General features: G+C 67.3%; 49 protein-coding genes and 1 riboswitch (1 of these 50 running past the window's edge). Of the genes, 33 read left to right on the top strand and 16 right to left on the bottom strand.

Annotation, left to right across the window (positions count from 1 at the left end):
* The 3 genes from SRAH_RS04155 to SRAH_RS04145 all read left to right on the top strand — a co-directional run.
* Positions 1-850: the 3' portion of a motility protein A gene (locus tag SRAH_RS04155; RefSeq protein WP_082210069.1), read on the top strand. It extends 20 nt beyond the left edge of the window; 850 of the gene's 870 nt are visible here — the last part of the coding sequence; its start codon lies beyond the left edge, outside the window; its stop codon occupies positions 848-850.
* Entirely contained in the window at positions 847-1,731 is an 885-nt protein-coding gene (locus SRAH_RS04150) for an OmpA/MotB family protein (RefSeq protein ID WP_052369082.1), read from the top strand. The genes SRAH_RS04155 and SRAH_RS04150 overlap by 4 nt, the downstream gene beginning before the upstream one ends.
* Before the next feature lie 79 nt (positions 1,732-1,810).
* On the top strand, positions 1,811-4,237 hold the full coding sequence (locus SRAH_RS04145; protein WP_082210061.1) for a UvrD-helicase domain-containing protein: 2,427 nt from the start codon (positions 1,811-1,813) through the stop codon (positions 4,235-4,237).
* Positions 4,238-4,267: 30 nt separating this feature from the next.
* On the opposite strand, the gene SRAH_RS04140 is transcribed toward SRAH_RS04145, so the two are convergent.
* Entirely contained in the window at positions 4,268-5,071 is an 804-nt protein-coding gene (locus tag SRAH_RS04140) for a BPSS1780 family membrane protein (RefSeq protein WP_029462091.1), read from the bottom strand.
* On the bottom strand, positions 5,068-6,024 hold the full coding sequence (locus SRAH_RS04135) for a homoserine kinase (RefSeq protein WP_029462090.1): 957 nt from the start codon (positions 6,022-6,024) through the stop codon (positions 5,068-5,070). The genes SRAH_RS04140 and SRAH_RS04135 overlap by 4 nt, the downstream gene beginning before the upstream one ends.
* Positions 6,025-6,108: 84 nt before the next feature.
* On the opposite strand from SRAH_RS04135, the gene polA reads away from it, so the two are divergent.
* Positions 6,109-9,048: a DNA polymerase I gene (gene polA, locus SRAH_RS04130; protein WP_082210060.1), complete on the top strand. Its 2,940-nt coding sequence runs from the start codon at positions 6,109-6,111 to the stop codon at positions 9,046-9,048.
* Between the two features lie 21 nt (positions 9,049-9,069).
* On the opposite strand, the gene SRAH_RS04125 is transcribed toward polA, so the two are convergent.
* Complete coding sequence (locus tag SRAH_RS04125) at positions 9,070-9,753, bottom strand: hypothetical protein (RefSeq protein WP_029462088.1); 684 nt, start codon at positions 9,751-9,753, stop codon at positions 9,070-9,072.
* Between the two features lie 250 nt (positions 9,754-10,003).
* On the opposite strand from SRAH_RS04125, the gene SRAH_RS04120 reads away from it, so the two are divergent.
* Positions 10,004-11,095 (top strand): nucleotidyltransferase family protein, encoded by a 1,092-nt coding sequence (locus tag SRAH_RS04120; RefSeq protein ID WP_197537849.1) that lies wholly within the window; start codon positions 10,004-10,006, stop codon positions 11,093-11,095.
* Positions 11,096-11,122: 27 nt separating this feature from the next.
* Positions 11,123-11,722, top strand: coding sequence for a lysophospholipid acyltransferase family protein (locus tag SRAH_RS04115; protein WP_029462086.1), 600 nt, complete (start codon positions 11,123-11,125; stop codon positions 11,720-11,722).
* A 77-nt stretch (positions 11,723-11,799) separates the two neighbouring features.
* Here SRAH_RS04115 and SRAH_RS13120 read toward each other — a convergent pair whose 3' ends face one another.
* Together SRAH_RS13120 and SRAH_RS04105 are read right to left on the bottom strand one after the other, a co-directional pair.
* A complete protein-coding gene (locus SRAH_RS13120) occupies positions 11,800-13,368 on the bottom strand; it encodes a methyl-accepting chemotaxis protein (protein ID WP_029462085.1) in 1,569 nt (522 codons plus the stop codon).
* A 133-nt stretch (positions 13,369-13,501) separates the two neighbouring features.
* A complete protein-coding gene (locus tag SRAH_RS04105) occupies positions 13,502-14,659 on the bottom strand; it encodes an aromatic ring-hydroxylating oxygenase subunit alpha (protein ID WP_029462084.1) in 1,158 nt (385 codons plus the stop codon).
* Between the two features lie 239 nt (positions 14,660-14,898).
* Here SRAH_RS04105 and xseB point away from each other — a divergent pair, with 239 nt between their 5' ends.
* From xseB to dut, 7 genes are all read left to right on the top strand, one after another.
* Entirely contained in the window at positions 14,899-15,144 is a 246-nt protein-coding gene (gene xseB / locus SRAH_RS04100) for an exodeoxyribonuclease VII small subunit (RefSeq protein ID WP_029462083.1), read from the top strand.
* Positions 15,145-15,170: 26 nt separating this feature from the next.
* Positions 15,171-16,112, top strand: coding sequence for a polyprenyl synthetase family protein (locus SRAH_RS04095; protein WP_029462082.1), 942 nt, complete (start codon positions 15,171-15,173; stop codon positions 16,110-16,112).
* Between the two features lie 18 nt (positions 16,113-16,130).
* A complete protein-coding gene (gene dxs / locus SRAH_RS04090; protein WP_029462081.1) occupies positions 16,131-18,008 on the top strand; it encodes a 1-deoxy-D-xylulose-5-phosphate synthase in 1,878 nt (625 codons plus the stop codon).
* A 171-nt stretch (positions 18,009-18,179) separates the two neighbouring features.
* Positions 18,180-19,322, top strand: a complete 1,143-nt coding sequence (locus SRAH_RS04085; RefSeq protein WP_029462080.1) for a TRAP transporter substrate-binding protein — start codon at positions 18,180-18,182, stop codon at positions 19,320-19,322.
* 130 nt (positions 19,323-19,452) lie between these two features.
* Complete coding sequence (locus SRAH_RS04080) at positions 19,453-20,088, top strand: TRAP transporter small permease subunit (RefSeq protein WP_076606980.1); 636 nt, start codon at positions 19,453-19,455, stop codon at positions 20,086-20,088.
* Positions 20,085-21,962, top strand: coding sequence for a TRAP transporter large permease (locus tag SRAH_RS04075; protein ID WP_029462078.1), 1,878 nt, complete (start codon positions 20,085-20,087; stop codon positions 21,960-21,962). Before SRAH_RS04080 ends, SRAH_RS04075 begins: the two co-directional genes overlap by 4 nt.
* Positions 21,963-21,978: 16 nt before the next feature.
* Entirely contained in the window at positions 21,979-22,428 is a 450-nt protein-coding gene (gene dut, locus SRAH_RS04070; protein WP_029462077.1) for a dUTP diphosphatase, read from the top strand.
* 2 nt (positions 22,429-22,430) lie between these two features.
* Here dut and SRAH_RS04065 read toward each other — a convergent pair whose 3' ends face one another.
* On the bottom strand, positions 22,431-22,922 hold the full coding sequence (locus SRAH_RS04065) for an FKBP-type peptidyl-prolyl cis-trans isomerase (RefSeq protein ID WP_029462076.1): 492 nt from the start codon (positions 22,920-22,922) through the stop codon (positions 22,431-22,433).
* 14 nt (positions 22,923-22,936) lie between these two features.
* Between SRAH_RS04065 and SRAH_RS04060 the strand changes: the two genes are divergently transcribed.
* Complete coding sequence (locus SRAH_RS04060) at positions 22,937-24,103, top strand: cupin domain-containing protein (RefSeq protein WP_045476113.1); 1,167 nt, start codon at positions 22,937-22,939, stop codon at positions 24,101-24,103.
* Positions 24,104-24,719: 616 nt separating this feature from the next.
* On the opposite strand, the gene argA is transcribed toward SRAH_RS04060, so the two are convergent.
* Positions 24,720-26,069 carry an amino-acid N-acetyltransferase gene (gene argA / locus SRAH_RS04050; RefSeq protein ID WP_029462073.1) on the bottom strand — a complete coding sequence of 450 codons (1,350 nt, stop codon included), beginning with the start codon at positions 26,067-26,069 and terminating at the stop codon, positions 24,720-24,722.
* Positions 26,070-26,261: 192 nt separating this feature from the next.
* On the opposite strand from argA, the gene hrpA reads away from it, so the two are divergent.
* On the top strand, positions 26,262-30,476 hold the full coding sequence (gene hrpA, locus SRAH_RS04045) for an ATP-dependent RNA helicase HrpA (RefSeq protein WP_029462072.1): 4,215 nt from the start codon (positions 26,262-26,264) through the stop codon (positions 30,474-30,476).
* A gap of 39 nt (positions 30,477-30,515) precedes the next feature.
* Here the strand turns inward: hrpA and SRAH_RS04040 are convergent, their stop codons facing one another.
* From SRAH_RS04040 to lptF, 5 genes are read right to left on the bottom strand one after another with little or no spacing between them, the layout of a single operon-like run.
* Positions 30,516-31,715 carry a pyridoxal phosphate-dependent aminotransferase gene (locus SRAH_RS04040; RefSeq protein WP_029462071.1) on the bottom strand — a complete coding sequence of 400 codons (1,200 nt, stop codon included), beginning with the start codon at positions 31,713-31,715 and terminating at the stop codon, positions 30,516-30,518.
* Positions 31,716-31,723: 8 nt separating this feature from the next.
* Entirely contained in the window at positions 31,724-32,668 is a 945-nt protein-coding gene (locus tag SRAH_RS04035; RefSeq protein WP_029462070.1) for a CysB family HTH-type transcriptional regulator, read from the bottom strand.
* Entirely contained in the window at positions 32,665-33,033 is a 369-nt protein-coding gene (locus SRAH_RS04030; RefSeq protein ID WP_029462069.1) for a sirohydrochlorin chelatase, read from the bottom strand. The genes SRAH_RS04035 and SRAH_RS04030 overlap by 4 nt, the downstream gene beginning before the upstream one ends.
* Positions 33,034-33,068: 35 nt before the next feature.
* Entirely contained in the window at positions 33,069-34,187 is a 1,119-nt protein-coding gene (gene lptG, locus SRAH_RS04025) for an LPS export ABC transporter permease LptG (RefSeq protein WP_029462068.1), read from the bottom strand.
* Positions 34,184-35,293, bottom strand: a complete 1,110-nt coding sequence (gene lptF / locus SRAH_RS04020) for an LPS export ABC transporter permease LptF (protein ID WP_029462067.1) — start codon at positions 35,291-35,293, stop codon at positions 34,184-34,186. The genes lptG and lptF overlap by 4 nt, the downstream gene beginning before the upstream one ends.
* Positions 35,294-35,320: 27 nt before the next feature.
* Between lptF and SRAH_RS04015 the strand changes: the two genes are divergently transcribed.
* Together SRAH_RS04015 and SRAH_RS04010 are read left to right on the top strand one after the other, a co-directional pair.
* On the top strand, positions 35,321-36,841 hold the full coding sequence (locus SRAH_RS04015; RefSeq protein WP_029462066.1) for a leucyl aminopeptidase: 1,521 nt from the start codon (positions 35,321-35,323) through the stop codon (positions 36,839-36,841).
* A 64-nt stretch (positions 36,842-36,905) separates the two neighbouring features.
* Complete coding sequence (locus SRAH_RS04010) at positions 36,906-37,364, top strand: DNA polymerase III subunit chi (RefSeq protein WP_029462065.1); 459 nt, start codon at positions 36,906-36,908, stop codon at positions 37,362-37,364.
* Positions 37,365-37,412: 48 nt separating this feature from the next.
* Here the strand turns inward: SRAH_RS04010 and SRAH_RS04005 are convergent, their stop codons facing one another.
* From SRAH_RS04005 to SRAH_RS03990, 4 genes are all read right to left on the bottom strand, one after another.
* On the bottom strand, positions 37,413-37,832 hold the full coding sequence (locus SRAH_RS04005; RefSeq protein WP_029462064.1) for an SWIB/MDM2 domain-containing protein: 420 nt from the start codon (positions 37,830-37,832) through the stop codon (positions 37,413-37,415).
* Between the two features lie 152 nt (positions 37,833-37,984).
* Positions 37,985-38,815: a sulfite exporter TauE/SafE family protein gene (locus SRAH_RS04000; protein ID WP_029462063.1), complete on the bottom strand. Its 831-nt coding sequence runs from the start codon at positions 38,813-38,815 to the stop codon at positions 37,985-37,987.
* Between the two features lie 367 nt (positions 38,816-39,182).
* Complete coding sequence (locus tag SRAH_RS03995) at positions 39,183-39,527, bottom strand: cell division protein ZapA (RefSeq protein ID WP_029462062.1); 345 nt, start codon at positions 39,525-39,527, stop codon at positions 39,183-39,185.
* Positions 39,528-39,538: 11 nt separating this feature from the next.
* Positions 39,539-39,757, bottom strand: a complete 219-nt coding sequence (locus SRAH_RS03990) for a hypothetical protein (protein ID WP_029462061.1) — start codon at positions 39,755-39,757, stop codon at positions 39,539-39,541.
* Positions 39,758-39,806: 49 nt separating this feature from the next.
* Positions 39,807-40,062, top strand: a riboswitch (cobalamin riboswitch).
* A 79-nt stretch (positions 40,063-40,141) separates the two neighbouring features.
* Between SRAH_RS03990 and SRAH_RS03985 the strand changes: the two genes are divergently transcribed.
* From SRAH_RS03985 to SRAH_RS03910, 16 genes are all read left to right on the top strand, one after another.
* The gene (locus SRAH_RS03985) at positions 40,142-41,992 is read left to right on the top strand and encodes a TonB-dependent receptor domain-containing protein (RefSeq protein WP_029462060.1); all 1,851 of its coding nucleotides are present in this window, start codon (positions 40,142-40,144) and stop codon (positions 41,990-41,992) included.
* A gap of 6 nt (positions 41,993-41,998) precedes the next feature.
* Positions 41,999-43,336 carry a cobyrinic acid a,c-diamide synthase CobB gene (locus SRAH_RS03980; protein ID WP_029462059.1) on the top strand — a complete coding sequence of 446 codons (1,338 nt, stop codon included), beginning with the start codon at positions 41,999-42,001 and terminating at the stop codon, positions 43,334-43,336.
* The gene (locus tag SRAH_RS03975) at positions 43,333-44,148 is read left to right on the top strand and encodes an ABC transporter substrate-binding protein (RefSeq protein ID WP_029462058.1); all 816 of its coding nucleotides are present in this window, start codon (positions 43,333-43,335) and stop codon (positions 44,146-44,148) included. The genes SRAH_RS03980 and SRAH_RS03975 overlap by 4 nt, the downstream gene beginning before the upstream one ends.
* Positions 44,141-44,734 (top strand): bifunctional adenosylcobinamide kinase/adenosylcobinamide-phosphate guanylyltransferase, encoded by a 594-nt coding sequence (locus SRAH_RS03970; protein ID WP_029462057.1) that lies wholly within the window; start codon positions 44,141-44,143, stop codon positions 44,732-44,734. Before SRAH_RS03975 ends, SRAH_RS03970 begins: the two co-directional genes overlap by 8 nt.
* Positions 44,734-45,630 (top strand): ABC transporter substrate-binding protein, encoded by an 897-nt coding sequence (locus SRAH_RS03965; protein WP_029462056.1) that lies wholly within the window; start codon positions 44,734-44,736, stop codon positions 45,628-45,630. The genes SRAH_RS03970 and SRAH_RS03965 overlap by 1 nt, the downstream gene beginning before the upstream one ends.
* A complete protein-coding gene (locus SRAH_RS03960; RefSeq protein ID WP_082210058.1) occupies positions 45,627-46,682 on the top strand; it encodes a FecCD family ABC transporter permease in 1,056 nt (351 codons plus the stop codon). The genes SRAH_RS03965 and SRAH_RS03960 overlap by 4 nt, the downstream gene beginning before the upstream one ends.
* Positions 46,679-47,476: an ABC transporter ATP-binding protein gene (locus SRAH_RS03955; RefSeq protein WP_029462054.1), complete on the top strand. Its 798-nt coding sequence runs from the start codon at positions 46,679-46,681 to the stop codon at positions 47,474-47,476. The genes SRAH_RS03960 and SRAH_RS03955 overlap by 4 nt, the downstream gene beginning before the upstream one ends.
* 12 nt (positions 47,477-47,488) lie before the next feature.
* Complete coding sequence (gene cobO / locus SRAH_RS03950) at positions 47,489-48,070, top strand: cob(I)yrinic acid a,c-diamide adenosyltransferase (RefSeq protein ID WP_029462053.1); 582 nt, start codon at positions 47,489-47,491, stop codon at positions 48,068-48,070.
* Positions 48,071-48,078: 8 nt separating this feature from the next.
* Complete coding sequence (gene cbiB, locus SRAH_RS03945) at positions 48,079-49,068, top strand: adenosylcobinamide-phosphate synthase CbiB (RefSeq protein WP_029462052.1); 990 nt, start codon at positions 48,079-48,081, stop codon at positions 49,066-49,068.
* Positions 49,065-50,069 carry an aminotransferase class I/II-fold pyridoxal phosphate-dependent enzyme gene (locus tag SRAH_RS03940; RefSeq protein ID WP_045476107.1) on the top strand — a complete coding sequence of 335 codons (1,005 nt, stop codon included), beginning with the start codon at positions 49,065-49,067 and terminating at the stop codon, positions 50,067-50,069. The genes cbiB and SRAH_RS03940 overlap by 4 nt, the downstream gene beginning before the upstream one ends.
* Positions 50,066-51,559 carry a cobyric acid synthase gene (locus SRAH_RS03935; RefSeq protein ID WP_029462050.1) on the top strand — a complete coding sequence of 498 codons (1,494 nt, stop codon included), beginning with the start codon at positions 50,066-50,068 and terminating at the stop codon, positions 51,557-51,559. Before SRAH_RS03940 ends, SRAH_RS03935 begins: the two co-directional genes overlap by 4 nt.
* A 30-nt stretch (positions 51,560-51,589) precedes the next feature.
* Positions 51,590-52,642 carry a nicotinate-nucleotide--dimethylbenzimidazole phosphoribosyltransferase gene (gene cobT / locus SRAH_RS03930; RefSeq protein WP_029462049.1) on the top strand — a complete coding sequence of 351 codons (1,053 nt, stop codon included), beginning with the start codon at positions 51,590-51,592 and terminating at the stop codon, positions 52,640-52,642.
* Between the two features lie 90 nt (positions 52,643-52,732).
* Entirely contained in the window at positions 52,733-53,548 is an 816-nt protein-coding gene (locus SRAH_RS03925; protein ID WP_029462048.1) for an adenosylcobinamide-GDP ribazoletransferase, read from the top strand.
* A 14-nt stretch (positions 53,549-53,562) separates the two neighbouring features.
* Positions 53,563-54,246, top strand: coding sequence for a histidine phosphatase family protein (locus SRAH_RS03920; protein ID WP_052369080.1), 684 nt, complete (start codon positions 53,563-53,565; stop codon positions 54,244-54,246).
* A gap of 141 nt (positions 54,247-54,387) precedes the next feature.
* Positions 54,388-54,663 carry a bestrophin gene (locus tag SRAH_RS03915; protein WP_149028922.1) on the top strand — a complete coding sequence of 92 codons (276 nt, stop codon included), beginning with the start codon at positions 54,388-54,390 and terminating at the stop codon, positions 54,661-54,663.
* Positions 54,660-56,279 carry a sodium/solute symporter gene (locus SRAH_RS03910; protein ID WP_029462045.1) on the top strand — a complete coding sequence of 540 codons (1,620 nt, stop codon included), beginning with the start codon at positions 54,660-54,662 and terminating at the stop codon, positions 56,277-56,279. The genes SRAH_RS03915 and SRAH_RS03910 overlap by 4 nt, the downstream gene beginning before the upstream one ends.
* The last annotated feature ends 75 nt before the right edge of the window (positions 56,280-56,354 follow it).

Genomic DNA, 56,354 nt, shown 5'->3' with positions numbered 1-56,354 from the left:
CGGGATGGTGGCCAGCGTCTTGCTGCTGGTCACCGTCATGATTTTTGCGGCCGAAGACCCGCTGCTGTTCATCGACTTGCCGGGCTTGGGGATTGTGCTCTTTGGCACCTTGGCCGCCACCTTCATGAGCTACCCGCTGCGCGAGGTGCTGCGGGTGTTCAAGCTTTTTGGCACCGTGATCCGCAATGAGCGGCTCTACACCCAGAGCGCCATCGACGAGCTGGTCGATGTCTCGCGCCTGTGGATACGCGACGACCTGGCAGCGGTCGAGCGCGCCCTGAAAAACGTCAACAACCCCTTCTTGCGCACCGGGGTGCAACTGGTGATCGAGCGCACCCCCGAAGCCGACATCTTGGATTTGATGCAATGGCGCATCTCGCGCCTGCGCGCCAAAGAGGCGGCCGAGGCGCAGTTGTTTCGCGTCATGGCCAGCTACGCGCCGGCCTTTGGCATGATCGGCACCCTGGTCGGGCTGGTCAACATGATGGACATTTTGGGCACCGGCGACATGCTGGTGATCGGCGGCCATCTGGCGGTGGCCCTGATGACCACTTTTTACGGCATCTTGCTCGCCAACCTGATCTTCAAGCCGGTGGCGGTCAAGCTCGAGCGCCGCACCGAGCAGCGCGTGGTGCTGATGAACATGGTGATGCAGGGCATCGCCATGATGACGGCACGGCGCAGCCCGTCGCTGATGCGCGAAACGCTCAAGTCCTTTGCCGCGCACCACGAAGACGAGATTTTTGACGGGCCGCAGGCAACGCCTCAATCGGGCGGCTGGTGGAGCTTGGGCGTGCGCAAAGCCAATCGGTCCAGCAAAGCCGAAGCCAAGCCTGCTGGACGTCCATGAGCCCCACGCTGCTCGAGACCATGCTGGCCCGCATGCCCCCCGGGCCCGGCTCGGCGGCCAACACGACCAGCGCTCAGGCGGCGGCCACAGACGACAGCACGGGCCCCAACCGCCCCATCAGCGCGCTGCACGGTGGCCGCTTCGAGCGCTGGCACGTGGACCCGGTGCCGGTGCAAGAGGAGGAAGCCTGGCTGATCACCTACCTCGACATGATGACGCTGCTGCTGGCGATGCTGGTGGTGATGCTGGCTTTTTCCGAGCCGGTGAGCGAGGCCTTTCGCGGCGAGCGGCGCGAGATCGCGCTCGACCGGCTGCACCCGCAGGTGCAGGCCGCAGCCGACGCCGGCACCACCATTTTGCCGCCGGTGCCGCTGCCGCACCCGGCCACGGCGCCGGCGCGGGTCGAGGGCGACCCGGTTGATGTCCGCGCCGCCCCGGTGCCGCCCGCGCCGCCTGCGCTCAACGTGGGTGATCTGGGGCAAAACGTGGAAGTCGTGACCGAAGCCCGGGGCGTCACGCGTTTTCGCATCAGCAGCGAACTGTTGTTTGCACCCGGCCAGGCCGCACTCACCCCGGCCGGCCAGCGCGTGATCGACGAGCTGCTGCCGGTGCTCAACCAGGCCATGGGCCACACCATCGTGGTCGAAGGGCATACCGACAACGTGCCCATCGCCACCGCGCGCTTTCCTTCCAACTGGGAGCTGGCGGCGGGCCGCGCCGGTGCGGTGGTGCGCCACCTCGAGACACGCGGCGTGAACCCGATGCGGCTGCGCGCCACCGGCGTGGCCGACACCAAGCCACTGGCCGACAACGCCACCGCGCCCGGGCGGGCGCAGAACCGGCGCGTGGAAATTGTGCTCGAAGCGCCGCCGGTGCAGTAAGGCGAGTGGGCCAAGGCTGATAAAACCCGAGACAAGTGGCCAAGGTGCCAGCGGTTGGGCGCCAGCCGATAATCGGCCCATGACCCACCGTTTTGCGCCCGAATCCGCCCCCAGTCCGGCCCACAGCCCCATCCCCACCTCAGCCCTGGACCAACCGTCGCCGCTGCTGCAAGCCCTCAACCCCGAGCAACTGGCCGCCGTCACGCTCGGGCCCGAACCGGCGCTGATTCTGGCCGGAGCCGGTTCCGGCAAAACGCGCGTGCTCACCACCCGCATCGCCTGGCTGCTGAGCACCGGGCAAGTGAGCCCGGCCGGGGTGCTGGCCGTGACCTTTACCAACAAGGCCGCCAAAGAGATGCTCACGCGGCTGGCGGCGCTGCTGCCGCTGAACGTGCGCGGGATGTGGATCGGCACCTTTCATGGCCTGTGCCACCGCATGTTGCGCGCCCACTGCAAGCTGCTCAACTTGCCCGCCACGTTTCAGATTCTGGACATGCAAGACCAGCTCAGCGCCATCAAGCGGCTGCACAAGCAGCTCGCGCTGGATGAGGAGCGCTTCAAGCCCAAGGAATTGCAGTGGTTCATCAACGCCTGCAAAGAGGAGGGCCAGCGCGCGCACCAGGTGCCCGCGCGCGACGCCGAGCAGCGCCACAAGATCGAGTTTTACCGCCTCTACGAGGAGCAGTGCCAGCGCGAAGGCGTGCTCGATTTTGGTGAGCTGCTGCTGCGCAGCTTCGAGCTGCTGCGCGACCACGACCCGGTGCGCGAGCACTACCAGCGCCGCTTTCAGCACATCTTGGTCGATGAGTTCCAAGACACCAACCGCCTGCAATACGCCTGGCTCAAGCTGCTGGCCGGGCGCATGGAGGGCAACCAGTTCGTGCCGGCCGGCAACGCCGTGCTGGCTGTGGGCGACGACGACCAGAGCATCTACGCCTTTCGCGGCGCGCGCGTGGGCAATATGGCCGATTTTGTGCGCGAGTTTGGCGTGCGCCAGCAAATCAAGCTGGAGCAAAACTACCGCAGCCAGGCGCACATACTGGAAGCCGCCAATCGGCTGATCGAGCACAACCAGGGCCGATTGGGTAAAAACCTGCGCACCGACCAGGGCACGGGCGAGCCGCTGCGCGTCTATGAAGCGCCGAGCGACTACGCCGAGGCCAACTGGATCGTCGATGAAGTGCGCCAGCTCACCGGCCGCGATGGTTTGCCGGCGCACCAGGTGGCGCTGCTGTACCGCAGCAACGCGCAGAGCCGGGTGCTGGAAACGGCGCTGTTCAACGCCGGGCTGCCGTACCGGGTCTATGGCGGGCTGCGCTTTTTCGAGCGCGCCGAGATCAAGCACGCGCTGGCCTATTTGCGCCTGCTCGACAACCCCGCCGACGACACCAGCCTGCTGCGCGTGCTCAACTTTCCGCCGCGTGGCATCGGGGCGCGCAGCGTGGAGGCCTTGCAGGCGGCGGCGCAGGCGGCGGGCTGCTCGCTGCACGATGCGGTGAGCGCGGTGCCGGGCCGGGCCGGAGCCAGCTTGAGCGCCTTCGTGGCCCTGCTCGATGCGCTGCGCGAGCGCTGCCAAGGGCTAGCACTGCGCCAGATCGTGGAGCAGGTGTTGCAGCACAGCGGCCTGCTGGCGCACTACCGCGCCGAGCGCGACGCCGGCGAGCGCGTAGAAAACCTAGAGGAGCTGCTCAACGCCGCCGAGAGCTTTGTGATGCTAGAAGGCTTTGGCCGCGACGCCGTGGCGCTGCCGCTGGACGAAACGGCTGCGGCCGAGGCCCAGGCCCAGGCCTATGCAGGCAGCAGCAACCCACCCGACGAGCCCCCCAGCGGCGAAACCCTGAGCCCGCTGCAAGCCTTTTTGAGCCACGCCGCGCTGGAAGCGGGCGACAACCAGGCGCAGAGCGGGCAAGACGCGGTGCAACTCATGACCGTACACGCCGCCAAGGGGCTGGAATTTGACGCCGTGTTCATCACCGGGCTCGAAGAAGGCCTGTTCCCGCACGACAACGCCAGCAGCAGCGCGCAGGCGCTGGAGGAGGAGCGGCGGCTGATGTACGTGGCCATTACGCGCGCGCGCCAGCGCCTGTACCTGAGCCACGCCCAGACGCGCATGTTGCACGGCCAAACCCGCTACCACCCGCGCAGCCGCTTTCTGGACGAGCTGCCGCCGCAGTGCCTGCAGTGGCTCAGCCCCAAACCGGGTGCCGGGGTGGGGCTGGCCCGTGGGGTGGCCGGCTTGCAACCGGCCTGGGGCCGCAGCGCCTTGGTGCCGGAGGTGCCGGGGGTGCCCGGTTTGTCTGGCACCGGGGCACCGGCGCGCAGCGCCCAAGCCGCAGCCGACACACACGGCATCCGCGCCGGGATGGCGGTGTTTCACCAAAAATTTGGCCAAGGCAAGGTGCTGGCGGTGGAGGGGCGCGGCGACGATGCGCGCGCCCACGTGAGCTTTACGCGCCACGGCAGCAAATGGCTGGCGCTGGCGGTGGCCAAGCTCACGCCGCTGTAACAGGCGGGCAACGGTGCAAGCCCCGCCTGACTAGGCCGCGGGCTGCCCTTCGTCGGTCTCGAAGCTGTCGCGGAAGGTGAAATAGAGCGAGGTGAAAAAGATTGCGCTCATGAGCATCGCCACCGGAAACAGCAACATGCCGATGAACTGCGGCCCGCCCACCAAGCCGCCCAGCAGCACCAGCAGCAAGGAGACGCCAAAGAACACCGCGCCCCAACCGACGAAGTAGATGAACAGCGCGGCCTTGTTGGTCCAGCAGGCCAGCGCGCTGAAAAACAGGCTTTTGAGCGGCGACACCCCATGCCAGTGCACCAGCGCTGGGGCGTGCCAGAACAGCAGCCCGAGCGGGATGTGCAGCAGCACGCCGATCATCATGCGGTTGACGGCCTCGGGGTTGAGGATCAGGTCTTGGGGGCTGGGGGCGGTGCCCGGTGCGGGCACGCTGGCCGGATCGACCAAGGGCGTGGGTGCGCCGCCGGTGAGCAGCAGCGTCAGGCCCAAGATCAGCAGCGAGCCGGCGGCGTAGATCGTGCCCAGCACCAGCATGGCGCGCGCACGCTCGCGCCCGGCCTGAAAGGCGCTGGCCAGCACCGTGGGCATGGGGAACTGCCCGGCGGCGGCGATGCGCGTGGCGGCCATCAGGCCCAGCGTGGCCGCCGGCAGCAGCGCCAGCGCCAGCGCCTGCCCCAACAGCGGCACCAAAGAGAGCACCGTGACCAACAAAATGAAGGCGAAAAACACCCCGGCCAGCGCCAGCGGCTGCTTGAAAAATGTGCGCAGGCCGAGCTTGACCCACAGCCAGCCGGTGCGCGCCGGTACGCGGTGCAGCCTCATGCCTGGGCCACCCGGGCGCGCAGCACGCGCTCGAAGTGGGTGGGGTCGTGCGGCTGCAACAGCGCGGCCGAACGCGGCAAATACCAGTCCCACAGGCGCGAGAGCCAAAAGCGCAGCGCGGCGGCGCGCAGCAGCGTGGGCAGCAGCGCCTGCTCGTCGGGCGTGAAGGGGCGCAAGCGCTGGTAGGCGTCGAGCAGGGCGTGGCTGCGCGCCGCATCCGGCTGCCCGCTGGCCAAGTCGATGCACCAGTCGTTCAGGCACACGCCGAGGTCGAACAACCAGGTGTCGCAGCCGGCAAAGTAGAAATCGAACACGCCCGTGAGCTCGCCGCCCTCGAACATGGCGTTGTCGCGAAACAGGTCGGCGTGCACCGGGCCACGCGGCAGGGCTTGGTAGGGGGCCTGCTGCGCCAGGGTGTTTTGCAGCGCCAGTTCGCTGCGCAGCAAATCGGCCTGCTCGGGGGCTAGGTGCGGCAGCACCAGCGGGGCGGTTTCGTTCCACCACGCCAGGCCGCGCAGATTGGGCTGCTGGCGCGGGTAGTCCAGCGCCGCCAGGTGCATGCGCGCCAGCAGGGTGCCCAGTTGCGCGCAGTGGCTGGGCTGGGGGCTGAGTTCGCTGTGGCCGCGCAGCTTGTTCACCACCGCCGCCGGTTTGCCATTGAGCCGGTGCAGGATGTTGCCGCTGGCATCCGGGGCCGGGTTGGGCACCGGGATGCCCTTGGCCGCCAGATGCTGCATCAGGTACAGGTAAAAGGGCAGTTGCTCAAAGCCCAGACGCTCGAACAGCGTGAGCACGTACTCGTGGCGCTCGCCGCTGGGTGCGCGCACCGAGGCAAAGTAGTTGGTGTTCTCGATCCCGCCCGGGCAACCGCGCAGTTCGATGAGCTCGCCCAAGCCCAGCGGGCGCATCAGGCCAGCGGCTTGGGCGGGGGCGACTTCGGTGAATACCGCCATGATCAGAGGGGGGTGCAGGGCGCAACCAAGGCGCCAAACGGGGTGGCTTGCATAGGCTGCGATTGTAGGCGGCACAATGCGGGCATGATCCCCCAAGCCCCACCCCCAAGCGCAGCCCCAGCCGAAGCGCCGACCGCCGCAGCCCAGACCGCAGCCCAGCAGCCCCCGAACGCAGCCCCCCCCACCCCAGCCCCCACCCTGCTGCTGGTCGATGGCTCCAGCTACCTGTACCGGGCCTACCACGCCATGCCCGATCTGCGCGCCGTACCCGGCGACCCGACCAGCCCGGCCACCGGCGCGCTGCGCGGCCTCATCAACATGGCGCAGGCGCTGCTGCGCGAGCACCCGGCCCAGAGCGCGGCCTTCGTGTTCGACGCGCCCGGCCCCACCTTTCGCGACGCCCTCTACCCGGCCTACAAGGCCCAGCGCAGCCCCATGCCCGACGATTTGCGCGCGCAAATTGAGCCCATCCACGCGGTGCTGCGCCTGCTCGGCTGGCCGGTGCTGTGTGTACCCGGCGTCGAGGCCGACGACGTGCTCGGCACCCTGGCGCAGCAAGCCGCCGCCGCCGGGATGCAGGTGATCATATCCAGCGGCGACAAAGACCTGAGCCAACTGGTGCAGCCGCGCATCACGGTCATCGACACGCTCAACGGCAAGCGGCGCGACGTGGCCGGGGTGCAGGCCGAATTCGGCGTGACACCGCAGCAGATGGTGGACTACCAGTGCCTGGTGGGCGACGCGGTGGACAACGTGCCTGGGGTGGAGAAAGTGGGGCCCAAAACCGCCGCCAAGTGGCTGCAGCAATACGGCTCGCTCGACGCCATCGTGGCGCAGGCCGAACACATGCCCGGTGCCGTGGGGGCCAAGCTGCGCCAGGCGCTGGATTGGCTGCCCACGGCGCGCCAGTTGCTTAGCATCAAGACCGATTGCGATTTGAGCGCGCACCTAGACCCTGCCGCGCCCCTGCAGCAGGCACTGCACCTGCAAGCGCCCGACCAGGCGGCGCTGCGCGATTTTTACCAGCGCTACGGCTTCAAGACGCTGGCGCGTGCGCTGGAAGCGGTGCCGCTTAGCGCAGCACAGTCCGGGGCGATGGGGCTTGCTGAGCCAGGCGCTGCCGCCGCCGCCGCCGACGGGTCGGCCGAGGCGGAGCTGGCCGGGCAGAGGGCCACAGCGGGGGTGGAGGGCACCGATGCCGCACCCGCCGCCGCCACCCCACCCAGCCAGTACGAAACGGTGCTCACCTGGGCCGCGCTGCACGCCTGGCTGGAGCGGCTGCAAGCGGCCCCGCTGGCAGCACTCGACAGCGAAACCACCGGGCTCGACCCCATGCGCGCCGAAATCGTCGGCCTCTCGTGGAGCCTGGAGCCGGGCCAGGCAGCCTATTTGCCGCTGGCACACGACTACCCCGGCGCGCCGGAGCAACTGCCGCGCCAGCAGGCGCTGGAATGCCTGCGCCCCTGGCTGGAAAACGCGGCCGCGCCCAAGCTCGGCCAGCACATCAAATACGAGCGCCACGTGTTCGCCAACCACGGAATCGAACTGCGCGGGCTGGAGCACGACACGCTGCTGCAAAGCTACGTGCTGGAAGCGCACCTGCCGCACAGCCTAGAGAGCCTGGCCGAGCGCCATCTGGGCCGGCGCGGCACCAGCTACGCCGAGCTGTGCGGCAAGGGCGCGCAGCAAATACCGTTTGCCCAAGTGGACATCGAACGCGCCAGCAGCTACGCCTGCGAAGACAGCGATTTCACGCTCCAAGTGCACCAGCGCCTGTGGCCGCGGCTGCAGGCGGATGAGAAATTGCGCGCCGTCTATGCGCTCGAAATCGATTGCTCCGAGGTGTTGTACCGCATCGAGCGCCACGGCGTGTTGATCGACGCCGCCACGCTGGCGCGCCAGAGCCACGAGCTGGGCCAGCGCATTGTGGCGCTGCAGGAGCAGGCGCACGCCAGCGCCGGTCAGCCCTTCAACCTCAGCAGCCCCAAGCAGTTGGGCGAGATTTTGTACGACCGCCTTGGCCTGCCGGTGCTCAAAAAAACCGCCACCGGCGCGCGCAGCACCGACGAAGAGGTGCTGGAGCAACTGGCGCTGGACTACCCGCTGCCAGCCCAAATTTTGCAGCACCGCTCGCTCTCCAAGCTCAAAAACACCTACACCGACAAGCTCGCCGCGCTGGCACACCCGCGCAGCGGGCGCGTACACACCCACTACGCGCAGGCCGTGGCCGTGACCGGGCGCTTGTCGAGCAACGAGCCCAATCTGCAAAACATCCCCATCCGCACCCCCGAGGGCCGGCGCGTGCGCGAAGCCTTCGTGGCCGCGCCCGGGCACCTGATCGCCAGCGCCGACTACTCGCAGATCGAGCTGCGCATCATGGCGCACCTGAGCGACGACCCGGCCCTGCTGCGCGCCTTCCACACCGGACAGGACGTGCACCGCGCCACCGCCGCCGAGGTCTTTGGTCTGGCACCCGAGCAGGTGAGCAGCGAACAGCGCCGCGCCGCCAAGGCGATCAACTTTGGCCTGATCTACGGCATGGGCAGCTTTGGCTTGGCCAAGGCGCTGGGGATCGACAACACGGCGGCGCGCAACTACATCGAGCGCTACTTCGAGCGCTTTGCCGGGGTGCGCCGCTACATGGACGCCACCCGCGCCCAGGCCAAGGCCTGCGGCTACGTGGAGACGGTGCTGGGCCGGCGCCTGTATCTGCCCGAGATCAACTCACCCAACGGCCCGCGCCGCGCCGGCGCCGAGCGCGCTGCCATCAACGCCCCGATGCAGGGCACCGCCGCCGACCTGATCAAGCTCAGCATGGTGGCGGTGCAGCAAGCGCTCGACGCCCAAGGCCGCGCCAGCCGCATGATCATGCAGGTACACGACGAACTGGTGTTCGAGCTGCCCGAAGCCGAGCAAGACTGGCTGCGCAGCGAAGTTCCGCGACTGATGGCCTCGGTGGCGCAGCTCAAGGTGCCGTTGCTGGCCGAAGTGGGCCTAGGCGCCAACTGGGAACAGGCGCATTGAGGGGGGTGTGGCTAACCGGCCTCAGCGCGCCGCCGTCGCAGTGGCCAGCCCCATGGCCAGCGCCTGCTGCGCGCCGATGCGGGTCGGGCCGTTGCAGTCGGCGGCCAGAATCTGGCGCAGCACGGTGCTGGAGCTGGGCTCGGGCAGCATGGCGTTGAGGTAGCGCGCCAGCGTGAGCTGCTGCGCGGCGTTGGGCTGGCTGTGGCAGGTGCGCGGGGCAAAGTCGAGGTCGGGCGGCAGCGGCGTGAAAGCCAAAAGGGCGGGTTGCGGCAGCAGCGGCAGCGTTCGCTGCGTGCCGGCGGCAAACACCAGCAGGCAGGGTGTGTCGCAGGTGCGGCCGGGCTGCACCTGGGTGTCGAACTGGCGGTTGCGCAGCATCGAGCCGATGGTGATGGCGCTGCCCAGCTCACCCGCCGTGGCCTCCAGCAACAGGCGCCGGCTGCTGCAGCGCGCACCCTGCAACTGCTGCAAACCCGTGTGCAGGCGCCGTACCGTGCCTTCGTGAATCTGGCCTTGCAAGGTGATGGTGCAAGCAGGGCTGCGGGTGTCGAGCAGCAGGTGGCCGCCCTCGAAGGGCAGCGTACTCAGGCCGGGAGGGGCCGCAGCCGCAGCGGCCGGGGTGGGTGCAGCAGGCGGTGGGGTGGGTGTGGCGCAGCCAACCACCAGCAGGGCCAGAACGGCCAGCGCAAAAATTCGCACGAACATAAACAAAGGGCATCAGTCCGGTGGGGCCAAAGGGGTTCAGCGCGGCCTGCGCCGTGCCAGACGAGCGCAACACCAGCCGCAGCGGTTGCCAAGCGTGGGGAGTAGATGCGATTCGAGCATTTTCGCCCATTCTGACCCATTTTCACCCATAGCGGCGGGCTTATCATCCGGGGGTTGATTTTTTAACCCCACCAGCAAGAGCCGCGCCCACCCGCCGGCCGCCACACGAAACCACGATATGGCCAAAGGCATGATTCTCGCCGCCGGGCAGGGCACGCGCGTGCGCCCGCTCACCAAAGACCTGCCCAAGCCCATGGTGCCCATACTGGGCAAGCCGGTGATGGAGTACCTAATCGAGCACCTGGCGCGCCACGGCGTGCGCCAGATCATGGTCAACGTGGCCTACAACCACCGCAAGATCGAGGACTACTTCCGCGACGGGCACCGCTGGGGCGTGGAGATCGGCTACTCCTACGAAGGCGTGTACGACCACGGCGACATCCTGCCGCGCCCACTGGGTTCGGCCGGCGGCATGCGCCACATCCAGGACCAGAGCGGCTTCTTTGACGACACCACGCTGGTGCTGTGCGGCGACGCGCTGATCGACCTCGACTTTGGCGCTGCCCTGGAGCAACACCAGCGCCAGGGCGCACTGGCCAGCGTCATCACGCTGGACGTGCCACGCGAGCAAGTGGGCAACTACGGCATCGTGGTCGCCGGGCCCGACGGCCGGGTGCAGTCCTTCCAAGAAAAGCCGCAACCGCACGAGGCCAAATCCACCCAGGCCAGCACCGGCATCTACATTTTTGAGCCCGCCGCGCTGGACCTCATCCCCAGTGGCCAGGTGTTCGACATCGGCAGCCAACTGTTCCCGCTGCTGGTCGAGCGCGACCTGCCGTTTTACGCCCAGGAGCGGCGCTTTAACTGGATCGACATCGGGCGCGTGAGCGATTACTGGTCGGTGCTGCAGCGCGTGCTGCGCGGCGAACTGGCCGATATGCGCATGCCTGGCACCGAGGTGCGCCCCGGCGTCTGGGCGGGGCTCAACACCCGCATCGACTGGAGCGCGGTGCACATCCAAGGCCCGGTGTATCTGGGTTCGAGCGTGCGGCTCGACCCCGGCAGTTCGGTCATCGGCCCGGCCTGGATCGGCCACGGCAGCCACGTGCGCGCCGGGGCGCGCGTGGAGCGCAGCGTGCTGTTCGAGTACACCCGCATCGGCGCGGGCATGTTGTTCCAAGACATGATCGTCTCGCCCAGCTACTGCGTGGACCGCCACGGCCACGCCACCTACGTGGGCGACGACCGCTTCCCCCTGCGCTGGGGCGATGCGCGGGCCTGAGGGGCGCTTCGGCGATACTCGGGGCCCATGCAGCGCACCATCTTCACCACCCCGGTCGTCAACACCTTGCTGCGCGGCTGCTCGCTGGCCTTTTTGCGCCTTACCGGCTGGAAGGTCGAGGGCAGCTTGCCGCCCGAAGCGGCCAAGAGCGTGCTGATTGCCGCCCCCCACACCAGCAACTGGGACTTGCCCTACACGCTGATGGTCTCCTTTGCCCTGCGCCTGACCCCTTATTGGATGGGCAAGCACAGCCTGTTCAAGGCCCCCTTTGGGCCCCTGATGCGCTGGTTGGGCGGCATTGCGGTCAGCCGGGAGCAGTCGGGCAACCTGGTGGCGGCATCGGCCCGCACCATTGCCGAGGCCGATGGGCCGCTGCAGCTCATCGTGTCGCCCGAGGGCACGCGCGCCAAAACGCGCTACTGGAAAACCGGCTTTTACTACATCGCCCAAGGTGCCCAGGTGCCCATCGTCATGGCCTATATGGACTACACCCGCAAACGCAGCGGCCTAGGCCCGTTGTTTGTGCCCAGCGGCAACCTCGAGGCCGACATGGCTGCCATCAAGGCCTTTTACGCGCCCTTCGAGGGCAAGAACGCGGCCCAGTTCGAGGCCAAGCCGCCGCAATAAGTAGGCTGTCCGGAATATGCAGGGGCGGTTAGTCAGACTCGCTCATGAGTGTGGAGCAAGAATGCCCCGCGCGCCCCTCAAATCTTAAACCGCCCCATCAGCTCGGTCAGATGCTGCGCCTGATCGCGCAGCGAGGCGGCGGCGGCGCTGGCTTGCTCGACCAAGGCGGCGTTTTGTTGGGTTACGCCGTCCATTTGCGCCACGGCGCTGTTGATCTGGCCCAGCCCTTCGGCTTGCTCGGCGCTGGAGGCGGCGATGTCGCGCATGATTTGCGTCACGCGCCCGATGCTGGTCACGATTTGCTCCATGGTATGGCCGGCTTCGCCCACCTGTTCGGTGCCGCTGCCGACTTTGCTCACCGAGTCGTTGATCAGGGCCTTGATTTCGCGTGCCGCTTCGGCGCTGCGCCCGGCCAGGCTGCGCACCTCAGAGGCCACCACGGCAAAGCCGCGCCCTTGCTCGCCCGCGCGCGCCGCTTCCACGGCGGCGTTGAGCGCCAAGATGTTGGTTTGGAAAGCGATGCCGTCGATCACGCTGATGATGTCCACGATCTTGCGCGAGGAGCTTTGAATTTGCTCCATGGTGCCCACCACCTGTGCTACCACGGCCCCACCGCGGCTGGCGACGCCGCTGGCTTCGTCGGCCATCTGGTTGGCTTGCTGCGCGCTGGCGGCGTTTTGGCGCACGGTGCTGTTGAGCTCTTCGGTGGCCGAGGCGGTTTGCTCCAGCGAGCTGGCCTGCTGCTCGGTGCGTTGCGACAAATCCTGCGTGCCACCCGCCACCTGCGCCGAGGCGCTGGCAATGGCGTCGGCGGCGCCAAGCACCTGGCGGATGAGCTGGCGCAGGCTGTCTTGCATCAACCGCAGTTGGGTGAGCAGGTGCGCAATTTCGTCGTTGCCGCGCTGGGGCGGGATTTCTTGGCTCAGGTCGCCGCTGGCAATGCTGGCCGCGTTGCGCTTGGCGTGATCGAGCCCGCGCGACATGCGGCGCATGGCAGCAATCAGAAACCAACTGATGGGCACAACACCGAACAGAAAAATGCCCACGAGCAGGGCCTGGTTGAGCCGGTAGCGGCGCTCGGCGGCGGTGGTTTCAGCCGCTGCCATGAGGGTTTGATGTTCATACAACGCCACAATCGCACGCTCAAAGGCCAACCCTTCGGTGCGCCCGGCGACCAGCAGAAACTGCATGGTGGGAACCGAGAAATCGTTGTTGCGCAGCGCCTCTAGGAACTGGTCGCGCTTGCCCTGCCAGGCGCGGCGCTTGGCCAGCATGTCGTCGATCAGGGCCTGCTCTTCGGGCGACACACTGCGCTCGCTGATTTGCTTCAAGGCGGCATCGTTGGCAGCGCGGCCGGCGCGGATGTTGTCAAAGTGCAGCGTGATAGGGTGCCCGTGTAGGGCCAGCGTGGGGCTGTCGGGGGCGTGCTGAAACATCAGCAGCGCTTCGATGCGGTTGTGCAGGTAGTTGCTGCGCAGGGTCTTGAGCGAATTGGAGGTGGCCATGCGCTCACTGTGTACGAGCTCAAGGCTTGCGCGCGCCGCGTTTAGGCTTAGCAAGGCCGCACTGAACGTGAGTGCAAACAGGAACAAATAAAGAATCAGGGCCAGCCAGACGCGGCGTGTGATGGTGAAGCGGTTGAGCATGGCGGCAGTGGCTGAGAGTGGATGGGAGTGGCTGGAGCAAGGCAGATGCGTTTGCTTAATCATAGACCAATATCAGCCCATTTCCCTTGAGGCCTCATGGGTACGGGTTTTCCCTTAGCGCACCCCTCACCCCTCAACCCTGAACATGCGCCCCCATGCGCGAGCGGTACCACTCGTGAAAGTGCTGCATCCCGTCTTCCATCGGGCTTTGGTAGGGCCCGATTTCGCTGGTGCCGCGCGCCAGCAGGGCTTTGCGGCCGGCGTCCATGCGCTCGCCGATTTCGTCGTCTTCGAGGCAGGTTTCCATGTAGGCGGCGCGCTGAGCGGCCACGAACTCGGGCTCGAAGGCGGCGATTTCTTCGGGGTAGTAGAACTCGACCCGGTTCAGCGTTTGGCTGGGGCTGATCGGGTGCACGGTCGAGACCGTGAGCACGTGCGGGTACCACTCCACCATCAGGTGCGGGTAGTAGGTGAGCCAGACCGCGCCGCGCTCGGGCAACTGGCCGTTGCGGTAGCGCAGCAGCACCTCCTGCCAGTGCTTGTAGACCGGGCTGCCGCCGCCTTGCTGCAGGTTTTGCACCCCCACGGTTTGCACCGAATACTCGGGCTTGAAGCTCCAGCGCAGGTCGTCGCAGGTGACGAAACGGCCCAGCCCAGGGTGGAAGGGCACCACGTGGTAATCCTCTAGGTAAACCTCGATGAAGGTTTTCCAGTTGTAGTTGCAGCGGTGCAGCTCCACATGGCCCAGCACCATGCCCTCGAAGTTGAGCTCGGGCAGGCGCTCCAGGCCGGCTAGGTCGGCGGCGATGTCGCGCCCGTTGTCTTCGAACAGCAGGCCGTTCCACTCACGCAGGGGGAAGCGCTGCAGGTTCAGGCAGGGGTCTTGGGCAAAGTGCGGTGCGCCAATCAGCTCGCCCAGCCGACCGCTGTGCTTGGTGCCGCCGCCGGCGTAGGTCCAGCGGTGCAGCGGGCAGACGATGTGGCCGCCGCCGTGGCCGCTTTGTTGTTGCGCCAGGTTGCCACGGCCCTTGAGCATCACGGCTTGGCGGTGCCGGCAGACGTTGCTCACCAGCTCCACGCCCTGCGCTGTGCGCACCAGCGCCCGCCCTTCGCCCTCGTGCGGCAAGGCGTAGTAATCACCCAGTTCGGGCACCGAATTCACATGCCCCACGTAGCGGGGCCCGCGCTGAAAGATCAGCTCCAGCTCGCGCTGCAACAGCGCCTCGTCAAAATAGCTGGAAACGGGCAATTGGCTTGCGGCCTGCTGCAATGGAAGACTCAAATCAGACATGGTGGTCCTGACCTCGAGAGACTCCCCCTATTAAGGGGCAGGGAAGCGCTACGGTGCAGGGCAACGAAACAGCGCGGGAAGGGTGAAACAACTCCTTCGAGTTGAAAACAAGGGAGGGTGATTGTACCCCCGGGGTTCCCGGGGTCGGGTCACATCTGCACACGCAAAGGGCGCGAGCGCCTAAAATCCGACCTTTGAGCCGCAGCATGCTGCGCGGCCTTGGTTTTTTTGCCACTTCCATGCCCAAACCCAAAGGCAGCCCCGCTGCAGCCACTACCCCAGCCACTTTTGAGGCTGCGACGCAGGAGCTCGACGCCTTGTTGGCGCGGCTCGATGCCGGCCAGTTGCCGCTGGACGAGCTGCTGACCCAGTACCAGCGCGGCAACGAGCTGCTGGCCTACTGCCGCGCCCGCCTCGACGCGTTGGAGCAGCAGCTCACGGTGCTGGAAAACGGCAGCGAACGCCCTTGGACGGCGGCGCCATGAGCGGGGCTTCCCAAGCGCCTGCGGCAATGCCCACAGCCGCGCCGGCCCCTGACGCGCTGGCCACCTGGAGCGCCGTGCGTCTGGCCGAGGTGGAAGCGGCGCTGGAGGCGGCGCTGCCGCAGCAAGCCCCGGCTGAGCTGGGTGCGGCGATGCGCTACGCCGTGCTCGACGGCGGCAAACGCCTGCGCCCATTGCTGGTGTGGGCCGCGGCCGAAGCGGTCGCCGGTGCGCCCCTGAGCCCGGCCAGCCACGAAGCGGCCCGCCGCTGCGCCTGCGCAGTCGAGCTGATCCACGCCTACTCGCTCGTGCACGACGACCTGCCTTGCATGGACAACGACGTGCTGCGCCGGGGCAAGCCCACCGCGCACGTGCGCTTTGGCGAGGCCACCGCCTTGCTGGCGGGTGACGCGCTGCAGGCGCTGGCCTTTGAGCAGGTGCTGGGTTTGGCAGACGCCACAGCAGCCGCACCGGCGGCACAGGCCGCGCTGGCGGCACGGCTCGGCCTGTGCCTGGCGCAAGCCAGCGGCCACGAAGGCATGGCGGGCGGGCAGGCGATCGACCTCGCGGCCGTGGGGCGGCAGTTGAACCTGGCGCAGCTCGAAGACATGCACCGGCGCAAGACCGGCGCCCTGCTGCGGGCCAGCGTGCAGATGGGTGCCCTGGCCGCTGGGGCCGATGCCGCTGCGCTGGCCGCGCTCACGCGCTACGGCGCGGCGCTTGGGCTGGCGTTTCAGGTGGTCGATGACGTGCTCGACGTGGTGGCCGACTCCGCCACCTTGGGCAAGACCGCTGGCAAAGACGCCGCCGCCGACAAACCCACTTTTGTGGCGTTGCTCGGGCTCGATGGCGCGCGCGACTACGCCCTGGCGCTGCAGCAGCAGGCCCAAGCGGCCCTGCACACAGGCGCGCTGCCGGCGCCGCAAACCCTGCACGCACTGGCCGACTGGGTGCTGCGCCGCTCCCACTGAATGTTGAACCCCACTCCCATGACTGGCTTGCTCGAAACCCTCCAATCCCCGGCCGATTTGCGCCGCCTGCCGCGCACCCAGTTGCGCGCGCTGGCCGACGAGCTGCGCCAGTTTTTGCTGCACAGCGTGGCCCAGACCGGCGGCCACCTGAGCTCCAACCTCGGTACGGTCGAGCTCACGGTGGCGCTGCATTACGTATTCAACACCCCGCACGACCGGCTGGTGTGGGACGTGGGGCACCAGACCTACCCGCACAAAATCCTGACTGGCCGGCGCGAGCGCATGCACACCCTGCGCCAGTGGGGCGGCGTGAGCGGCTTTCCGGTGCGCACCGAGAGCGAGTACGACACCTTTGGCACCGCGCATTCCTCCACCAGCATTTCGGCCGCGCTGGGCATGGCGGTGGCGGCGCAGCAGCAGGGCACCGACCGGCACGCGGTGGCCGTGATCGGCGACGGTGCCATGACCGCCGGCATGGCCTTCGAGGCGCTCAACAACGCCGGGGTGCTGGAGCAGGCCCGGCTGCTGGTCATCCTCAACGACAACGACATGTCGATCAGCCCGCCGGTGGGGGCGCTGAACCGCTACCTGGGGCAGCTCTTGAGCGGGCGCTTTTACTCGGCCGCCAAGCAGGTGGGCAAGCAGGTGCTGGGCGTGGCGCCGCCGCTCTTGGAGCTGGCGCGCCGGCTCGAAGAAGGGGCCAAGGGCATGGTGGTGCCGATCACCTTGTTCGAGAAATTCGGCTTCAACTACATCGGCCCCATCGACGGCCACAACCTCGACGCCCTGACCCCGATGCTGGAAAACATCCGGCGCCTGCCAGGGCCGCAGTTCCTGCACGTGGTGACCAAAAAAGGCCAAGGCTACGAATTGGCCGAAGCCGACCCGATCGCCTACCACGGTCCGGGCAAGTTTGACCCCGCCGTCGGGCTGCAAAGCCCGGCGCAGGCACCCAAAACCACCTTCAGCCAGGTGTTTGGGCGCTGGCTGTGCGACATGGCGGCGCACGACGAGCGCCTGGTCGGCATCACCCCGGCCATGCGCGAGGGCTCGGGCATGGTCGAGTTTCACCAGCGCTTCCCCGCGCGCTACCACGATGTGGGCATTGCCGAGCAGCACGCCGTCACCTTTGCCGCCGGTCTGGCCTGTGAGGGGCTGAAACCGGTGGTGGCGATCTACTCCACCTTTTTGCAGCGCGCCTACGACCAGCTCATACACGACGTGGCCTTGCAAAACCTGCCAGTGGTGTTTGCGCTCGACCGCGCCGGCATCGTCGGCGCCGATGGCCCCACCCACGCCGGCGCCTACGACATCCCCTTTCTGCGCTGCATCCCCAATGTGTCGATCGCCTGCCCGGCCGACGAGGCCGAGTGCTACCAGTTGCTCTGCACCGCCTACCAGCAAACGCACCCGGTGGCGGTGCGCTACCCGCGCGGCAGCGGGGCTGGCACCCCATTGCCGAGCGATTTGCAGGGCCTGCCCTTTGGCCAAGGCGAAGTGCGCCGCCGCGGCCAGCGCGTGGCCCTGCTGGCCTTTGGCACCTTGCTCTACCCGGCGCTGCAAGTGGGCGAGCGGCTCAACGCCACGGTGGCCAATATGCGCTGGGCCAAGCCACTGGACCGCGCCCTGCTGCGCGAGCTGGCGCAGCAGCACGATTGCCTGGTCACGCTGGAGGAGGGCGCCCTAGACGGCGGAGCGGGTTCGGCGGTGCTGGAGGCCCTGCACGACGAGGGCCTGCTGCGCCCGGTGCTGCGCCTGGGGTTGCCAGACCGCTTCATCGAGCACGGCGACCCGGGCAAGCTGATGGCCTTGCTGGGGCTGGATGCGGCGGGCATCGAGGCCCGCGTGCGCGCTTGGCCGGCTTTTGCTGCATTGCCTGCCGCATCGGGTGAATGAATGCGGGTTTTGAGGTTTGATATTTTTTCAGCCGGCGGCGTCTGTCACTAGGGTTTACACGGCCAAATCCCGTTGCGCGCGGGTCCTACAATGCGCAGCAGCCATCCTCTTGCCCTGTCATTGACGCAGCGGGTGGTGCCTATCTCAAAACTACTCATCCGGAGTCACTCAATGGATCGTCGCTCAATCATCGCCGGCACTGGCGCAGTTGGTGTAGCAGGCTTGCTGGCCGCTTGCGGCCCGCGCGAACAGGCTGCGGCCCCGGCCGCCGCCCCCGCAGCCCCCGCGGTTATCACTGGCGAGACCGTGCGCTGGCGCTTGGCCTCGACCTTCCCGCGTGCGCTCGACACCATCTGGGGTGCGGCCGAAGTGTTCGCCAAGGCCGTCTCCGACGCCACCGGCGGCAAGTTCCAAGTTAGCACCCACCCGGCTGGCGAGTTGGTGCCCGCCATGGGTGTGTTCGATGCGGCCCAAGCCGGCACCATCGAGGCCGCCCACACCGCCACCTACTTCTTCTTCGGCAAAGACGACGCCTTGGCTCTGGCCAATGGCGGCATCTCCTTTGGCCTCAACGGGCGCCAGATGACTTCCTGGTTCTTTGAAGGCGGCGGGCTGGCCTTGAGCCGCGAACTGCTCGACACCTTCAACCTCGTCAACTTCGCCTGCGGCAACACCGGGGTGCAAATGGGTGGCTGGTTCCGCCGTGAAATCCGCACCCCAGCCGACCTGCAGGGCGTGCGTTTCCGCGCCGGTGGCTTTGCTGGGCGGGTGCTTGAGCGCATGGGCATGGTGCCGCTGGCCATGCCGGCTGGTGAGATCTACCAGGCGCTGGAGCGCGGCACCGTGGACGGCGCCGAGTTCGTGGGCCCCTACGACGACGAAAAACTGGGCTTTCACCGCGTGGCCCCGTTCTACTACTACCCAGGCTTTTGGGAAGCCGGCACCCAGCTCGACCTGCTGGTCAACAAGGCCGCCTTCAACGCCCTCTCCCCCGAGTACAAGGCGATCGTCAACCAAGCGGCCACACTGGCCCACACCACCATGCTGGCGCGCTACGATGCCCTCAACCCGGCCGCGCTCAAGCGCCTGGTGGCTGGCGGCACGCGCCTGCAGCCGTTCCCGCGTTCGGTGATGGATGCGGCGTTTCGTGCCGCGCACTCGCTGTACGAGGAGCTCAACGCCACCAACCCGCGCTGGAAGAAGCTCTACGACCACCAGATCGCCTTCCGCCGCGACCAGGTGCTGTGGCACGGCTTGGCCGAGGCCAGCTTCGACAGCTACATGCAGCTGCAGGGCCGCAACAACCGCCTGTGATGCGGTGGCGGGCGCACCGCCCGCCCCATTTCAACGCCCCGCCGCTGTTTGACGGGGCGTTTTTGTATTCGTTGGAACGCTGGCCGTTATAAAAAATCACAGTGTCATGCCATTGTGAAGGTTACCCTGTATGAAATACCTCCTGCTTTTTTCGCGCGCCATCGACGCCCTCAACGAGGCCGTCGGCAAGGTGGCGATGTGGCTGATTTTGCTGATCGTCCTGATCAGCACCGCCAACGCCATCAGCCGCTACGCCCTGAGCATCAGCTCCAACGCCTGGCTGGAAATCCAGTGGTACTTGTTTGGTGCGGTGTTTTTGCTTGGCGCTGGTTTTGCCTTTTTGCGCAACGCCCACGTGCGCATCGACGTGGTCTCCAGCCGCCTGACGGCGCGCACGCGCAACTGGATCGATATCGTCGGCATTTTGGTGTTTCTGCTGCCGCTGTGCTATTTGCTCATAACCTTGGGTTGGCCGGTGTTCGAGCGCGCTTGGAATACCGGAGAAATGTCGCCCAACGCCGGCGGCCTGATCCGCTGGCCTGCCTATTTGTTGATCCCGGCCGGCTTTGCCTTGCTGGCGCTGCAGGCGGTTTCTGAGCTCATCAAACGCTTTAATTTCCTCTTTTGCGGCGGGCCCGATGCGCTGGCGCAAGGGGTTTCCAGCGACGTGCAACAACTGGCGCGCGAAATTGCCTTGGCCGAGCACGACCGCGTCGAACGCGATGCGGCTGCGGCTGCGCTGGCTCATGGGGGTCGCAAGTCATGATCGAATTCATCATCAGCATCTTTGTGCCCCTGATGTTTCTGGGGCTGATATTTTTCCTGCTCACCGGCTTTCCGGTTGGGTTTGCGCTCTCGGCCGTGGGCTTGCTGTTTGGCTTGCTCGGCATGGAGCTGGGGCTGTTCCCCGCCACCCTGTTCCAAGCCCTGCCCTTGCGCGTGTTTGGCATCATGCAGAACGAAATTCTGCTGGCCATTCCCTTCTTCACCCTGATGGGCATCATCCTCGAGCGCAGCGGCATGGCCGAGGACTTGCTCGAAACCGTGGGCCAAGTCTTTGGTCCCTTGCACGGCGGCTTGGCGGTGGCAGTGGTGCTGGTCGGCGCCCTCATGGCGGCGACCACCGGCGTGGTGGCGGCGGCGGTGATCTCCATGGGCCTGATCTCGCTGCCCATCATGCTGCGCTACGGCTACAACCGGCCCATAGCCACCGGCACCATCACCGCTTCGGGTACGCTGGCGCAGATTTTGCCGCCCTCGCTGGTGCTGATCGTGCTGGCCGACCAGCTCGGCGTTTCGGTGGGCGATATGTACGCCGGTGCCATGCTGCCGGCCCTGATGCTGATCGGCCTGTACCTGGCGTTCGTGATCGGCATTGCCATCGTCAAGCCGCAGTGGATGCCGCCGCTGCCCCCCGAGGCACGCATCTACAACGAGCCCAATGGCTCCAGCGGGCACCGCTCGCTGATCGTGCTGATGGCATTGGCCACCTTGGCCGGCTACGCTTGGGCGCAGGTGCACAACCAGATGATGCACCGCTGGTTTGATCGCATTGCCGACGCCCCGGCCGACGAAACTTTCATCATGTCGATGCTCGTGGGGGCCTTGGTTGCCTTGGTGCTGGCCTTGGCCAACAAGGGCCTGCGCATGGGGCTGATCTCCAAGTTGGCCGAGCGCGTCACCTTTGTGCTGATTCCGCCGCTGGTGCTGATCTTCTTGGTGCTGGGCACGATCTTTCTGGGCATTGCCACCCCAACCGAGGGCGGTGCCATGGGGGCCGTGGGGGCGCTGATCATGTCGCTGGCGCGCAAACGCCTGAGCTTCGGGCTGCTCAAGCAGGCGCTGGAAAACAGCGCCCGGCTGGCCATCTTCGTGATGTTCATCCTGATCGGCTCGACCGTGTTCGGCTTCACCTTCAACGCCGCCGACGGGCATATCTGGGTCAAGGATTTGTTCGATGGGCTGCCGGGCGGGCAGATTGGCTTCTTGCTGGTCGTCAACTTGCTGGTGTTCCTGCTGGGCTTCTTTATCGACTTCTTCGAGATCGCCTTCATCGTGGTGCCGCTGCTGCTGCCGGTGGCCAAGATGCTCGACATCAACCTGGTCTGGTTTGGCGTCATTTTGGCGATGAACCTGCAAACCTCGTTCCTGACCCCGCCGTTTGGCTTTGCGCTGTTTTACCTGCGCAGCGTGGCCCCGCGCAACGACTACCTCGACTCCATCACCAAAAAACGCATAGCCGGCGTGACCACCGAGCAGATCTACAAAGGCTCGATCGCCTTTGTGCTGATGCAGGTGCTGATGGTGGGTGCGCTGATTGCCTACCCGAACCTGGTGACGGGGCAGATCGAGCAGGTGGAGCTGGCCGATGAGGCCGAGGTGCAGCGGCGCTTGCAGCAAATCCCGGGCTTCCATGGGGCCGGTGAAACCGAAAACCAAGAGCCGGGACAGGAGCAGGATCAAGGCCAGTGGGGTGGCCCCGGCATGTGGGACGAACCCGCCCCGGCCGATGGGGCCCCAGCCGACGGTGCGCCGTCCGATGCCGCTCCCGCAGACGGGGGTGCCGCCCCCGCAGCCCCAGCGTCTGGCGATGGCGCTCCCGGTGCGGCAGGCGGCGGCCCGGCTGCACCTGTGCGCTGAGCAAGGCGCAGCACCCATGCGCCTAGACTGCCGCATACTCGACGAGCGCCTGCGCGCACACCAGCCCGCCTACGCCACCGCGGGCAGCGCCGGGCTGGATCTGCGTGCCTGCATTGCCGAGCCGCTTACCCTGGCACCCAACGCCTGCCAGTTGCTGCCCACTGGCTTGGCCATCCATTTGGCCGACCCGGGCTATGCGGCCCTCATCCTGCCGCGCTCGGGGCTGGGGCACAAGCACGGCATCGTGCTGGGCAATTTGGTGGGCCTAATCGACAGCGACTACCAAGGCCAGCTCATGGTGAGCGCTTGGAACCGCAGCCAGCAGGCCTACACCATCGAGCCGCTGGAGCGCATCGCGCAACTGGTGATCGTGCCGGTGCTGCAAGCGCAGCTCAACTGGGTGGACGACTTTGCCCAAGCCAGCGCGCGCGGCGCTGGGGGCTACGGGTCAACCGGGCGGGCTTGAGTTCAGGCTTCGAGCCGGAAAAACCCGGCGCCCAGGCTGCCGCGCCCCACTTCATCCACCGTGGCCTCGCGCACCGCATGGATTTTGAGATCCAGCCGCAGCGCAATGCCGGCAAGTGGGTGGTTGCCGTCGAGCACCACGTGCTCGGGGTAGATTTCGCTCACAAAATACAGGCGCTCGGGCTGGGCGGCACCGCTGCAACCCGGTGGCAGCTCCTCGAAAGCCAAGCCCACTTCGATCTCGGCCGGGAAGGCGCTGCGCGGCTCCAGCAGCAGCAACTGGTCGTCGAAATCGCCAAAAGCGCGCTCGGGTTCTAGATGCAGCTCCATTTCCTCGCCGGCCCCGTGCCCTTGCAGCGCCGCTTCGATCGATTCCAGCAGGTCGCGCCCGCCCACCAGAAACTCGACCGGTTCGTCGAGGCGGTCCAATTCTTCGCCCAAGGTGTCGGAAAGCGTCCAAGTGAGGGCGGCGACGCATTGCGGGGTGATTTTCATTGCACAATTGTCCCATGACTTTGCACCCTCAAAACCCGCACGCGGCCACCGCGCCCGATGCTCCCACGCCCTTGCTCGGGGGGCTGACGCCACAGCAGTTCATGCGCCGCCATTGGCAAAAAAAACCGCTGCTGATTCGCCAAGCCATCCCCGGCTTTGCCCCGTTGCTTGAGCGCTCCGAGCTGTTTGCGCTGGCGCAGTCGGCGCAGGTGGAGTCGCGCCTGATCGTGCGCCAGGGCGAGGACTGGAGCCTGGCCCAAGGCCCCTTCGAGCGCCGCCAACTGCCGCCGCTCAAGCAAGCCGCCTGGACGCTGCTGGTGCAGGGGGTGGACTTGCACCACGACGCCGTGCACCAGTTGCTGCAGCGCTTTCGCTTCGTGCCCGACGCAAGGCTGGACGATCTGATGATCTCCTGGGCCAGTGAGGGCGGTGGCGTGGGGCCGCATTTCGACAGCTACGATGTATTTTTGCTGCAAGCCAGCGGACGGCGGCGCTGGCGCATCGGGCGCCAGAAAGATTTGAGCCTGCAGCCCGACAAGCCGCTGAAAATTTTGCAGCATTTCGAGCCCGAGCAAGAGTGGGTGCTGGAGCCCGGCGACATGCTCTACCTGCCGCCGCAGTGGGCGCACGATGGGGTAGCGCTCGATGGCGGCTGCATGACCTATTCGGTGGGTTTTCGGGTGCCCCAGCGCGGTGGGCTGGCGGCCGAGCTGGTGCAGCGTCTGGCCGATGAATGCGCCGACGAGCGCCTGTACCGCGACCGCAACCAGGCTGCCACGGCCACACCCGCCGCCGTGCCCGAGGCCTTGGTCGACTTTGCCCGCGACGCGCTCAAGCGCCTGTTGCGCGACAAGGTGGGGCTGCGTCTGGCTCTGGGCGAGGTGTTGAGCGAGCCCAAGCCCTTGGTTTGCTTCAGCGCGCCGCAGCAGCCTTGGCAGCCCGGGGCGGTGGCATTGGACAAATGCACGCGCATGTTGTATGACGCGGAGCATGTGTACGTCAACGGCGAAGCCTGGTGCGCCAGTGGCAAGGATGCGCGTCTGCTGCACGAGCTGGCTGACCGGCGCGCCCTCAGTGCCGCGCAAGTGCGCCGCGCCAGTGCGCCGGTGCAAGAGCAGTTGGCCGAGTGGCAGCAGGCGGGTTGGCTGCACGTGCAGCCAGTGGCAGCAAGCACCGATTAAAAAGCTTGGGCAGAACCCTTGTGTGGCCCCATGTTGGCCAGTTTGTTGCTTTTTGGCAACAATGCATGGCCTTCCGGGGTAATTTTTTGCGTGCCTCAGCGGCTTTTTCTGCTTTGTATTATCATTAAGACTGCTAGGAAATTTTAGGGTTTACCCTTCGATTCCAGCCGCCAGTGGCTGCGCCTTGGGCTCGCAATGTGGGCTAGGTGTGTGCCGAGGCAAAAACCCAGATCGCCACCTCCTTCTAGTTGAAACCATATGAAAATCTCCGTCCTGCTCGCCGCCCTGTTCGCCGCCGCCGCCCTGACCGCTTGCGGCCCGCAAGCCACCCCGCCGGCTCCCGCACCTGCTCCGGCACCAGCACCGGCTCCTGAGCCAGCACCGGCTCCTGCTCCGGCACCGGCTCCTGAGCCAGCACCGGCCGCTCCTGCTGCCCCGGCTGATGCTGCAGCTCCTGCTGCTCCTGCCGCTCCTGCTGCCCCGGCTCGTTAATTCCCGAGCCCATTGGGTTGGCGCTGCCTGCAAGAGTGGCGCCAAAACAAACCGCCCTGCGTCAGCTGGGCGGTTTTTTTGCGTCCCGAGTGGGCCCTAGGGGCGCTACAGCGCCTACCGCCCATCAGTGCAGCCGCTTGACCAGCACCCGGCTGCGCCGGTCCCAGTTGTATTTGCGCTTGCGTGCCTCGGGCAGCCACTCGGCATCGACCGGCGCAAAGCCGCGCTTGATGAACCAGTGCATGGTGCGCGTGGTGAGCACAAAGAGGCTCTCTAGCCCCAGCAGGCGCGCGCGCTGCTCGATGCGCTTGAGCAGCTTTTCGCCGTCGCCCTGGCCCTGCGAGTGCGGTGAGACGGTGAGCGCGGCCATTTCGGCGGTCTTGGCCTCGGGGTAGGGGTAGAGCGCGGCGCAGCCAAAAATCACGCCGTCGTGCTCGATCAGGGTGTAGTTGGCGATGTCGCGCTCAATTTCGGTGCGGCTGCGCTTGACCAGGGTGCCGTCTTTTTCGAAAGGCTCGATCAGTTGCAGGATGCCGCCCACGTCGTCGGCGCTGGCTTCGCGCAGGCTTTCGAGCTTTTCATCGACCACCATGGTGCCGATGCCGTCGTGCACGTACACCTCCAGCAGCAGCGCCCCATCGACGGCAAAGGGCAAGATGTGGCTGCGCTCTACCCCGCCCTTGCAGGCGCGCACGCAGTATTGCAAATAAAAGCCGGTGTCGCTGGGTTGCAAGGCCGGGCCGCAAGCGGCCAAAATTTGCTCGGCCTGCGCCAGCGGCAGTTCGGTGTCGATCGGGTTGTCGGGGCTGGCCGCTTCGTGGGGCTGCACGCGGATGCCCGGCACCTCGGTGATGAACAGCAGCTTGTCGGCCTGCAAGGCAATGGCCACGCTGGTGGCCACTTCCTCCATGTTCAGGTTGAAGGCCTCGCCGGTGGGCGAGAAACCAAAGGGCGACAGCAGCACCATCGCCCCCATGTCGAGGGTGCGCATCAGCCCGGCCACATCGACCCGCCGCACCTGGCCGGTGTGCTGGAAGTCGATGCCATCGATCACCCCCACCGGCTGCGCGGTGATGAAGTTGCCCGAGAGCACGCGCACCGTGGCCCCGGCCATGGGGGTGTTGGGCAGGCCCTGGCTGAAGGCGGCCTCGATCTCGTAGCGCAACTGCCCGGCGGCCTCTTGGGCGCAGTCCAGCGCCACTTCGTCGGTGATGCGCATCCCCAGGTGGGTGCGCGATGGGTGCCCCTTGGCGCGCAACTGCTCGTTGACCTGCGGCCTGAAACCATGCACCAGCACGATGCGCACGCCCATGCTCTGAATGAGGGCCAAATCCTGCGCCAGATTGGGCAGCTTGCCCGCCGCTATGGCCTCGCCTGCAATGCCGACCACAAAGGTCTGGTTGCGAAACTTGTGGATATAGGGTGCCACCGAGCGAAACCAGGGCACGAAGGTGAAATTAAAGACCGTGGACATGGGCGGTTGAGGCTTGGGCGGCTGGGGCTGTAGGACGCGGGCAGTGAAACGCGGGCGGTGCAAGGGGCGGCGCTTGGGGCGGCTGGGCGCAAGCATACGCCAGCCAAGCATACGCCACAGCCCACATCCCAAGCCGAGGCCACTGCGGGGATAATCGGGCGGCCCCCATTTTGCACGTGAGCCGCCCGCGCCTTGATTATCGAGTTTCCCGAATCCCTGCCTGTAAGCGCCCAGCGCCAGGCGATCGAAGCCGCCTTGCGCGCGCACCAGGTGATCGTGGTGTGCGGCGAGACCGGTTCCGGCAAAACCACCCAGTTGCCCAAGATCGCGCTGGGCATGGGGCGCGGCCGCCTGCACGCCCGCCCGGGCGAGCGCGGGCGCTTGATCGGCCACACCCAGCCGCGCCGCATCGCCGCCAGTTCGGTGGCCAGCCGCATTGCGCAAGAGCTCGGCACGGCGCTGGGCGAGGTGGTGGGCTACAAGGTGCGCTTCCAGGACCGGCTCAGCCCCGGGGCCTCGATCAAGCTCATGACCGACGGCATTTTGCTGGCCGAAACCCAGACCGACCCGCTGCTGCAGGCCTACGACACGCTGATCATCGATGAGGCGCACGAGCGCAGCCTGAACATCGATTTTTTGCTCGGCTACCTGCGCCAGATTTTGCCGCGCCGGCCGGACCTGAAGGTGATCATCACCTCGGCCACCATCGACGCCGAGCGCTTTGCGCGCCACTTCGAGTCGGCCCAGGGGCCGGCGCCGGTGCTCAATGTGGAGGGCCGCAGCTTTGCGGTGGAGCAGCGCTACCGCCCCTTTGAGGAAAGCCGCGACTACGGCCTCAACGAAGCCATTGCCGACGCCGTGGACGAGCTCTGGCGCGGCGGCGCGCTGGCTGGCGACGTGCTGGTGTTTTTGCCCGGCGAGCGCGAAATCCGCGAATGCGCCGACCACCTGCGCCAGCACCTGAGCCACCAGCCGGTGCTGCGCCAGACCGAGGTGCTGCCGCTGTTTGCGCGCCTGAGCCAGGGCGAGCAAGAGCGCATCTTCCGGCCCAGCGGCGCGCGGCGCATCGTGCTGGCGACCAACGTGGCCGAAACCTCGCTCACCGTGCCCGGCATCCGTTACGTGATCGACTCGGGCCGGGCGCGCGTGAAACGCTACAGCCTGCGCAGCAAGGTCGAGCAGTTGCTGGTCGAGCCGATCAGCCAGGCGGCGGCCAACCAGCGCGCTGGGCGCTGTGGTCGGGTGGCCGACGGCGTCTGCATCCGCCTCTACGACGAGGCCGATTACCTGGCGCGGCCGCGCTTTGGCGACCCGGAGATTTTGCGCTCCTCGCTGGCGGCGGTGATTTTGCGCATGAAGTCGCTGCGGCTGGGGGCGGTGGAGGATTTTCCGTTTCTGGAGGCGCCCTCGCAGCGCGCCATTACCGACGGCTACCAGTTGCTGCAAGAGCTGGGCGCGCTCGACGAGGGTTTGCAACTCACGGCACTGGGCACCGAGCTGGCGCGCCTGCCACTGGACCCGCGCGTGGGGCGCATGATTCTGGAGGCGCGCGAGCGCCACGCGCTTGACGAGGTGCTGGTGCTGGCCAGCGCGCTCACGGTGCAGGATGTGCGCGACCGCCCCTTGCAGGCGCAGGCGCAGGCCGACCGGGCGCACGCCGCCTTCGACGACGACAAGAGCGAGTTCGTGGGCTACCTCAAGCTCTGGCGCTGGCTGGAGCAGGCGCGCAGCGGCAAACCCAGCGCGGCCGCAGCGCCCCCCGCTGAAAGCGCGGCGCTTGCGGTGGCTCCGTCGGCCCAGGCTGCTGGTGCTGGCGCCAGCAGGCCCCGTGGGCGCTCGGCTGGCCCCAGGCTGGCGGCGCGGCCCGATCAGGGCTTGGCCGATGCCGCAGGATTGGCTCTGGCTGCGCCGCAGCATAAGCCCAGCCAGCGCCAGTACGAGGCGCTGCTGCGCCAGCACTACCTGAACCCGCGCCGGGTGCGCGAGTGGCGCGACATCCACAGCCAGTTGCACACCGTGGTGGCCGAGCACGGCTGGAAGCTCAACACGGCCCCGGCCAGTTATGAGCAGTTGCACCTGGCGCTGCTGGCCGGGCTGCTCGGGCACGTGGGCTGCAAGCACGAGAGCGAGGCGCATTACCAGGGTGCGCGCGGCATTCGCTATTACCCGCATCCGGGCGCGCATTTAAGCAAAAAGCCGGGGCGCTGGATCGTGTGCGCCGAGCTGGTAGAGACCTCGCGCCTGTTTGGCCGTGGCATTGCCGCCATCGAGCCGCAGTGGCTGGAGCAGGTGGGCGCGCATTTGCTGAGCAAGCAGGTGCTCGATCCGCGCTGGGAGAAAAACGCCTGCCGGGTGGTGGCCTCCGAGCGCGCCACGCTCTACGGCTTGCTGATCTACAGCCAGCGCCGGGTCGATTACGCGCGCGTCGATCCCAGCGGGGCGCGCTCGATCTTTATCCGCCAGGCGCTGGTGGCGGCCTTGGAAGACGAGGTGTGGCCGCCCGATTTCGAGCGCCGCCTGCCGTTTTTGGCCGCCAACCGCCAGGTGCTGGCGCAGGTGCAGGCGCTAGAGCACAAGTCGCGCCGCCAGGATGTGCTGGTCGATGAGGAGCTGATCTACGCCTTCTACGACAGCCAGTTGCCGCCCGACATGAGCAGCGGGCAGGAGCTGGAGCGCTGGTACCGCGCCCAGGTGCGCCAGCAGCCCGATTTGCTGCGCCTCAAGCGCGAGGAGCTGATGCGGCACCAGGCCGCGGGCGTGACCAGCCTAGCCTTTCCGCCCACGTTGGCGCTCGGGGGCACCGAATGCGCCGCCAGCTACCTGCACCAGCCGGGCGATGCGCGCGACGGCCTGAGCGTGGCGCTGCCGATTTTTGTGCTCAACCAGGCCAGCGAGGAGCGCTGCGAATGGCTGGTTCCGGGCATGCTCAAAGACAAAATCAGCGCCCTGCTCAAGAGCCTGCCGCAAAAGCCGCGCGCGCGCCTGCTGCCGCTGGCCGAGACCGCCGAGCAACTGGCCACGGAGCTGTGCCAGCCCGGGCACTGGGCCCAAGGCAGTTTGATGGAGGCGCTGCTGGCGCGCGTGCGCACGCGCACCGGGCTGGATGTGAAGCGCAGCGACTTCAAGCTCGACATGCTGCCCGCGCACCACTTTATGCACCTGCGCGTGCTCGATGAACACGGGCGCCAGCTCGGCCAAGGGCGCAGCCTGGCCGCCCTCAAAGCCGAGCTGGGCGCACAAGCGCGTGGGGCCTTCCAGGCGCTGGCGGGCTTGCAACTGGCGGCGCGGGTGGGGGCAGGGGCAGGATCGGGTGCGGGTGCGGGTGCGGCAGTGGGCGTGGCGGCGGTGCCAGCTTCGCTGCCGCCTGCGGGGCGTTCTGCCGCCAGCCCAGCCGCTTCCGCGCCGCCGGCCCGCGCCCAGTCGGCCCAGCGTCCGCCGCCAGCCGCGCCAGGCACCCAAGGCCAATCTGCCCAAGCCGCCCAAGCCCAGTCAGCCCGGCGCAGCCAGCCCGCCGCTCCCAGCGCCCCCGCCGCCGCCCCAGCCCCCGCCCCCGCCGCCACCGAGCGCTACCGCGCCTGGACCTTTGGCGACTGGCCCGAGCTGATGGAGCTGGCCAGCGGCGGGCACACCGTGATCGGCTTTCCGGCCCTGCTCGACGCGGGCGATGCCGTGACCTTGGCGGTCTATGACGAGCCCGAGGCGGCGGCGCGCAAGCACCGCGCGGGGCTGCGGCGGCTGTTTGCGCTGCAACTGCGCGAGGCGCTCAAGCAACTGGAAAAAAGCCTGCCCGGCTTGCAGCAAATGGCGGTGTCGTACCTGGCGCTGGGCTCGCTGGAGGAGCTGCGTGGCCAGATCATCGAGGTGGCGCTGGAGCGCGCCTTCATGGCCGAGCCGTGGCCGCGCAACGCCGCCGAGTTCCAGCAGCGCCTGGATCAAGGGCGCGGCCGCCTGGGGCTGATCGCGCAGGAAGTGGCGCGCCAGGGGGCGGCCGTGCTGGTCGAATACGCCGCCGTGGTGCGCAAGCTCAAGGAGGGCAAGTTCGAGGCGCAGCCGCTGGCCGATGCCCGCGAGCAGTTGCAGCGCCTAGTGGGACCGCGTTTTCTGGCCGACACGCCGTGGGCGGCGCTGCAACACCTGCCACGCTACCTGAAGGCGATTTTTCTGCGGCTCGACAAGCTGCGCGCCGACCCGGCGCGCGACGCCGCGCACACGGCCACCGTGCGCGCCCAAGAGCAGCGCTATGCGCGCTTGCTGGCCGAGCGCAAGGGGGTGCCCGATGCGCGCCTGGACGAACTGCGCTGGCTGCTGGAGGAACTGCGCGTGAGCCTGTTTGCGCAGGAGCTGCGCACCCCGCAGCCGGTGAGCGTTAAGCGGCTGGACAAGCTCTGGGCGCAACTGGCGGCTTGAAGCCACCGCTGCCGCCGCCGCTGTCGCCGCCGCGGGCACTCACAAGCGCGCCAGCCGCTGCAGCGCCCCATCCAGCGTGGCCTCGCGCTTGGCAAAGCAAAAGCGGATCAGGCGCTGCTCGCGGCCGTCGCCGTAAAAGGCCGACAGCGGAATGGCGGCGACACCGATCGTGCGCGTCAGCCAGCGGCAGAACTCGGCCTCGGGCAAGTCGCGCTCGGGCACCGCCAAATGGGCGTAGCGCACACACTGAAAATAGGTGCCTTCGCAGGGCAGCAGCTCAAAGCGCGTGCGCGCCAGCCCAGCGCGAAAGCGGTCGCGCTTGGCGGCGTAAAACTCGGGCAACTGCAAGTAGGGAGCCGGATCCGCCAAATAGGCCGCCAGCGCGTGCTGCATCGGCGTATTCACGGTGAACACATTGAACTGGTGCACCTTGCGAAACTCGGTCATCAGCGGCGCCGGGGCCAGCACGCTGCCCACCTTCCAGCCCGTCACGTGCAAGGTCTTGCCAAAGCTGCTCACCACCAAGGCGCGCGCCGCCAAGCCAGGAAAGCGCGCCGCGCTCTGGTGCAATTGGCCATCAAACACCATGTGCTCATAGACCTCGTCGCTGATCAAGATCACCTCGGTCGGTGCCAGCAGCTCCTGCAAGCGCAGCATATCGGCGCGCGGCCAGACGCGGCCGCTGGGGTTGTGCGGGCTGTTGATGAGCAAGGCCCGGGTGCGTGGGCCGATGGCGGCGGCGATGGCGTCCAGGTCGGGCCCAAAATCGGCGCGCAGCGGCACCCGCACCGCCACGCCGCCCGCCAGTTCGATATTGGGCACGTAGCTGTCGTAGCAGGGGTCGAGCACGATCACCTCGTCGCCCGGCTGCACCACGGCCAAAATGGCGCTGAAAATGGCTTGCGTGGCCCCGGCGGTGACGGTGATTTCGCGCTCGGGGTCGTAGTGGCGGCCGTACAGCGCCTCGGTCTTGCGTGCCAGCGCCTGGCGCAAGGCGGGCACGCCGGCCATGGGCGGATACTGGTTGTGGCCGGCGCGCAGTGCGTCGTTCACCGCATCGAGCAGGCGCGCATCGCAGTCGAAATCGGGGAAGCCCTGGCCGAGGTTGACAGCTCCGCACTCGTTGGCCAGCGCCGACATCACGGTAAAAATGGTCGTGCCCACGGCGGGCAGGCGGCTGCGAACGGCCGGCGTGTGCGGGGCGGCGGCAGGCTCTGGACGGGGTTCGATGGCAGGCATGAGCGGGCTCACAGTTCAAAATCTGTGCCGCCGCCCAGCATGGCCTTGTTGATGAGCTCGCGCGACAGGCGCTCGCTCAAAAACTCGGCAAAGCGCAGCACGAACTGGCGCAAATAGGCCCCGCGCTTGAACGCCACCCGGCTCACGTTCTGGCCAAACAGATAGCCGACTGGACGCGCCACCAGATCCGGGCTGCGTTCATCGCCCTGCATGGCCATTTCTGCCACGATGCCCACCCCCAGCCCGAGCTTGACGTAGGTCTTGATGACGTCGGAGTCGATCGCATCGAGCACGATGTGGGGTTTGAGCTGGCGCTGGGCAAAGGCGGTGTCGATGCGGGTGCGGCCGGTGTAGGAGGGGTGGTAGGTGATCAGCGGCACCTGAGCCAAGTCTTCGAGTGCGATGCGCTCGCGTTCTAGCAGCGGGTGCCCCACGGGCAGCACCAGCGTGTGCTGCCAGTCGTAGCAGGGCAGGGTGATGAGCTCGGGGTGGTCGCTCAAGGCCTCGGTTGCGATGCCGATGTCGGCCACGTCGTCGAGCAGCATGCGCGCCACCTGCTCGGGCGCGCCCTGGTGCAGGCTGATCGAGACCTTGGGGTAGGCGTGGCGCAGCTTGGCCACCGCAGCCGGCAGCACGTAGCGCGCTTGGGTGTGGGTGGCGGCGATGCTGAGCGCGCCGCTGTCTTGGGCCGCGTACTGGGCCCCGATGCGTTTCAGGTTGTTGACCTCGCGCAGAATGATTTCGATGCTGCGCAGCACCTGCTGCCCCGGCTCGGTGACGCGCTTGATGCGCTTGCCGTGGCGGGCAAAAATGTCGATGCCGAGCTCGTCTTCAAGCTCCAAGATGGCCTTGGAGACGCCGGGTTGCGAGGTGTGCAGCGCCTTGGCCGCTTCGGTCAGGTTGAGGTTGCGGCGCACCGCCTCTTGGGCGAAACGGAACTGGTGCAGATTCATGGCGGGGATTCTGCCACGGCCAGTTCGGCCAGCAGCGCCAGCAAGCGCGGCTGCTCGGTGGGCGTGGGCAGCCACTCAAAGCGCACCGCCGGGTGCGATTGCTGCAGTTCCTCGGCCAGCAGCGGCAGGTCTTGTCTGGCGTGTTTGCCCAGGCCGAAAAACAAGGGCAGCACGCGCAGCGTGGTGGCCCCGGCGGCCACCAGTTCGGCGGCGGCTTCGGGCAGGCTGGGGCCGCACAGCTCCAAGTAGGCGCAGCGCACCGGGCTCTGCGGCGCCCGGGCGGCCACGGCCTGCGCCACCGCCTCGATGGGCCCGAACCACTGCGGGTCGCGCGAGCCGTGCGCCAATACGATCACACCCAACATAAGCTTGCATCCATTTGAATAAGGCCTTGGGCGCGCTAACGCCGCAACACCAGCCAGCCAAAGGCCCCCAGCGAGGCCACCGAATACAGCAGCGAGGGCGCGGCCGCCGCCAACCACGGTCGCCACGCCAGCAGGTTGCCGACGTAGCCAAACATATTGCTCAGCAACACGAAACTCAAGCCCAGCATGACGCCGGCAAAGACGTAGGCCGCCAGCCCTTTGGAGCGGAAATGCAGGTAGGCAAAGGGCAGCGCCAGCACCACCATCACCAGGCAGCTCAAGGGGAAAAACAGCTTGCGCCAGAGCTCGATTTCGTAGCGTTGGGTGGCCTGTTGGTTGGCTTGCAGGTGTTCGATGTAGCGGTACAGGCCCCAGGTGCTCATGCGATCGGGGCGCAGCAAGGCCACCGAAACCATGTCGGCGCTCAGGCCAGTGGGCCATTCCAAGCTGGGCAGTTGCTGCGCAATCAGGCGCGGCGGGCTGGCTTGGGTGTCGAACTGGTGCAGTTGCACCTGCTGCAAGGTCCACAGCCCACGCTCAGGCACCACGGTGGCGCGGGCAGCAGTCAGGGTGCGCGTGACCCGCCCCTCGGCGTCGAACTCAAACAGCCGCACGCCCAGCAAGCCTTGTGAGCCCTCCAGCGCCGCCACATTGACCGACACCTGATGCCCTTCGGTGCGTTCTTTGAGCCAGGCACCGGTCTGCCCGAGGCTCAGCGGGCCCTCATAAACCGCCTTCAGCCGCTGCGCCTGGCGATCGGTCCAGGGCGCCACATAATCGCCCAGCACGAAGGTGAGGGCCGCAAAGGCCGCGCCGAGCACCAGCATCTGCCGCAAGGCTCGGCCCGGCCCAAACCCGCTGGTGCGCAAAATGGTGAACTCGGAACTTTGCGCCAAGCGCACCAAGCCAAACACCGAGCCGATCAGCACCGCAATCGGCAGCAGCTCGTACAGGCGGCTGGGCAGCAACAAGCCCACATAGAGCAGGGCTTGCGCCAGGCCGTACTCGAGCGCCGGGTCGAGCGGCGAGCGCTGGCCGAGCGCGGGCAGCTCTTCGATCAGGTCAAAGAAGGCAAACAGCGCCAAAAAAGCCAGCGCCACAAAGCCAATCGCCCACAGCAGCTCGCCGTAGATCAGTTTGCGCAGCGTTCTCATGCGCGGGCTCCGCGCCACCCCAGCCGGGTCCAGTTCAGCTCCCAGCCCCAGTGCCGTTTGGCCAGCCAGAGCACGCAAGCGGCCCCCACGCCGCCGTGCAGGGCCAGCATAAAGGCCAAGGCGGAAACCTCGCCGGTGCCGATCCAGCGCTGCCCCATGGTCATCAGGTTGTAGTAAAAAATGAAGCCAAACAGCAGGAACAACACGTTGCCGCTTTTGTTGGCGCGCGGGTTGCTGGTGGCCAGCGCCAGCGCCATCAGCACAAAGTTGAACGCCGCCAGCGCCAGCCCGAGCCGCCACGCCAGCTCGCCTTGGTTGGCCGGGGTGGGGTCGGCGATCAGGGTCCAGGTGGGGCGCGACTTGAGCCCGTGCGCCACCCCGGCGGGCAGGGCCGGTTGGTCGAGCAGGATGCGGTAGCTGGCAAACTCACTCACCTGCACCTGGCCGGGCTGGTCCGGTCGATCGAAGAGCAGGCGCTGCCCATGGTTCACCTGCAGCCACTGCTGCTGCTTGATCGACTCAAGGTGCCCGCTGGCGGCGCTGATCAAGATGCGGCTGCCATCGGTTTCGGTGCTGTAGACAAAGATGTTGCGCGCCATGGTGGGCTGCTGTGGGTCTTGCTCGATGAAGAACACGCGCCGCCCGTCGGCGCTTTCCATGAACTGCCCAGCTTGCACCCGCTCAAGCGCGCCGCGTTGCTGAAAGCGGTCGCGCAACTGCTCGGCTTGCTGGTTGGCCCACGGCCAGACCAGCAGCACCATCAGGGCGATCACCGCCAGCACCGGCCAGGCAAAGTGGAACACCGGCCTCAGAAAAGCCGCCAGGCCACGGCCGCTGGAGTACCAGATCACCATTTCGCTCTCGCGGTGCATGCGCGTCAGCGTCGAGGCCACGGCAATGAACAGGGCGAGGGTGAGCACGATCGGCAGCCGGCCCACCACGGTGTAGGTCAGGACCAGCACAATTTCCTGCGGATTGACGCGGCCTTGGTCGGCTTGGCCGAGGGTGCGGATGAGCAGCATGGTGACGACGATCACCAGCAGCACCAGCAGCGTGGCGCCAAAACTGCGCGCCAGTTCACGGCGCAGGGAAGAATGGAATAACATCGTCAAATAACCACTTGAACCCCGATTATGGACTTTGAACTGAAATCGCTGCACTTGTCCCAGGTCGCCACCCAAGAAGCCGATGCGCTGATCGTGCTCTGGCCCGATGCGGCCGATGCGGTAACCGCCTCAGCGGCCCCAGACGACGCCCTGATGCGCTGGGCCACTGCGGCCGTGGCCGACGCCGACATCGACAAGGCAGTGGGCAGCCTGCTGCTGGCACACCGCCTGCCCGGGGTGCAGGCGCGCAAGGTGGCGCTGGTGCGCAGCGGCGACGCCAGCCCGGCCGCCACGCGCAAGGCGGTGCTGGCGGCGGTGGGTGCGCTCAAGCTCGGCAGCAACAAGCGCTTGTTGCTGTGGGCCGGTGAGGTCAGCGCCGGGGCGCTGGCGGCGCTGCTGCAAGCCACAGCCGATGCCAGCTACAGCTACACCACCACCAAATCCAAGGCGCAGCCGCGCAGCTTGCAACACGTGCTGGTCGGGGTGCACGACGCCACCGCCTTGCAAGGCGCCTTTGCCCAAGCCCGGGCCACGGTCAAGGCGGTGGAATGGGCCAAGGAGTGGGCCAACCGCCCCCCCAACCACGCCACCCCCACCTTGCTGGCCGAGGCGGCGCAGCAGTTGGCGCAGGGCAAGCGCTTGCAAGTCGAGGTGTTGGGCCCGCAAGACGTGACCAAGTTGGGCATGGGGGCCTATCTGGCGGTGGCCCAAGGCGCCGAGGAGCCGCTGCGCTTCATCGTGCTGCGCTACCAAGGCGCCCCCAAGGCCAGCGCGCCGGTGGTGCTGGTGGGTAAGGGCATTACTTTCGACACCGGGGGCATCAGCCTCAAGCCCGGCCCCGAGATGGACGAAATGAAGTTCGACATGAGCGGTGCCGCCGCCGTGCTGGGCACCTTCGTGGCGCTGGCCGAGCTGCAACCGGCGCTCAACGTGGTCGGGCTGGTGCCCTGCTGCGAAAACATGCCCGACGGGCGCGCCGTCAAGCCCGGCGATGTGGTCACCAGCCTGAGCGGGCAGACCATCGAAATCCTCAACACCGACGCCGAGGGGCGGCTGATTTTGTGCGACGCGCTCACCTACGCGGAGCGCTTCAAGCCGCGCGCCCTGATCGACGTGGCCACCCTCACCGGGGCTTGCGTGATTGCGCTGGGGAATCTGCGTGCCGGCCTCTACAGCAACCGCGACGAGTTGGCGCAGGCCTTGCAAGCGGCGGGCGATGCCACGCTCGACCCCTGCTGGCGCATGCCGCTTGACGACGAATACGAAGAAGGCCTGAAGTCCAACTTCGCCGACATGGCCAACATTGCTGGCCGCCCGGCCGGTTCGGTGACGGCGGCCAAGTTCCTGCAAAAATTCGTGGCCCCCGAGCAAGCGTGGGCGCACCTGGACATCGCTGGCGTGGCCTGGAAGGGCGGCGCAGCCAAGGGCGCCACCGGCCGCCCGGTGGCGCTGCTGCTGCAGTACCTGCTCGACGAGGCGGCGCGCATGGCCAAGGAATCGGCTCAGGCGCCCCAAGCCGCCGCAGGCGCCAAGCGGCGCAAGCGCTGATGGGGTTGCCAGTCAAGTCCACCCCGTGGTCGGCTGCTGAGGCCGCAACGGCCACGCTCGCGCGATGAACACGATTGCTTTTCACTTCAACGTGCCGACCCCGGTGGCTTACCTATGCCGCTTGTTGCGCAAGGCCACCCATGCCGGCCAGCGTGCGTGGGTCTTGTTGCCGCCGGCGCTGGCGCACGAGCTCGACGCCGCGCTTTGGACCTTTGCCCCAGAAGAGTTCATCGCCCACGCGCGCCACGCATCGACCAAGGCCGAAGAGTCGGGGCCGGGGGACTTGCCTGCGCACCTGTGGCAGCGCGCGCCGGTGGTGCTGTCGGACCAGTTGGTGCCGCAAGCCAGCGACTGGCCGCTGCTGATCAACCTGCTGGAGCCGGTGCCCGAGGGTTTCGAGCGCTTCCAGCGCCTGATCGAAATCGTGCCGCAGGACGAGGCACTCAAGCAAGCCGCACGACTGCGCTGGCGCCATTACAGCCAGCGCGGATTGGCGCTCCAGCACCACGACGCCGCTGCATGAAGGTGCGGCGGCAGGTGGGGCGCCGGGCTGCTGAGGGGGCTGGGCCGATCAGGACAGTTGCGTGCTGATCAGCTTGGTCATCTCAAACATCGACACCTGAGGCTTGTCGAAAATCGGCTTGAGCTTGGCGTCGGCGTTGATCATGCGCTTGTTGGCGGCGTCTTGCAGCTTGTGCTTTTTGATGTATTCCCACACCTTTTTGGTCACTTCGGTGCGCGGCATGGGTTTGCTGCCGATCACGGCAGCCAAGGCCGCGCTGGGGGTCATGGGCTTCATGAAGGCCGCGTTGGGGGTGCGCTTGGCGGGTGCAGCGGCAGCAGCAGGGGCGCTGGCCTTGGCGGCTGCCGCTTTGGGGGCGGCCGCTTTGGCAGGGGCTTTTGCAGCCGGCGCAGCGGCGCTGGGTGCTTGGGCGGCAGCGGCCTTTGTGGTGGGAGCCTTCGCAGCAGGAGCTTTTTTCGCAGTTGCCATTTGTTGAATCCTTCTGTGGGTTGGTCTTCGCTACGACAGCGGCATATTGCCATGCGCAGCGCCTTGGCATCCTAAACCCAAAGTGGGCCATTTGGCCGACACGAAGCGGTAATTTTTTTGTCATTGTGCGCGCTGCGGCAAGGCCGCTCGGCTCAGGCAGCGCGCAGGCCTTGGTAGAGCATGAACGCCGCCAGCGCGTAGAGCACCAGCGCAAACAGGCGCTTGAGGGGTTTGACCGGTAGCGCATGCGCCGCCCGTGCGCCCAATGGCGCGCCCAGCACGCTGGCCAGCGCAATCACCAACAGGGCGGGCAGAAAAATATAGCCCAAAGAGGCGTCGGGCAAGCCGGCCACCCTTTGCCCGGCCAGCGCATAGCCGGCTGAATTGGCCAGCGCGATCGGAAAGCCCAGTGCGGCGCTGGTGGCCACCGCCTGGTGCATGGTGACGTTGCACCAGACCAGAAACGGCACGCTGATGAAGCCGCCGCCCGCACCGACCAGGCCAGAGACAAAGCCGATCCCGCCACCTGCGGCCAACTGGCCCGTGGGGCCGGGCAGGGTGCGGCTGGCAGAAGGTTTTTTGTCGAGCCACATCTGGGTGGCTGAAAACGCCACGAAAATGGCAAACACCAAGGCCAAGGCTTGGCCACCCAAGGCGGCAAATACGCCCAAGCTGGCCAGCGCCGCACCCAGCACAATGCCGGGCGCCAGGCGGCGCACGATGTCCCAGCGCACCGCCCCGCGCCGGTGGTGCGCGCGCACGCTCGAAAGCGAGGTGAAGACGATGGTGGCCATGCCGGTGGCGATCGCCATTTTGACCGCCAAGCCGGCTTCGACGCCCTGGTTGGCGATGATGACCGTGAGAAACGGCACCAGCACCATGCCGCCCCCTATGCCCAGCAGCCCGGCCAGAAAGCCGCCGCAGAGCCCAAGGGCCAGCAGTTGCAGCACTAGGAGCGGATCGAGCGCAGCGAAGAAAGACAAGGGTGGTGGGGGTGGGGAGGGGCAGCCCGGCACAAGGCTGTCATGTGAAACTTAGGCGCGCCATAAAAAAGAGGTGTCTGCCGCCGGACCGGACCGGCATCCTGAACGGAGGGGTTCAGGTGGGCAAGGGCAGAGCAGCTTCGGGTTCATCTGACGCGAGACGATCACACCCACTGCACAATGTACCAAGCCCGGGCTCAGAGAGCATTGGTTCAAGGAAATATAAAGCCCGGCAACGGCGGCAGACAACTGCATTCTAGTCGCAAAAAACAGACCCGCCAAGGCTTCCGAGCGCCATCAAGGGCTTTGCCGCGGTGCAGCAGATTGGGTTGTTGCACCTGCTAGGCCTGTGGGCGGCTTGATGCGCTTAAAGCGGCCGATCGCCCTGCACCAGCGCCTGATCCAGGCGCTCGAGCAACTGCTGCAGGCGGTTTTCTTGCAGGCGATCTTGGGGGTCGGTCCATTCGCCCGCTTCGGTCTGGCCAAACGAGGTGTTGCGAAAGTTGCCCAGCTCCTTTTGGTGCAACTCATAGGCAATGTTGAGCGCGGCCAGCACGGCAATGCGGTCGCGCGCCTTCACCTTGCCGGCATCGCGGATGCGGCACATGGCGGCATCGACCTTGGTCACGGCGTCGCGCAGCGCCTCTTCGCCGTTGACGGGGCAGGCCAGCAGATAGCTCTGGGCCATGATCTGGACTTCGATTTGCTTGATGGGGGGCTGATTCATGGGCGGCCGTCGGCGGACTCGGAGGGCAGTTGCTCGATCAGGGCATCGAGGCGCTGGCGCACGGCCTGTGACTGCAGGCGCAGCGCATCGCGCTCTTGGCGCAGCGCCTCGACTTGCTGCTGCAAGGACTGGTTGGCACGCAGCAACTCCTCGTGGCGCAACAGCAGGCGGTTGACGCGCTCCGAAATGTGGTCGATACAGGTCTGGACGGGCATACAGCTTGCATTGTAGGCTGCCCGGGCCCGTTACTGCCCGGTTCACGCCCTTACAATGCCGACTGTTGGTGCTCGCTGCGCCTAGTCTGGCGCGGCGGTTAAACGGGAAGCAGGAGGGTTGCGGCCATTTAGGCCCAAACCCAACCTGCGCTGCCCCCGCAACGGTAAGTGGACGGGCTGGTTTCCATCTGGAGCCCAGCCCCGCTGCACGCCCCTATCAGCCACTGGATGCCCTGCGGGCAACCGGGAAGGCGGCGTCGGTCGTTTCCACCAGCCCGGATACCGGCCAACGGGGTGGTTCGCGCCTGCCAAAGGCGGCGAGCCGTTGCGCCCATGCGCTGCCGGGGATGGCGGCGCGGGCCTATCTGTGGTGTTTCAATTTTTATGAAAAAGTCTGAACTGCGCGCCCATGCGGCCGCAATTCCCGTGGCCGTTTTGGGCTTGGCGGGAGCATTGGGGGTGTCTGGTGCGGTGGCGCAGGGCACAGAACTGGAGGCGGTGGTGGTCACGGCCACGCGCACTCCGGTGCCGCCGGATCAGTTGGCGGCCCAGGTGGTGCTGATCGACCGGGCGGCCATCGAGCAGGCCCAAGGGGCAACCTTGGCCGGTTTGCTGCAACAAGCCGCCGGGGTGCAAATCAGCAGCAACGGCGGGCTGGGCAAGGCCTCAAACGTGTTCATCCGGGGCACCGAAGGGCGCCATGTGCTGCTGCTGATCGACGGCGTGCGCTACGGTTCCGCCACCTTGGGCACGCCGAATTGGGACAACCTGCCGCTGGCAGCGATCGAGCGCATCGAGGTGCTCAAAGGGCCGGCGGCGGCGCTCTACGGCAGCGATGCCGTCGGCGGCGTGGTGCAGATTTTTACCCGCCGTGGCCAAGAAGGGTTCCATCCCCACGCCGAGCTGGGCTTGGGTGCTTACGGGCGGCGCAGTGTGGCGCTGGGCGTGGCGGGCGGGCAGGGCGGTCTGAGCTACCGCTTCGGCGTTTCCAGCCTGCGGGAGGATGGGTTTTCGGCCACCAACCCGGCAGTGCCGTTTGGTTCGCACCACCCGGATGCCGACGGATTCGAGCAAGATGCGCTGGATGCCAGCGTGCGGCTGGCGCTCGCGCCCGGGTGGCAGTTATCGGCTCACGGTTTGCTGGCCAGCGGCGACAACGCCTTCGATTCCGGCTCTGGTGCCTTTGCGGTGCGGGGTTTGACAACCACCCGTGTGCTCGGGCTCGGGCTAGAGCGCACCTGGGCCGCTGGCGCGCGCACCCACTTGCACCTGAACCGCGCCGACGACCTCACGCGCAATTTTATGTCGGCAACCCGCACCTCGCACATCGACACCCGGCGCCAGCAGTGGACGCTGCAACACGACCAGCCGACCGGCTTGGGCACCCTGACGCTGGGCGCGGAACACACCCGCGAGCAGGTCAACAGCAGCACCGCTTTCACGGTGCGTGAACGCCGCATCGAGGGTGTATTTCTGGGTCTGCAAGGCAGCTCTGGGCCGCACGCCTGGCAGGCCAGTGCGCGGCGCGACGACAACTCGCAATTTGGTGCCGCCAACACCGGCTCGCTAGCCTATGCCTTTGAGTTTGCCGAAGGCTGGCGCGTGCGCGCCGCGCACGGCACCAGTTTCAAGGCCCCGAGCTTCAACCAGTTGTATTGGCCCGGGTTTGGCAATCCCACCACCCAGCCCGAGCGCGGTCGCTCCAGCGAGCTGGGGCTGAGCTACGCATTTGGCAGCCAGTCGCTGCAACTGACCCGTTTCGAGCAGCGCATCCGCGGCTTCATCACCGCAGCCCCGACGGTGGCCAACCTGCCGCAGGTGCAGATCGACGGCTGGAACCTGGTCTGGCAAGGCAGCGCGGGCGACTGGCGCTGGCGCTCCGACCTGGAATTGCTGGAGGCGCGCAACCGCACCCCGGGGGCCAACTTCGAGCGCCAACTGCCGCGCCGCGCCGAGCAACAGTTGACGCTGAGCCTGGAGCGGGCTTGGGGCGACGCCTGGTGGTTTGGGGCCCACGCCCTGCTGGTGGGCGAGCGCTTCGACGACGCCGCCAACACCCAGCGCTTGCCGGGCTACGGCAAGCTCGACCTAAGCGCCGAGCACCAGTTGTCTAGCGACTGGCGGCTGCAACTGCGCCTGAACAACGTGGGTGACAAGCGCTACGAAACGGCGCTGGGCTACAACCAGCCCGGGCGCGCGCTCTTTGCCGGCCTGACGTGGCAGCCGCAGCGCTGAAAGCCAGTGGCAACCTGTCCCGCTCTTTTGATCGCGGCCCCGGCATCGGGGCAGGGCAAGACCAGCGTCACTTGTGGCTTGGCGCGTCTGCATGCGCGGGCCGGGCGGCGGGTGCAGGTATTCAAGTGCGGCCTTGATTTTCTCGATCCCCAATGGCTGGCGCTGGCCAGCGGACAGCCGGTGGACAACTTGGATTTGTGGGTAAATGGCGAGGCCGATGTGCGCGCACGGCTTTGCCACGCATCTGAGCAAAATGATCTGATTTTGATTGAGGGAGTGATGGGCCTGTTCGACGGCGAACCCAGCGCGGCTGATTTGGCGCAGAGGCTGGGCGTTCCCGTGCTGGCGGTGGTGGATGCCTCGGCCATGGCCAAGACGTTTGGTGCCTTGGTGCATGGTTTGCGCCACTATCAGGGTGGGTTGAAGTGGGCGGGCGCCTTGGCTAACCGGGTGGCCAGCGATGGCCATGCCCACGCGCTGCAGGCTTCAGTGGCCGCTGACCACGAGAATCCACTGCATGCGGGCTGGCTGGGCGCATTGCGTTGGGATGCGGCTTTTGCCCTGCCAGAGCGGCACTTGGGCCTGACCGCCGCCACCGAGCTGCCGGATGCCATGGCCAGGCTGGATGCCATGGCCGATGCCTTGGCCCCAACGCCTTTGGGTCAATTGGATTTTGTGGAGTGGCAGCGTTGGGCGGTGCGTTTTGACATGCCCGCCGAAGCACCGCCCGAGATACCGAAACTGCTGGCTGGTCGCACGGTGGCGGTGGCCCAAGATGCGGCCTTTTGCTTCATTTATCCCGCCAATTTGGCAACGCTGGGCGCCTTGGGTGCGCGGGTTGTGGCCTTTTCGCCCTTGGCCGACCATGCGCTACCCCCCTGCGACGCCGTCTGGTTGCCCGGTGGCTACCCAGAACTGCATGCCGAATCGCTGGCCCGCCTGCAGCGCACCCGGCATGGCTTGGCCGCTCATGTGGCGGCGGGCAAACCGCTGTGGGCAGAATGCGGGGGCATGATGCCCCTGTTTGAAGGACTGACGCTTGGTGACGGTCGTCGGTACGCCATGTGGAGTTTGTTGCCCGGAGAAGTCACCGTGCAGCCACGCTTGGCGGCGCTGGGGTCGCAGCAGTGGGATACACCCCATGGTGCCTTGCGCGGGCACAGCTTTCACTATTCAACGGTTGATACCTCCCACCCCCCAGCCGCGCAGACCCAGCCTGTGCGGCGCTTTGGGCGGCCCGAGGCGGTTTACCGCCGTGCTGCCTTGCAAGCCAGTTATTTTCACGCATGGTTTGCGTCGTCTCCCAAGGCGACAGCGCACCTGTTTTTGCCGGAGGCCGCATGAATCTGCCCGGCCCTCAGCGCATTGTGTGTTTGACCGAAGAAACCACGGAGTGGCTCTACCTGCTCGGACAGGAGGCGCGCATTGTTGGCATCAGCGGCTACACGGTGCGGCCGCGCCGGGCCCGGGAAGAAAAACCCAAGGTGAGTGCTTTTCTGAGCGCGAAGATCGACAAAATTCTGGCGCTGGAGCCAGACTGCGTGTTGGGTTTTTCCGACCTGCAGGCGGACATTGCGGCAGCGCTGATCCGCGCGGGGGTGCAGGTGACCGTGTTCAACCAGCGCAGTGTGGACGGGATTTTCTCCATGCTGCACCAAGTGGCGGCCATGGTGGGCTGTGTGGAGCAGGGTCGGCAGCGCATCGCGGCCATGCAGGCCCAACTCGACGCGATTGCGCAGGCCGCCGCGGCACAGGATGCCGCAGGTTTGCGCCGCCCGAGGGTTTTTTTCGAGGAATGGGACGAGCCCCACATCAGTGCCATCCGCTGGGTCTCGGAACTGCTGACGCTGGCGGGCGGCCAAGATGTGTTTGCCGAGCTGGCGCTGCAGCCCATGGGCAAAGACCGCATCATTGCGGATGGGGCTGAGATCGTGCGGCGTCTCCCTGACATGGTCATCGGTTCTTGGTGTGGCAAAAAGTTTCGGGCCGAGAAGGTGGCTGCTCGTGCAGGTTGGGCCGATCTGCCTGCCGTGCGCAACGGGCAACTGTTTGAAATCAAGTCGGCCGACATCCTGCAACCCGGTCCTGCGGCGTTGACCGATGGAGTGGCGCAGTTGCATCGTTTAATTGACCAGTGGCGCATTCAATATGGCTGATGCGGTGCGTTTGGAACTCATTCTCGGCGGCCAAAAAAGCGGCAAGTCGCGCTGCGCCGAGCAGCGGGCGCAGCAGTGGCTGGCGGGCGCACCGGGGCGGCGCGCGTTGCTGCTGGCTACCGCCGTGCCGGGCGACGAGGAAATGCGCCAGCGCATCGATCGGCACCGGCGCGAGCGGGCGCTGCGGGTGCCGGGCTTGCAAACGCGCGAGGTCGGGCAGGGCCTAGGGCCGGACCGGATGCGGGAGTTGGCGCAGGCGCTGCGGCACGAGAGCGCGCCGCAGACGCTGCTGTTGGTGGACTGCCTCACGCTGTGGCTGACGCAAGCGATCATGCCGCCGCCGGGCTTGGAGCCGCTGGCCGACAGCGAGGCGCTGATCGAGCACCTGTGCCTAAGCTTGACCGGTCTGCCCGGTCCGGTGCTGCTGGTGGGCAACGAAATTGGCTTGGGCGTGATTCCGCTGGGGCCGCCTGTGCGCCGCTTTGTGGACGAACTTGGGCGCCTGAACCAGGCGGTGGCGGCGCGGGCGGACCGCGTCACTCTGATGGTGGCGGGTTGCCCGCTGCAGGTGAAAGGTGGGGCTTGATGGCTGCTGCGTTGCGCGTATCTTCCCGGTGGCTGTGGTGGGCCATCGTGCTCATGGTCTTTTTTCTGGGCCAGGCGCAGGCGCAGCCCATCCAAGTCACGGACGACCGCGGTCGCAGCGTGCTGCTGCCAGCCCCGCCACAGCGCGTGGTCTCCATCCTGCCCTCGCTCACCGAAACGGTGTGCGAGTTGCAGCAATGCCACCGGCTGGTGGGGGTGGATCGGTTTTCCAACTGGCCGGCGGCGGTGCAGGCGCTGCCACGGGTCGGGGGTGGGATCGACCCCAATATCGAGGCCATCGTTGCGCTGCGGCCCGATGTGGTGCTGGTGGCCACCTCCAGCCGGGGCATCGAGCGGCTGGAGGCACTGGGTCTGAAGGTGGTGGCGCTAGAGCCCAAGACCCATGCCGACGTGCAGCGGGTGATGGGCACGGTGGCGCGGGTGCTGGGCCTGCCTGCGGGCCAGGCCGAGCGCATCTGGCGCCAGATCGATGCCGCCGTGCAGGCGGCCGCCCAGTCATTGCCGCCCGGCGTGCGGCGCACACGGGTGTACTTTGAGGTCAACCGCGCGCCTTTTGCGGCCGGGGCTTCATCGTTCATAGGCGAGACGCTGGCACGGCTGGGGGCGCAGAACATCGTGCCGGCTGAATTGGGGCCGTTCCCGAAACTAAACCCCGAGTTTGTGGTGCGCGCCAACCCCGACGTGATCATGGTGGGCGATCGCAACTTTGCCGGCCTGACCGACCGGCCGGGCTGGTCGCGCATCCGGGCGGTGAGTCGGGGCCAGATGTGTGTGTTCAGCAACGCAGAGGCCGACACCATCATCCGCCCGGGGCCGCGCATGGCCGAAGGCGCGCGGTTGCTGGCCGATTGCCTGCGGCGCTACGCCCAACCATGATGACCCAGACGGCATCCCCCCACGCCGCAGCGCCTGCAAAGGCGGGCAGTGCCCTGCACGCCACGACCGATCAAAGCCGCAGCGCCTGGCTGGCCTGGGTGTTGATGGGCGCCGCTGCCGTGCTGGTGCTGCTGGGCTTGGGGGTGGGCAGCACCGGTGTGGAGCCGGTTTGGGCCATGCTGGCCGACCCGGTGGCGGCGCAGATCGTGTGGGACATCCGCGCCCCGCGCACGCTCGGCGCATGGGCTGCCGGTGCGCTGCTGGGTCTGGCGGGGGCGGTGGCCCAGGGCCTGTTTCGCAATCCGCTGGCCGATCCGTTTTTGCTCGGCAGCGCGGCGGGTGCGTCGCTCGCCGTGGCCGTGACGCTGGTGGGTTTGGGGGTGTCGCCCTTTGCGGCGGCCTGGGTGGTGCGCTTGGGTCTGACGGGGGCGGCTTTTGTGGGTGCGGTCGGCGCGGTGCTGCTCACGCTGGCGCTGGCGCGCGGCGTGCAGCACACGTTTCGGCTGCTGCTGGCTGGGGTCGTGGTGGGCATGGTGCTGGGCGCGCTCACCGCCCTGGTCACCCTCATGGAGCCCGATGTGTTGCAGGCCATGCAGGCTTTCATGCTCGGCAGCACGGGCTTTGTGGGCTGGTCGTCGTGGGTCATCATGGCCTCGGTGGGGGCGGTTTGCGTGGCGGCGGCGTGGGCACTGGCCAAAGTGCTCGACGGGCTGAGCCTGGGCGAAGCCACGGCACAGAGCCTGGGCTTGCCACTGGCTCCCTTGCGGGCCGCGCTGGTGGCCGTGATGGCGCTGGCCACCGGCACGGCGGTGGCGCAGACCGGGCTAATCGCCTTTGTCGGCTTGGCGGCCCCGCATCTGGTGCGGGCCGTGGTCAAGACCACCCACGCCCGGCTGGTGTGGCTCTCGAGCCTGATGGGCGGCTTGCTGCTGCTGGCGGCCGATCTGCTGGCGCGCGGTTTGCTGGCCCCGCAGGAAATTCCGGTGGGGGTGCTCACCGCGGTGCTGGGCGGAGGCTATCTGCTGTGGTTGATGCACCGGCGCATGGCATGAACACCTACTCGGCATCCGCCGTTCTGGCGGCACACGAGCTGTGCGTGCAGCTTGGCCCGGCGCGCCAGCCGCGCCAGGTGTTGCAGCGCGTCCAGGTGGCGATTCAAGCAGGCCGCTGGACCAGCATCGTGGGCCCCAACGGCGCCGGCAAATCGACCCTGTTGCGGGCGCTGGCTGGCCTGGTGCCCGCCCAAGGAAGGGTGGAGCTGCAGGGCCGGTCTATCCATGACTGGCCACACCGCGAACGGGCCCGGGCGCTGGCTTGGCTGGCGCAGGGGGGCGCTTCAGACATGGGTGCCGACGACCTGAGCGTGCGCGACGTGGCCATGCTGGGGCGCCTGCCGCATCAGGCTTGGCTGGCCCCGCCGAGCGAGGCCGACCATGCCATTGTGGAGGCCGCCTTGCGCCAGACCCATGCCTGGGACTGGCGCGACCGTGCCTTTGGGGCCTTGTCTGGGGGCGAGCGCCAGCGCGTGCTGCTGGCCCGGCTGCTGGCCGTGCAGGCGCAGGTGCTGCTGATGGACGAGCCCCTGACGAGCCTGGATCCGCCGCACCAGGCCGACTGGCTGGCCTTGGTGCGCGAGCGGGTGGCGCAGGGCTGCACCGTGGTCAGTGTGCTGCACGAAATTTCCATGGCCCTCTTGGCCGATGACGTGATCGTCATGCGCGAGGGCGCCATTGCGTATCAGGGGCCGGCGAACCATCCCGACGCCCACGAGGCGATCTCAAAGGTGTTTGAGCACCGCTTGCGCATCCACGCCCTCGATGGGCGCTGGGTGGCTTTGCCCCATTAAACCGGATAGCCCATGCAGATTGAATCGCCTCCCACCGAAAAGCGTTATGAAAAGCCCGAGGGCGAGCGGCGCGGGCTCTTGATCGTCCACACCGGAGACGGCAAGGGCAAGAGCACGGCAGCGTTTGGGCTGGCTTTGCGGGCCTTTGGGCGCACCCATGTGCACGGCAAGCAGGTGCGGATTTTTCAGTTTATGAAGGTGCCGAGCGCGCGTTTTGGCGAACACCGCATGTTTGAGCAGATGGGCCTGCCCATTGAGGGCTTGGGGGATGGTTTCAGTTGGAAAAGCAAGGACCTGGACCATTCTGCGCAACTGGCCCGCGATGGCTGGCAGCGCGCCAAGGCGGCCATACTGGATGGGCGGCACTTTCTGTTGGTGCTGGATGAAATCACCTACCCGCTCATTTACGGCTGGCTGCCGCTGGACGATGTGCTGCAAACCCTGCGCGAGCGCCCGCGCGACGTGCACGTCTGCCTGACCGGCCGCCGCTGTCCGCCAGAAATCATCGAGCTGGCCGACACCGTGACCGAAATGGGCTTGGTCAAACACGCCTTCCAGGCCGGGGTGCCGGCCCAGCGTGGCATTGAAGACTGAGGCCTGAGATGCAAGACCTTGCCCCCACTTGGATCGCCGTTCTCAGCCCTGGGGTGGCGATTGGGGTGGCCCTGCTGGCAGACCGCTGGCTGGGTGAGCCACCGCTGCGCTGGCATCCGGTGGTGGCCATGGGCTGGGCCTTGGCGTGGCTGGGCCGCTGGGCGGCGCCACCGGCCCAAGTCGGTGCCGAGAAGCGCTGGGGCCCATGGGGCCGTGGCGCGCTGGGCTGGATGGCGGGGGCCACGGTGGTGGCGGGCTGTGCCGCGCTGCTGGTGGGCCTGGTGGCTTGGGTGCCGCTCTGGCTGCAGGCCGTGCTGCTGGGCTTGTTGCTCAAGCCCTTGCTGGCGTGGCGCATGTTGCGCCAAGAGGTGCAGCAGGTGGAGACCGCCCTGGCGGTGTCGCTGCCAGCCGGGCGCGCGCAAGTGTCGCGGCTGGTTAGCCGCGAGGTGTCGTCGCTGGACGAAACCGCTGTGCGCCAGGCGGCGCTGTCCACGCTGTCAGAAAACCTCAACGATTCCGTGGTGGCCCCCCTGTTCTGGTTTACCGTGGCCGGCTTGCCTGGTGCGGCGCTGTACCGCTGGGCCAACACCGCTGACGCCATGTGGGGCTACCGCGGCGAGCGCAACGGCCGCATCTGGACGTGGGCGGGCCATTGGGCCGCGCGGGCCGACGATGTGTTGTCGTGGCTGCCCGCTCGCTTGACCGGGCTGCTGTTGCTGGCCTGGGGCCCGGTGCGGCGCTTGCGGGCGCTGCCGCAGCAGGCGCGCCGCACCCCCTCGCCCAACGGGGGCTGGCCCATGGGTGCCTTGGCGCTGGCTTTGAACGTGCGCTTGTGCAAGCCCGGTGTGTACGCGCTCAATGAACACGCCGCTGCGCCCACCGCAGACTGCACCCCAAGGGCCATCGCCCTGTGCGGCCACACCCTGTGGCTGGCTGCGGGCTTGCTGGCGGCTGCAGCGGCCTGCATTGCGGCGCTGCAGCACAGGGGCTGGGCATGAGCACCGTGGATGGGCGGGTACACGGCGGCACCGACAAGCAAGGCGCGGCCCAATGGGATTTTTCATCCAACGCCAACGCCTGCGGGCCCTGCCCAGCCGTCGAGGCTGCGGTGCGACAAGCCGATTCCGGCCGCTACCCAGACCCGGCCTACACGGCCTTGCGCCGCGCCTTGGCCGGTTTGCACGGGGTCGAGCCCGAGTGCATTTTGTTGGGCACCAGTGCCAGCGAGTGGGTGCAGCGCCTGTCGGCTTGGGCGCGGCAGCGGGGGCAGATCGAAGTCTGGTGGCCGCGCCACGCCTATGGCGACTACGCCCAGGCGGCAGCCGCATGGGGGTTGGAGCACACCGATGACCCCCTGCAGGCCAAGCTGGCTTGGCTGTGCGAACCCGGCAGCCCATTGGGGCAAAACGAAAGCCCCGCAGTGGTGGCTGCGCTGCTGGGCCATGGTCGCGCCGTGGTGGCTTTGGACTGCGCCTACGTGCCGCTCCGGCTCGATGGGGTGCCCACCTTGACGCCCGAGCAGCGCCAGCGTTGCTGGCAGATTTGGTCACCCAACAAAGCCCTGGGCCTGACCGGGGTGCGGGCTGCCTACGCGATTGCGCCGCCAGCGCTGGCCCCCATGCGGCGGGAGCTGGAATTCTTGGCCGCCTCTTGGCCGGTGGGCAGCCACGGTGTGGCCCTGTTGCAGCAGTGGTGCCAACCGCCGGTGCAGGCATGGGTGCAAGGGTGCCTGCCCGAGCTGCAACGGCGCAAGGAGCGCCTGCAACAACAGCTATTGCGCCGGGGCTGGTGCGCTTTGCCCAGCCATACTCCCTTCTTCTGCGCCAAGCCGCCACTGCCGCTGCCGACACAAGCACTGCGGGCGCGGGGCATCAAGTTGCGCGATGCCACCTCGTTCGGCTTGCCCGGCTGGTGGCGCTTGAGCGCACAGCCAGACGCGGCTGCGCAAGCCTTGCTGCGGGCGCTGGACAGCCTAGGCGGCACGGAGGCGGCAGCATGAGCGCCCCCTGCATCATGGTGCTGGGCACCAGCAGCGGCGCGGGCAAGAGCTGGATCGCCACCGCCCTGTGCCGCCACTACGCCCGCTTGGGCCTCAAGGTGGCCCCGTTCAAGGCGCAGAACATGAGCAACAACGCGCGCGTGGTGGCCACCACGGGGGGCGGTTGGGGCGAAATCGGCAGCGCCCAGTATTTTCAGGCGCTGGCGGCCGGGGTGCGGCCCGAGGTGCGCATGAACCCGGTGCTGCTCAAGCCCGAGGCCGACACCCGCTCGCAGGTGGTGCTGCTGGGCCAAGTCAGCGCGGAACTGGGCGCCATGCCCTGGCGCGAGCGCAGCCAGCGGCTGTGGCCGACGGTGGCGCAGGCCTTGGACGAACTGCGCGCAGCGCACGATCTGGTCGTCATCGAAGGGGCGGGTTCCCCGGCCGAAATCAACCTGATGGACAGCGACATCGTGAACCTGCGCGTGGCGCGGCACACCCAAGCGCGCTGCCTGCTGGTGAGCGACATCGACCGCGGCGGTGCCTTTGCCCACCTCTACGGCACTTGGGCGCTGCTGCCCGAAGCCGAGCGGGCCTTGTTGCGCGGCTTCGTACTGAATCGCTTCCGGGGTGATGCCAGCCTGCTGGCACCGGGGCCGCAGCAGTTGCAGCAGCTCACCGGCGTGCCCACGCTGGCGACTGTGCCCCTGCTGCGCCAGCATGGGCTGCCCGAAGAGGACGGCTGGTACGGGCCCGCTGCGGGCCAGGCGGCCGGGCCTTTGCGCCTGACGGTGGCCATCTTGGCTGGCCCGCACATCAGCAACCTCGACGAGTTCCAGCCGCTGAGCCAGGTGCCCGGTCTGCGGCTGCTGTGGGCGCGCCAGCCGGCCGATCTGGCCGCAGCAGACTGGGTCATCCTGCCCGGCAGCAAACAAACGGCGGCCGACTTGGCCTGGTTGCGCACGCAAGGGCTGGATGGGGCGCTGGCGCAGCACGCGGCGCGCGGTGGGGCGGTGCTGGGCATCTGCGGCGGCCTGCAAATGCTGGGCCAGGCGCTGCAAGATGCGCACGGCATCGACGGCAACGCCGCCGGGCTCGGCCTGCTGCCGCTGCTGACGCAGTTTGCGCGCCACAAAACCGTCACGCCCACCGAGGCGGTCTTTGCCAGCCCGGCGCTGGCGCAGGGGCCGTGGGCCGCCTTGCAGGGGCTGCCGGTGCAAGGCTACGAAATCCACCACGGGCAAACCCAAGCCGATGCCGCCCGGGTGGCCGCTGGCCAGCCCTTGCTGGCGGCCCTGCACCACCGCGCCAGCGGCCAGCCCTTGGGCTGGTGCAACGCAGCAGGCAATGTGCTGGGGCTGTATCTGCACGGCCTGTTTGAGCAGCCCGCCGTGTTGCAGGCCCTGTTCGGGGCGGCGGTGCCGTTGCCCGATCAGGTGTTCGATCGCCTAGCCGACCACGTGGCGGCCCATTTCGCACCCGGCGCGCTGGCGGCGCTGCTGGAGCCCTAAACTTTTTTATTGCACCTCCCGAAAGCCACCATGAACTGGAACCCGCCCGAACTGGCCGATCTCGACGCCCTCAACCCGGCCGCGCTGCGCACGCGCCTGCAGCAGCGCCTCGACGGCAAGACCAAGCCCTTGGGTTCGCTGGGGCAGATCGAGGCGCTGGCGCTGCGCATCGGCCTGATCCTGGGCACCGAGGCGCCGCAGTTGCAGCAGCCGCAGTTGCTGGTGTGCGCCGCCGACCACGGGCTGGCGGCGCAGGGCGTGTCGGCCTACCCGAGTGAGGTCACGGCGCAGATGGTGCTCAACTTTCTGGCCGGTGGCGCGGCGGTGAGCGTGCTGGCGCGCCAGCACGGGCTGGCGCTGACGGTGCTCGACTGCGGCGTGCGCGCCGAGCTGCCCGCGCACCCGGCTTTGCGTGCCTGCAAGGTGGCGCAGGGCAGCGCCGACTCCAGCCTGCAACCGGCCATGAGTGCGGCGCAGTGCCGGGCCGCGCTGGGGCATGGGGCCGCCGTGGTGCGCAGCCTGCCGGGCAACGCGCTGCTGCTGGGCGAGATGGGCATAGGCAACACCTCGGCCGCGGCGCTGCTGCTGGCGCGCTTGGGCGGGGTGCCGATCGAAGACTGCACCGGGGCCGGCACCGGGCTGGATGCCGCCGGGGTGCAGCGCAAGACCGCCGTGCTGCGCGCGGTGTTGCAGTTGCACGCGCAGGCCCAGGAACCGCTGGATGCGCTGGCAGCCTTGGGCGGTTTCGAGATCGCCGCCTTGGTCGGGGCGGTGCTGGAAGCGGCGGCGCAGCGGCGCGTGATCGTGGTCGATGGTTTCATCACCGGGGCCGCGGTGCTGGTGGCGGCGCGCTTGCAGCCGGCGCTGTTGCAGCGCTGCGTCTTTGCCCACTGCGGCGCCGAGCGCGGCCACGCCCGGCTGCTGGAGCTGCTGGGGGCCGAACCCTTGCTGCGCCTGGGTTTGCGGCTGGGCGAGGGCTCGGGCGCGGCGCTGGCCTGGCCGCTGTTGGTCTCGGCCTGCACGCTGCTGGAGCAGATGGCCAGTTTCGAGTCCGCCGGGGTGAGCCAGTCGGTGGCGCTATAACCTCGCCAAGTTAAGCCCGCCATCTATCCAGCCCCACGCTGGCAACCGCTTCGCCGCGCCAGCCTCGATCCGCACCCCGGAGTAAATCCCATGGCCAACGCCTTGCGCCGTTTCTTGCTGGCGCTGCAATTTTTGACGCGCATCCCGGTCACGGGCCGGCTGGCCGACTGGGTCGGCTACAGCCCGCGTTTGCTGCGCGAATCGGCGCCGTACTTCCCGCTGGTGGGCGCGCTGGTGGGCGTGTTGGCCGCCGCCGCCATGGTGGCGCTGTGGTGGCTGCTGCCCGCCGTGCCGGCCGCCGCTTGGGTGGCGGCCGTGGTGGCGTTGGCATGTGGACTGCTGCTCACCGGGGCTTTTCACGAAGACGGGCTGGCCGATACCTTCGATGGCCTGGGCGGCTCGGCCGAGCGCGGGCGCGCGCTCGAGATCATGAAAGACTCGCGCATTGGCAGCTACGGGGCGCTGGCGCTGGGGGTGGCGCTGCTGGCCCAGTGCGCCTTGCTGGCCACCTTGCTGCAAACCGATGTGGCGCTGGCGCTGGTGGCGTTGGTGTGGGCGCACACGGTGTCGCGCTGCGCCCCGCTGTGGATGCTGCACCGGCAGCGCCATGTGGGCGATTTGGCCGGCGCCAAATCGAAACCGCTGGCCGATGGCCTCTCGGGGCGCGGCTTGCTGGGGGCGCTGGTGCTGGCGGCGCTGCTGGTGGCGCCAGGCCTGTGGTGGGTGTCGGCCATCGAGCTGTTCGCCGGCCTGCTGGGGGCGCTGCTGGGCGCGGTGTGGATGGGGCGCTGGCTGCTGCGCCGCCTGGGCGGCTACACCGGCGACGGGCTGGGTGCGATGCAGCAAGCCGCCGCCCTCGGGCTGCTGCTGGGGCTGGCGCTGCAGTGGCCGGGTGTTGCCGGCTGAACGGGGAGCGCTGCATGAAGCCCAACCCAGCCAGCCCGGCCCCGCAAGCCGCGCACACACCCGCCCCCGCCCCCGCACCTGACGCAGCGGCCCAGGGCAGCCTGTGGCTGGTGCGCCATGCCAGCGTGCTGTGCCCGGTGGAACCGGCGAGTGCCACCTGCTACGGGCGGCTCGATTGGCCGGCCGATCCGCTGGCAACCCAAGAACTGGCCCGCAGCCTGGCCAGCCGTTTGCCTGCTGGTGCACGGCTGCGCAGCAGCACGCGCCAGCGCACCCGATTGCTGGCACAAGAGCTGTTGGCCTTGCGCTCCGACCTGCAGCCCGGCGGCGCCGACGCGCGGCTCGACGAGCTCGACTTCGGGGTCTGGGAAGGGCGGCGCTGGAGCGACATCGGCGAGGCCGCCGTAGACGCCTGGGTGCGCGATTTTGCTGATGCGCGCGTGGGCGGGGGCGAGTCGGTGCGCCAACTGCTGCAGCGCGTGCAGGCGGCCCTGATCGAGCAGGCGTCGGATGGGCCGGGCGATGTGGTCTGGCTCTGCCACGCTGGCGTCATCCGGGCCTGCCAGTGGCTCTACGGGGCCAGCCCCGGCGCCACCCCGCAGGCCGATACGTGGCCGCGCACTACCGTTTCCTTTGCTTTTTGCAAGGAGTTTCCTAGGACATACCCTAGGACCGGGGAACTTGGGTGGTGTTCATAAGTTGGCTGTAAGAATCGGGCTCGACAGTCCGTGCCTGAGCGTTGCTTGGCCTCTTGCGGCAGCGTTCTGGCGCGGTGGCGCAAGCCGCCGTTTCAGGTGTGATTCGACCCATCCCGGGCTGATCCAGAAAGGAACCCATTCATGACTAACCCCAGTACGAAAGACGCGGCACCGCCCGGCGTCGTGTACGACGAGGGCGTGATCAAGCGCAAGCTTGGCGCGGCCCTGGGCCTACTGGCCATTTTTTGTGTCACGTATTTCGTGGCTGCCGTGATCGCGACGCGCGACTTCAAGCAAATCGGTCAGATCGAAATCCTCGGCTTGCCGCTGGCGCTCTACACCGCCACGCTGGTGTTCGTCGTCGGCTTGGTGGTGACCCGCATGTGTCTGAACCAAGACAAAGGGGGTAAATCATGAACTTTGAAAACCCAATTGCCTTTGCCATTCTGGTCGTCAGTTTGATACTGGTGGTCTACATCAGTTGGTGGGGCAAAAAACAAACCACCACCACCACCGACTTCTACGTCGCTGGCGGCAAAATCTCCCCGCGCCTCAATGGCTGGGCCATGTTTGGCGACTACTGCTCGGCGGCGAGCTTCCTGGGTGTGGCCGGTGCGATTGCGCTGGTTGGCATCGATAGCTGGTGGATCGCCATCGGCTTCTTTGGCGCCTGGATTTTTGTGCTGGTGGCACTGGCTGGCCCGCTGAAAAGCTCAGGCAAGTTCACCGTCGGTGACGTGCTGGTCGGGCGCTTTGGCGGCCGCAGCCTGAAGTTCCTGGCGATGTTCACCACGGTGGTCATCGGCACGCTCTACCTGGTGCCGCAGATCGTGGGTGCGGGTCACCTGTTCCAGTTGCTGTTGGGCTGGGATTACATGGTCACGGTGTTCGTTTCGGCGATCATCATGGGCCTGATGGTGATTCTGGGTGGCATGATGGGCACAACCTACAACCAAGCCATTCAGGGTGTGATCTTGTTGGTGGCGATGCTGCTGCTGTTCGTGCTGGCAACGCTGGTTTACTTTGGTGGCAACCCCTTTGCCATCATCAGCCAAGCCATGGACACCGTTCCGCCCACCGCTGCCGTAGGGGTGATGGCTCAAGTGGTGGTGCCGCCCGCGGTCGAAGGCGCTTACGGCCCGTTTGTGCTGGCCGAAGCGGTCCGCGCCGGGTTTGAAAACCTGCCCAATGCGCTCACACCCGGTGTTGCAACCCCCGACGTCTGGAACCAGGTCAGTCTGGTGCTGGGTCTGCTGCTCGGTGTAGCCGGTCTGCCACACATCCTGATCCGCTTCTACACCGTGAAAGACGCCAAAGACGCCAAGAAAGGTGCCGAAATCACCATCATCGGCTTGGCGGTGTTCTACGTTGCGGTGCTGTTCGTCGGCTTTGCCACCATGATGATCCTCTACCCTGAGTTGATCAAAATGCTGCAAGCTGGCCAGCGCGGTCAAGCCACCAACTTGGCCATTCCCATGCTTGGTCAGGCACTAGGGGGTGAAGTGGTGTTGGGCCTGATCGCAGCCGGTGCCATGGCAGCCATGCTGAGCACGGCGGTGGGTCTGCTGATCTCCATGACCACCAGCCTGTCGCACGACGTCTATGCCGGCGTGTTGCGCCCCAACAGCACCGACCGTGAGCGTGTGGCGTTCGCCAAAATGGGTGCCGTCGTGCTGACCGTGATCGCCTTGGTGGCTTCGATCTGGCTCAAAGACCAGAACGTTGCCATCCTGGTGGCCATGTGCTTCGGTATCGCTGCCTCGACCTTCGCCCCGGTGCTGATCCTGTCGGTCTGGTGGACTGGTCTGACCAAAGAAGGCGTGATTGCCGGTTTGGTGGTGGGCCTGATCGTCTCGCTGACCTTCACCTTCGCCCGTTTCTCGGCCGTGCCAGAGATTGCTGGCATCCGCGTGCTGGGCAACCCAGCGCTCTACGGCGTGCCGGCGGCCCTGCTGTCGATCTTTGTGGTGAGCCTGTTGACCAAGAACACGGGCAACGCCCGCGAGTTCATGGCGGCTGCACACCGCGGATAACACCGTTCGCACGATCCCTTGGAACCCACCGCAAGGTGGGTTCTTTAAAAACCCGCCAATGGCGGGTTTTTTTTT

The organism is Serpentinimonas barnesii, assembly GCF_000696225.1.
Classification (GTDB): domain Bacteria; phylum Pseudomonadota; class Gammaproteobacteria; order Burkholderiales; family Burkholderiaceae_C; genus Serpentinimonas; species Serpentinimonas barnesii.
Note: the sequence above shows the minus strand (reverse complement) of the source record. Positions and strands in the feature narration are given on the sequence as shown.

What these genes read in the sequence shown, in the direction of transcription:
- SRAH_RS04150 (WP_052369082.1), top strand. Translation starts at nt 847, where the DNA reads ATGAGCCCCACGCTGCTCGAGACCATGCTGGCCCGCATGCCCCCCGGG.
- SRAH_RS04145 (WP_082210061.1), top strand. Translation starts at nt 1,811, where the DNA reads ATGACCCACCGTTTTGCGCCCGAATCCGCCCCCAGTCCGGCCCACAGC.
- SRAH_RS04140 (WP_029462091.1), bottom strand. Translation starts at nt 5,071, where the DNA reads ATGAGGCTGCACCGCGTACCGGCGCGCACCGGCTGGCTGTGGGTCAAG.
- SRAH_RS04135 (WP_029462090.1), bottom strand. Translation starts at nt 6,024, where the DNA reads ATGGCGGTATTCACCGAAGTCGCCCCCGCCCAAGCCGCTGGCCTGATG.
- polA (WP_082210060.1), top strand. Translation starts at nt 6,109, where the DNA reads ATGATCCCCCAAGCCCCACCCCCAAGCGCAGCCCCAGCCGAAGCGCCG.
- SRAH_RS04125 (WP_029462088.1), bottom strand. Translation starts at nt 9,753, where the DNA reads ATGTTCGTGCGAATTTTTGCGCTGGCCGTTCTGGCCCTGCTGGTGGTT.
- SRAH_RS04120 (WP_197537849.1), top strand. Translation starts at nt 10,004, where the DNA reads ATGATTCTCGCCGCCGGGCAGGGCACGCGCGTGCGCCCGCTCACCAAA.
- SRAH_RS04115 (WP_029462086.1), top strand. Translation starts at nt 11,123, where the DNA reads ATGCAGCGCACCATCTTCACCACCCCGGTCGTCAACACCTTGCTGCGC.
- SRAH_RS13120 (WP_029462085.1), bottom strand. Translation starts at nt 13,368, where the DNA reads ATGCTCAACCGCTTCACCATCACACGCCGCGTCTGGCTGGCCCTGATT.
- SRAH_RS04105 (WP_029462084.1), bottom strand. Translation starts at nt 14,659, where the DNA reads ATGTCTGATTTGAGTCTTCCATTGCAGCAGGCCGCAAGCCAATTGCCC.
- xseB (WP_029462083.1), top strand. Translation starts at nt 14,899, where the DNA reads ATGCCCAAACCCAAAGGCAGCCCCGCTGCAGCCACTACCCCAGCCACT.
- SRAH_RS04095 (WP_029462082.1), top strand. Translation starts at nt 15,171, where the DNA reads ATGCCCACAGCCGCGCCGGCCCCTGACGCGCTGGCCACCTGGAGCGCC.
- dxs (WP_029462081.1), top strand. Translation starts at nt 16,131, where the DNA reads ATGACTGGCTTGCTCGAAACCCTCCAATCCCCGGCCGATTTGCGCCGC.
- SRAH_RS04085 (WP_029462080.1), top strand. Translation starts at nt 18,180, where the DNA reads ATGGATCGTCGCTCAATCATCGCCGGCACTGGCGCAGTTGGTGTAGCA.
- SRAH_RS04080 (WP_076606980.1), top strand. Translation starts at nt 19,453, where the DNA reads ATGAAATACCTCCTGCTTTTTTCGCGCGCCATCGACGCCCTCAACGAG.
- SRAH_RS04075 (WP_029462078.1), top strand. Translation starts at nt 20,085, where the DNA reads ATGATCGAATTCATCATCAGCATCTTTGTGCCCCTGATGTTTCTGGGG.
- dut (WP_029462077.1), top strand. Translation starts at nt 21,979, where the DNA reads ATGCGCCTAGACTGCCGCATACTCGACGAGCGCCTGCGCGCACACCAG.
- SRAH_RS04065 (WP_029462076.1), bottom strand. Translation starts at nt 22,922, where the DNA reads ATGAAAATCACCCCGCAATGCGTCGCCGCCCTCACTTGGACGCTTTCC.
- SRAH_RS04060 (WP_045476113.1), top strand. Translation starts at nt 22,937, where the DNA reads ATGACTTTGCACCCTCAAAACCCGCACGCGGCCACCGCGCCCGATGCT.
- argA (WP_029462073.1), bottom strand. Translation starts at nt 26,069, where the DNA reads ATGTCCACGGTCTTTAATTTCACCTTCGTGCCCTGGTTTCGCTCGGTG.
- SRAH_RS04040 (WP_029462071.1), bottom strand. Translation starts at nt 31,715, where the DNA reads ATGCCTGCCATCGAACCCCGTCCAGAGCCTGCCGCCGCCCCGCACACG.
- SRAH_RS04035 (WP_029462070.1), bottom strand. Translation starts at nt 32,668, where the DNA reads ATGAATCTGCACCAGTTCCGTTTCGCCCAAGAGGCGGTGCGCCGCAAC.
- SRAH_RS04030 (WP_029462069.1), bottom strand. Translation starts at nt 33,033, where the DNA reads ATGTTGGGTGTGATCGTATTGGCGCACGGCTCGCGCGACCCGCAGTGG.
- lptG (WP_029462068.1), bottom strand. Translation starts at nt 34,187, where the DNA reads ATGAGAACGCTGCGCAAACTGATCTACGGCGAGCTGCTGTGGGCGATT.
- lptF (WP_029462067.1), bottom strand. Translation starts at nt 35,293, where the DNA reads ATGTTATTCCATTCTTCCCTGCGCCGTGAACTGGCGCGCAGTTTTGGC.
- SRAH_RS04015 (WP_029462066.1), top strand. Translation starts at nt 35,321, where the DNA reads ATGGACTTTGAACTGAAATCGCTGCACTTGTCCCAGGTCGCCACCCAA.
- SRAH_RS04010 (WP_029462065.1), top strand. Translation starts at nt 36,906, where the DNA reads ATGAACACGATTGCTTTTCACTTCAACGTGCCGACCCCGGTGGCTTAC.
- SRAH_RS04005 (WP_029462064.1), bottom strand. Translation starts at nt 37,832, where the DNA reads ATGGCAACTGCGAAAAAAGCTCCTGCTGCGAAGGCTCCCACCACAAAG.
- SRAH_RS03990 (WP_029462061.1), bottom strand. Translation starts at nt 39,757, where the DNA reads ATGCCCGTCCAGACCTGTATCGACCACATTTCGGAGCGCGTCAACCGC.
- SRAH_RS03985 (WP_029462060.1), top strand. Translation starts at nt 40,142, where the DNA reads ATGAAAAAGTCTGAACTGCGCGCCCATGCGGCCGCAATTCCCGTGGCC.
- SRAH_RS03975 (WP_029462058.1), top strand. Translation starts at nt 43,333, where the DNA reads ATGAATCTGCCCGGCCCTCAGCGCATTGTGTGTTTGACCGAAGAAACC.
- SRAH_RS03970 (WP_029462057.1), top strand. Translation starts at nt 44,141, where the DNA reads ATGGCTGATGCGGTGCGTTTGGAACTCATTCTCGGCGGCCAAAAAAGC.
- SRAH_RS03965 (WP_029462056.1), top strand. Translation starts at nt 44,734, where the DNA reads ATGGCTGCTGCGTTGCGCGTATCTTCCCGGTGGCTGTGGTGGGCCATC.
- SRAH_RS03960 (WP_082210058.1), top strand. Translation starts at nt 45,627, where the DNA reads ATGATGACCCAGACGGCATCCCCCCACGCCGCAGCGCCTGCAAAGGCG.
- SRAH_RS03955 (WP_029462054.1), top strand. Translation starts at nt 46,679, where the DNA reads ATGAACACCTACTCGGCATCCGCCGTTCTGGCGGCACACGAGCTGTGC.
- cobO (WP_029462053.1), top strand. Translation starts at nt 47,489, where the DNA reads ATGCAGATTGAATCGCCTCCCACCGAAAAGCGTTATGAAAAGCCCGAG.
- cbiB (WP_029462052.1), top strand. Translation starts at nt 48,079, where the DNA reads ATGCAAGACCTTGCCCCCACTTGGATCGCCGTTCTCAGCCCTGGGGTG.
- SRAH_RS03940 (WP_045476107.1), top strand. Translation starts at nt 49,065, where the DNA reads ATGAGCACCGTGGATGGGCGGGTACACGGCGGCACCGACAAGCAAGGC.
- SRAH_RS03935 (WP_029462050.1), top strand. Translation starts at nt 50,066, where the DNA reads ATGAGCGCCCCCTGCATCATGGTGCTGGGCACCAGCAGCGGCGCGGGC.
- cobT (WP_029462049.1), top strand. Translation starts at nt 51,590, where the DNA reads ATGAACTGGAACCCGCCCGAACTGGCCGATCTCGACGCCCTCAACCCG.
- SRAH_RS03925 (WP_029462048.1), top strand. Translation starts at nt 52,733, where the DNA reads ATGGCCAACGCCTTGCGCCGTTTCTTGCTGGCGCTGCAATTTTTGACG.
- SRAH_RS03920 (WP_052369080.1), top strand. Translation starts at nt 53,563, where the DNA reads ATGAAGCCCAACCCAGCCAGCCCGGCCCCGCAAGCCGCGCACACACCC.
- SRAH_RS03915 (WP_149028922.1), top strand. Translation starts at nt 54,388, where the DNA reads ATGACTAACCCCAGTACGAAAGACGCGGCACCGCCCGGCGTCGTGTAC.
- SRAH_RS03910 (WP_029462045.1), top strand. Translation starts at nt 54,660, where the DNA reads ATGAACTTTGAAAACCCAATTGCCTTTGCCATTCTGGTCGTCAGTTTG.